The 56,081-nt window shown below is 69.8% G+C and carries 53 protein-coding genes (1 of these 53 running past the window's edge); 25 read left to right on the top strand and 28 right to left on the bottom strand.

Features of this window, described 5'->3' with window-relative positions:
• From HXX10_RS24145 to HXX10_RS24165, 5 genes are all read left to right on the top strand, one after another.
• Positions 1-583 (top strand): hypothetical protein (locus tag HXX10_RS24145; protein ID WP_296525825.1); only part of this gene is annotated, 583 nt, incomplete at its 5' end.
• A complete protein-coding gene (gene ubiA / locus HXX10_RS24150) occupies positions 580-1,503 on the top strand; it encodes a 4-hydroxybenzoate octaprenyltransferase (protein WP_296525826.1) in 924 nt (307 codons plus the stop codon). The genes HXX10_RS24145 and ubiA, both read left to right, overlap by 4 nt.
• Positions 1,504-1,698: 195 nt before the next feature.
• On the top strand, positions 1,699-2,502 hold the full coding sequence (locus tag HXX10_RS24155) for an IclR family transcriptional regulator C-terminal domain-containing protein (RefSeq protein ID WP_296525827.1): 804 nt from the start codon (positions 1,699-1,701) through the stop codon (positions 2,500-2,502).
• Positions 2,503-2,879: 377 nt separating this feature from the next.
• Complete coding sequence (locus tag HXX10_RS24160) at positions 2,880-3,740, top strand: extradiol ring-cleavage dioxygenase (RefSeq protein WP_296525828.1); 861 nt, start codon at positions 2,880-2,882, stop codon at positions 3,738-3,740.
• Positions 3,737-4,102, top strand: coding sequence for a hypothetical protein (locus HXX10_RS24165; RefSeq protein WP_296525829.1), 366 nt, complete (start codon positions 3,737-3,739; stop codon positions 4,100-4,102). The genes HXX10_RS24160 and HXX10_RS24165 overlap by 4 nt, the downstream gene beginning before the upstream one ends.
• A 424-nt stretch (positions 4,103-4,526) precedes the next feature.
• Here HXX10_RS24165 and HXX10_RS24170 read toward each other — a convergent pair whose 3' ends face one another.
• The 6 genes from HXX10_RS24170 to HXX10_RS24195 all read right to left on the bottom strand — a co-directional run bounded on the left by HXX10_RS24170 (position 4,527) and on the right by HXX10_RS24195 (position 10,094).
• On the bottom strand, positions 4,527-5,264 hold the full coding sequence (locus HXX10_RS24170; RefSeq protein WP_296525830.1) for an ABC transporter ATP-binding protein: 738 nt from the start codon (positions 5,262-5,264) through the stop codon (positions 4,527-4,529).
• Positions 5,245-5,970 (bottom strand): ABC transporter ATP-binding protein, encoded by a 726-nt coding sequence (locus HXX10_RS24175; protein WP_296525831.1) that lies wholly within the window; start codon positions 5,968-5,970, stop codon positions 5,245-5,247. The genes HXX10_RS24170 and HXX10_RS24175 overlap by 20 nt, the downstream gene beginning before the upstream one ends.
• Positions 5,967-6,956: a branched-chain amino acid ABC transporter permease gene (locus tag HXX10_RS24180; RefSeq protein WP_296525832.1), complete on the bottom strand. Its 990-nt coding sequence runs from the start codon at positions 6,954-6,956 to the stop codon at positions 5,967-5,969. Before HXX10_RS24180 ends, HXX10_RS24175 begins: the two co-directional genes overlap by 4 nt.
• A gap of 17 nt (positions 6,957-6,973) precedes the next feature.
• Entirely contained in the window at positions 6,974-7,849 is an 876-nt protein-coding gene (locus HXX10_RS24185) for a branched-chain amino acid ABC transporter permease (RefSeq protein ID WP_296525833.1), read from the bottom strand.
• A gap of 100 nt (positions 7,850-7,949) precedes the next feature.
• Entirely contained in the window at positions 7,950-9,218 is a 1,269-nt protein-coding gene (locus tag HXX10_RS24190; protein ID WP_296525834.1) for an amino acid ABC transporter substrate-binding protein, read from the bottom strand.
• Positions 9,219-9,518: 300 nt separating this feature from the next.
• Positions 9,519-10,094 (bottom strand): DUF6101 family protein, encoded by a 576-nt coding sequence (locus HXX10_RS24195; RefSeq protein WP_296525835.1) that lies wholly within the window; start codon positions 10,092-10,094, stop codon positions 9,519-9,521.
• A gap of 340 nt (positions 10,095-10,434) precedes the next feature.
• On the opposite strand from HXX10_RS24195, the gene HXX10_RS24200 reads away from it, so the two are divergent.
• From HXX10_RS24200 to lpxK, 4 genes are all read left to right on the top strand, one after another.
• A complete protein-coding gene (locus HXX10_RS24200) occupies positions 10,435-11,787 on the top strand; it encodes a TldD/PmbA family protein (RefSeq protein WP_296525836.1) in 1,353 nt (450 codons plus the stop codon).
• Positions 11,774-12,607: a 3'(2'),5'-bisphosphate nucleotidase CysQ gene (locus HXX10_RS24205; protein ID WP_296525837.1), complete on the top strand. Its 834-nt coding sequence runs from the start codon at positions 11,774-11,776 to the stop codon at positions 12,605-12,607. The genes HXX10_RS24200 and HXX10_RS24205 overlap by 14 nt, the downstream gene beginning before the upstream one ends.
• Before the next feature lie 76 nt (positions 12,608-12,683).
• Positions 12,684-13,988 carry a 3-deoxy-D-manno-octulosonic acid transferase gene (locus HXX10_RS24210; RefSeq protein WP_296525838.1) on the top strand — a complete coding sequence of 435 codons (1,305 nt, stop codon included), beginning with the start codon at positions 12,684-12,686 and terminating at the stop codon, positions 13,986-13,988.
• Positions 13,981-14,985: a tetraacyldisaccharide 4'-kinase gene (gene lpxK, locus HXX10_RS24215; protein ID WP_296525839.1), complete on the top strand. Its 1,005-nt coding sequence runs from the start codon at positions 13,981-13,983 to the stop codon at positions 14,983-14,985. The genes HXX10_RS24210 and lpxK overlap by 8 nt, the downstream gene beginning before the upstream one ends.
• A 16-nt stretch (positions 14,986-15,001) precedes the next feature.
• Here lpxK and HXX10_RS24220 read toward each other — a convergent pair whose 3' ends face one another.
• Positions 15,002-15,229, bottom strand: coding sequence for a DUF2093 domain-containing protein (locus tag HXX10_RS24220; RefSeq protein ID WP_296525879.1), 228 nt, complete (start codon positions 15,227-15,229; stop codon positions 15,002-15,004).
• Between the two features lie 146 nt (positions 15,230-15,375).
• On the opposite strand from HXX10_RS24220, the gene HXX10_RS24225 reads away from it, so the two are divergent.
• The gene (locus tag HXX10_RS24225) at positions 15,376-16,290 is read left to right on the top strand and encodes a dienelactone hydrolase family protein (RefSeq protein WP_296525840.1); all 915 of its coding nucleotides are present in this window, start codon (positions 15,376-15,378) and stop codon (positions 16,288-16,290) included.
• Between the two features lie 159 nt (positions 16,291-16,449).
• Here HXX10_RS24225 and xseA read toward each other — a convergent pair whose 3' ends face one another.
• The gene (gene xseA / locus HXX10_RS24230; RefSeq protein WP_296525841.1) at positions 16,450-18,075 is read right to left on the bottom strand and encodes an exodeoxyribonuclease VII large subunit; all 1,626 of its coding nucleotides are present in this window, start codon (positions 18,073-18,075) and stop codon (positions 16,450-16,452) included.
• Between the two features lie 173 nt (positions 18,076-18,248).
• Complete coding sequence (locus HXX10_RS24235; RefSeq protein WP_296525842.1) at positions 18,249-19,391, bottom strand: carbohydrate kinase family protein; 1,143 nt, start codon at positions 19,389-19,391, stop codon at positions 18,249-18,251.
• Between the two features lie 406 nt (positions 19,392-19,797).
• On the opposite strand from HXX10_RS24235, the gene HXX10_RS24240 reads away from it, so the two are divergent.
• Positions 19,798-20,697: a DMT family transporter gene (locus HXX10_RS24240; protein WP_296525843.1), complete on the top strand. Its 900-nt coding sequence runs from the start codon at positions 19,798-19,800 to the stop codon at positions 20,695-20,697.
• 151 nt (positions 20,698-20,848) lie between these two features.
• Here the strand turns inward: HXX10_RS24240 and HXX10_RS24245 are convergent, their stop codons facing one another.
• The 4 genes from HXX10_RS24245 to HXX10_RS24260 form a co-directional block, all read right to left on the bottom strand.
• Positions 20,849-21,412 carry a DUF1178 family protein gene (locus HXX10_RS24245; protein ID WP_296525844.1) on the bottom strand — a complete coding sequence of 188 codons (564 nt, stop codon included), beginning with the start codon at positions 21,410-21,412 and terminating at the stop codon, positions 20,849-20,851.
• On the bottom strand, positions 21,409-22,311 hold the full coding sequence (locus tag HXX10_RS24250) for a carbon-nitrogen hydrolase family protein (RefSeq protein ID WP_296525845.1): 903 nt from the start codon (positions 22,309-22,311) through the stop codon (positions 21,409-21,411). The genes HXX10_RS24245 and HXX10_RS24250 overlap by 4 nt, the downstream gene beginning before the upstream one ends.
• Positions 22,312-22,325: 14 nt before the next feature.
• Positions 22,326-22,583: a glutaredoxin 3 gene (grxC, locus tag HXX10_RS24255; RefSeq protein WP_296525846.1), complete on the bottom strand. Its 258-nt coding sequence runs from the start codon at positions 22,581-22,583 to the stop codon at positions 22,326-22,328.
• 233 nt (positions 22,584-22,816) lie between these two features.
• Entirely contained in the window at positions 22,817-23,599 is a 783-nt protein-coding gene (locus tag HXX10_RS24260; RefSeq protein WP_296525847.1) for a ComF family protein, read from the bottom strand.
• Positions 23,600-23,872: 273 nt separating this feature from the next.
• On the opposite strand from HXX10_RS24260, the gene HXX10_RS24265 reads away from it, so the two are divergent.
• Entirely contained in the window at positions 23,873-24,781 is a 909-nt protein-coding gene (locus HXX10_RS24265) for a methyltransferase domain-containing protein (protein WP_296525848.1), read from the top strand.
• Between the two features lie 77 nt (positions 24,782-24,858).
• Here the strand turns inward: HXX10_RS24265 and mutT are convergent, their stop codons facing one another.
• From mutT to HXX10_RS24280, 3 genes are all read right to left on the bottom strand, one after another.
• Entirely contained in the window at positions 24,859-25,260 is a 402-nt protein-coding gene (gene mutT / locus HXX10_RS24270; RefSeq protein WP_296525849.1) for an 8-oxo-dGTP diphosphatase MutT, read from the bottom strand.
• A 148-nt stretch (positions 25,261-25,408) separates the two neighbouring features.
• On the bottom strand, positions 25,409-26,647 hold the full coding sequence (gene argJ / locus HXX10_RS24275) for a bifunctional glutamate N-acetyltransferase/amino-acid acetyltransferase ArgJ (protein WP_296525850.1): 1,239 nt from the start codon (positions 26,645-26,647) through the stop codon (positions 25,409-25,411).
• A 304-nt stretch (positions 26,648-26,951) separates the two neighbouring features.
• The gene (locus tag HXX10_RS24280) at positions 26,952-27,857 is read right to left on the bottom strand and encodes a peptidylprolyl isomerase (protein ID WP_296525851.1); all 906 of its coding nucleotides are present in this window, start codon (positions 27,855-27,857) and stop codon (positions 26,952-26,954) included.
• Positions 27,858-28,271: 414 nt separating this feature from the next.
• On the opposite strand from HXX10_RS24280, the gene secA reads away from it, so the two are divergent.
• The 4 genes from secA (at position 28,272) to HXX10_RS24300 (ending at position 34,365) form a co-directional block, all read left to right on the top strand.
• Complete coding sequence (secA, locus tag HXX10_RS24285) at positions 28,272-31,064, top strand: preprotein translocase subunit SecA (RefSeq protein ID WP_296525852.1); 2,793 nt, start codon at positions 28,272-28,274, stop codon at positions 31,062-31,064.
• Positions 31,065-31,596: 532 nt separating this feature from the next.
• The gene (locus HXX10_RS24290; RefSeq protein WP_296525853.1) at positions 31,597-32,673 is read left to right on the top strand and encodes a DUF2336 domain-containing protein; all 1,077 of its coding nucleotides are present in this window, start codon (positions 31,597-31,599) and stop codon (positions 32,671-32,673) included.
• A gap of 255 nt (positions 32,674-32,928) precedes the next feature.
• Positions 32,929-33,267 carry a PilZ domain-containing protein gene (locus HXX10_RS24295; protein ID WP_296525854.1) on the top strand — a complete coding sequence of 113 codons (339 nt, stop codon included), beginning with the start codon at positions 32,929-32,931 and terminating at the stop codon, positions 33,265-33,267.
• A 15-nt stretch (positions 33,268-33,282) separates the two neighbouring features.
• The gene (locus HXX10_RS24300; RefSeq protein WP_296525855.1) at positions 33,283-34,365 is read left to right on the top strand and encodes a DUF2336 domain-containing protein; all 1,083 of its coding nucleotides are present in this window, start codon (positions 33,283-33,285) and stop codon (positions 34,363-34,365) included.
• 21 nt (positions 34,366-34,386) lie between these two features.
• Here the strand turns inward: HXX10_RS24300 and HXX10_RS24305 are convergent, their stop codons facing one another.
• From HXX10_RS24305 to HXX10_RS24315, 3 genes are all read right to left on the bottom strand, one after another.
• Positions 34,387-35,757: a murein L,D-transpeptidase family protein gene (locus tag HXX10_RS24305; RefSeq protein WP_296525856.1), complete on the bottom strand. Its 1,371-nt coding sequence runs from the start codon at positions 35,755-35,757 to the stop codon at positions 34,387-34,389.
• Between the two features lie 328 nt (positions 35,758-36,085).
• Positions 36,086-37,042, bottom strand: a complete 957-nt coding sequence (locus HXX10_RS24310) for an acetyl-CoA carboxylase carboxyltransferase subunit alpha (RefSeq protein ID WP_296525857.1) — start codon at positions 37,040-37,042, stop codon at positions 36,086-36,088.
• A gap of 98 nt (positions 37,043-37,140) precedes the next feature.
• Positions 37,141-38,031 carry an AraC family transcriptional regulator gene (locus HXX10_RS24315; RefSeq protein ID WP_296525858.1) on the bottom strand — a complete coding sequence of 297 codons (891 nt, stop codon included), beginning with the start codon at positions 38,029-38,031 and terminating at the stop codon, positions 37,141-37,143.
• A gap of 142 nt (positions 38,032-38,173) precedes the next feature.
• Here HXX10_RS24315 and HXX10_RS24320 point away from each other — a divergent pair, with 142 nt between their 5' ends.
• Entirely contained in the window at positions 38,174-38,929 is a 756-nt protein-coding gene (locus HXX10_RS24320; RefSeq protein WP_296525859.1) for an SDR family oxidoreductase, read from the top strand.
• Between the two features lie 238 nt (positions 38,930-39,167).
• On the opposite strand, the gene HXX10_RS24325 is transcribed toward HXX10_RS24320, so the two are convergent.
• The 5 genes from HXX10_RS24325 to HXX10_RS24345 all read right to left on the bottom strand — a co-directional run bounded on the left by HXX10_RS24325 (position 39,168) and on the right by HXX10_RS24345 (position 43,308).
• On the bottom strand, positions 39,168-40,211 hold the full coding sequence (locus HXX10_RS24325; protein ID WP_296525860.1) for a site-specific tyrosine recombinase XerD: 1,044 nt from the start codon (positions 40,209-40,211) through the stop codon (positions 39,168-39,170).
• Between the two features lie 5 nt (positions 40,212-40,216).
• The gene (locus HXX10_RS24330; RefSeq protein ID WP_296525861.1) at positions 40,217-40,369 is read right to left on the bottom strand and encodes a histidine kinase; all 153 of its coding nucleotides are present in this window, start codon (positions 40,367-40,369) and stop codon (positions 40,217-40,219) included.
• Positions 40,370-40,472: 103 nt separating this feature from the next.
• Positions 40,473-41,717: an ATP-binding protein gene (locus HXX10_RS24335; protein WP_296525862.1), complete on the bottom strand. Its 1,245-nt coding sequence runs from the start codon at positions 41,715-41,717 to the stop codon at positions 40,473-40,475.
• A gap of 188 nt (positions 41,718-41,905) precedes the next feature.
• A complete protein-coding gene (locus tag HXX10_RS24340) occupies positions 41,906-42,595 on the bottom strand; it encodes a response regulator transcription factor (protein ID WP_296525863.1) in 690 nt (229 codons plus the stop codon).
• Positions 42,596-42,711: 116 nt separating this feature from the next.
• Positions 42,712-43,308 carry a Spy/CpxP family protein refolding chaperone gene (locus tag HXX10_RS24345; RefSeq protein ID WP_296525864.1) on the bottom strand — a complete coding sequence of 199 codons (597 nt, stop codon included), beginning with the start codon at positions 43,306-43,308 and terminating at the stop codon, positions 42,712-42,714.
• Between the two features lie 257 nt (positions 43,309-43,565).
• Between HXX10_RS24345 and HXX10_RS24350 the strand changes: the two genes are divergently transcribed.
• From HXX10_RS24350 to HXX10_RS24360, 3 genes are all read left to right on the top strand, one after another.
• Entirely contained in the window at positions 43,566-44,252 is a 687-nt protein-coding gene (locus HXX10_RS24350; protein WP_296525865.1) for a shikimate kinase, read from the top strand.
• Positions 44,249-45,376: a 3-dehydroquinate synthase gene (gene aroB / locus HXX10_RS24355; protein WP_296525866.1), complete on the top strand. Its 1,128-nt coding sequence runs from the start codon at positions 44,249-44,251 to the stop codon at positions 45,374-45,376. Before HXX10_RS24350 ends, aroB begins: the two co-directional genes overlap by 4 nt.
• A 205-nt stretch (positions 45,377-45,581) precedes the next feature.
• Positions 45,582-46,874: an HlyC/CorC family transporter gene (locus HXX10_RS24360; RefSeq protein ID WP_296525867.1), complete on the top strand. Its 1,293-nt coding sequence runs from the start codon at positions 45,582-45,584 to the stop codon at positions 46,872-46,874.
• 183 nt (positions 46,875-47,057) lie between these two features.
• Here HXX10_RS24360 and HXX10_RS24365 read toward each other — a convergent pair whose 3' ends face one another.
• Positions 47,058-47,327, bottom strand: coding sequence for a BolA family transcriptional regulator (locus HXX10_RS24365; protein WP_296525868.1), 270 nt, complete (start codon positions 47,325-47,327; stop codon positions 47,058-47,060).
• Between the two features lie 123 nt (positions 47,328-47,450).
• Between HXX10_RS24365 and HXX10_RS24370 the strand changes: the two genes are divergently transcribed.
• From HXX10_RS24370 to HXX10_RS24390, 5 genes are all read left to right on the top strand, one after another.
• Positions 47,451-48,077 (top strand): J domain-containing protein, encoded by a 627-nt coding sequence (locus tag HXX10_RS24370; protein ID WP_296525869.1) that lies wholly within the window; start codon positions 47,451-47,453, stop codon positions 48,075-48,077.
• Positions 48,078-48,336: 259 nt separating this feature from the next.
• Positions 48,337-49,323 carry a cobaltochelatase subunit CobS gene (gene cobS / locus HXX10_RS24375; RefSeq protein ID WP_296525870.1) on the top strand — a complete coding sequence of 329 codons (987 nt, stop codon included), beginning with the start codon at positions 48,337-48,339 and terminating at the stop codon, positions 49,321-49,323.
• A gap of 123 nt (positions 49,324-49,446) precedes the next feature.
• Entirely contained in the window at positions 49,447-51,345 is a 1,899-nt protein-coding gene (gene cobT / locus HXX10_RS24380) for a cobaltochelatase subunit CobT (protein ID WP_296525871.1), read from the top strand.
• Positions 51,342-52,400 (top strand): esterase-like activity of phytase family protein, encoded by a 1,059-nt coding sequence (locus HXX10_RS24385; RefSeq protein WP_296525872.1) that lies wholly within the window; start codon positions 51,342-51,344, stop codon positions 52,398-52,400. Before cobT ends, HXX10_RS24385 begins: the two co-directional genes overlap by 4 nt.
• 57 nt (positions 52,401-52,457) lie before the next feature.
• On the top strand, positions 52,458-52,811 hold the full coding sequence (locus HXX10_RS24390; protein WP_296525873.1) for a hypothetical protein: 354 nt from the start codon (positions 52,458-52,460) through the stop codon (positions 52,809-52,811).
• A gap of 30 nt (positions 52,812-52,841) precedes the next feature.
• Here the strand turns inward: HXX10_RS24390 and HXX10_RS24395 are convergent, their stop codons facing one another.
• From HXX10_RS24395 to fdxA, 3 genes are all read right to left on the bottom strand, one after another.
• Positions 52,842-54,419 (bottom strand): toll/interleukin-1 receptor domain-containing protein, encoded by a 1,578-nt coding sequence (locus HXX10_RS24395; RefSeq protein WP_296525874.1) that lies wholly within the window; start codon positions 54,417-54,419, stop codon positions 52,842-52,844.
• Between the two features lie 265 nt (positions 54,420-54,684).
• Positions 54,685-55,719 carry a CarD family transcriptional regulator gene (locus HXX10_RS24400; RefSeq protein ID WP_296525875.1) on the bottom strand — a complete coding sequence of 345 codons (1,035 nt, stop codon included), beginning with the start codon at positions 55,717-55,719 and terminating at the stop codon, positions 54,685-54,687.
• Between the two features lie 241 nt (positions 55,720-55,960).
• Positions 55,961-56,081, bottom strand: the end of a protein-coding gene (gene fdxA, locus HXX10_RS24405) for a ferredoxin FdxA (RefSeq protein WP_296525876.1). The gene runs 215 nt beyond the window's last position; only the last 121 of its 336 coding nucleotides appear in the window; the start codon falls outside the window, past its right edge; its stop codon occupies positions 55,961-55,963.

Genomic DNA, 56,081 nt, shown 5'->3' on the forward strand with positions numbered 1-56,081 from the left:
GCCGCAGGGTGGCGGCGCCGAGACGCCGTGGCCGTCGAGCCCGCCGCGCGCCGGCATGGCGCCCACCCCCTCCCCGATGGGCGCCGGGCCGATGACGCCGGTGCCGCCCCGCGCCGGCGGTCCCGGCATGGGAATGGGCCCGGGTCCAGGCCCGGGCGCCGGCGCCGGCGGCCAACCGCCCTGCATGGACGAGTTCGCCAAGCTGCAGGCCGAAACCGACAAACGCGGCAAGGCCGCCAAGGCGGGCGTCGACAAGAAGGTGCCGCGCGAGGAGTTGTGCAAGCTGTTCACCGGCTTCGCCACGGCGATCGGCACCTGGGCGAAGTTCGCCCGCGACAAGGCGCCGACCTGCGGCATCCCGCCGAACATCGTCACGCAGCTCACGGCCGGCAGCACCAACATCGCCAAGAACGCCAAGCAGGTCTGCGCGACCGGCCCGGTCGGCGCCGGCCCCGCCGGTCCGCCGAGCCTGAGCGAGGCGCTCGGCACCGCCAGCGCCCCGGTCACGACGGCGCCGTCGGGCGGCGCCAAGCCCGGCACCGGCACGTTCAACACTCTCACCGGAAGCTCGATCGCTCGATGAACACGCTGCAGGGCCGGGTCGCCGATTCGGTCGGCAACTGGGTCGACCGCAACGCCCCGTCCGCCGTCAAGCCGTATCTGCGCCTGTCGCGCTTCGACCGTCCGATCGGCGCCTGGCTGCTGCTGCTCCCGTGCTGGTGGTCGGCCGCGCTCGCCGCCGTCGCGGCCGGCTGGCCGCTGCCGAACGTCTGGCACCTGATGCTGTTCTTCGTCGGCGCCTTCGTGATGCGCGGCGCCGGCTGCACCTGGAACGACATCGCCGACCACGACATCGACAAGCGGGTCGAGCGCACCCGGTCGCGGCCGATCGCGGCCGGGCAGGTCACCCTCTCGCAGGCGCTCGCCTATGCGATCCTGCAGTCGCTGGTCGGCTTCCTGGCGCTGGTCCAGTTCAACGGCTTCGCCATCGCCACCGGCATCGCCTCGCTCGGCATCGTCGCGCTCTATCCGTTCATGAAGCGGTTCACCTACTGGCCGCAGAGCGTGCTCGGCCTCGCCTTCTCGTGGGGCGCCCTGATGGGCTGGGCCTGTGCGCTCGGCCGCCTCGACCTCGCGCCGGTGCTGCTCTATCTCGGCTCGATCGCCTGGGTGATCGGCTACGACACCATCTACGCCCACCAGGACCGCGCCGACGATCTGTTCGCCGGCGTCATGTCGACGGCGCTGCTGTTCGGCGAGCGCACGAAGCCCATGCTGGTGCTGTTCTACGGGCTCGCCGTGTCGCTGATCGGCCTGGCCGGGCTGGCGGCCGGCGCGGGCTTTTGGTTCGGGGTCGGGCTCGCGGCCTTCGCGGCGCATCTCGGCTGGCAGATCGCCACGGTCGACATCGCCGACACGGCGAACTGTCTGATGCGGTTCCGCTCCAACCGCGACGCCGGCCTTCTGCTGTTCGCCGGCCTGGTGCTCGACGCCGCGCTGTAGCGCGGTGCAGCAGCGGCGACGTCGTCGCCACGACGCCGTCGCCGCGACGAGACTCCGACGGCGCCGAAGGATCTCACCCTGCGCCGCGGACGCGGGCGGATCGGCTTTTCTTTCGCCGGGATTTCGATATTCCTGTAACGAAGGCTCTGCGCCGGCTCGCCGTCGCGCGGCCGCGGGCGCGCGTGGACCATGTCGATGAGCGAGGCCGACACGAAGAGATCCGATTACGTCGATGCGCTGGCGCGCGGGCTCGCGGTCATCGAGGCGTTCGGCCGCACCACGCCGGAGCTGACCCTGTCCGAGGTCGCGCAGATCACCGGCATGTCGCCGGCGACGGCGCGCCGCAATCTGCACACGCTCGAAGAGCTCGGTTTCGTCAAACGGCACAACAAGCGCTTCCTGCTCGCGCCCCGCATCCTCACGCTCGGCTCGGCCTATCTCCAGGCCGCCAACATGGACGAGGCCGTGTTGCCCGAGCTGCGCCGCATCGTGACGCTGTTCGGCGATGCCGCCTCGATGGCGACCCTCGAGGGAACCGAGATCCTCTACATCGCGCATTTCTCCGAGCTGCGCGCGGCGCGGCGCACCGCGAGCGTCGGCGTCACCTATCCGGCCTACGCCACCTCGATGGGCCGCATCCTGCTCGCCGCATTGCCGCCCGCCGAGCTCGCCGCCTACTGGCGGGAGTTTCGCCCCGCCAAGCTGACCGACGTCACTGTCACGGATCGCGCCGAGCTCACGGCAATCCTCGAGGAGGCGCGCCGCGCCGGATACACGGTGTCGGTCGATCAGCTCGACTACGGCATCACGTCGCTCGCCGTGCCGGTGAAGAACGAGGCCGGCCGGGTGGTCGCCGCCATCAACACATCGGGCTATTCGCCGCGGCTCGATGCGACGAAGCTGGTCGAGGAGCGGCTCGCCGAGCTGCAGGTCTCGGCCGGCCGCATCGCCCATCTGCTGGCGCGCTATCCGGGTCTGGCGCATTCGCTGCTGGGCTGACGCCGGCCGCCTTTCGCGCGCCGCGGCGACGCCCGCGCGGGCAGATGCTGCGGCCTTCCCAGGGTCCGGCATGCTCGTGCCCCGGGCGGCCTTCCGGCGCTTGACAAGCGCCGCAGGCCGCCAATACTCTAGCGAATATATTTTCGTCTAGCGAAAAATAACATCTGCGAGCTCTCGCATCGCAGGGAGGAAACGCGGCCGGCGCCCGCGCCGGCCTGCCGAACACCGTAACGTCGCCACGCCCGTCGCACCGGCCGCATCGGCCGCCGCGCGACGGGATCGTTCCGACCATCCGGACCGCGACCGCTCGGACCGACACCCGCACTCGGGTCCGGACACCCCGGAGCCCGGAGACGTTCACAGGGGGAGAAGATGACATGGCGACGCTCGCAGCCGTTCTGGCCTCGACGCATCATCCGTTCTACCTGAAGGCCACGACGGCCCCGCCCGAGCAGCAGATGCCGCAGGCGGCCGAGTGGAAGCGCAAGGTCGAGGCCTATCGCGAGACGCTGACACGCGCCGAGCCCGACATCCTGGTGATGGTCGGCGCCGACCATTTCCACCAGTTCTTCCTCGACAACTACCCGACCTTCCTGATCGGCAAGGCGCCGCGCTACGACGCCACCTTCTACAACGAGGAGCGCGAGTTCGGCCTGCCCAAATACGTGCTCGAAGGGCACGAGGAGCTGTCCGGCTACATGCTGCAGGGGCTCTTGGACCGCGAGTTCGACTTCGCCTTCTCCAACGAGCTGAAGATCGACCACTCGATCATCTGCCCGATCATCACGGTGCGGCCGCAGGCCGACCTGCCGGTGGTGCCGATCTACGCCAACATCTTCGCGCCGCCCCTGCCCTCTCCAAAACGATTCTGGAAGCTCGGCCGGGCGATCCGCGAGATCATCGACGCCTATCCGTCCGACAAGCGCATCGCCGCAATCGGCACCGGCCATCTGTCGCTCGAGCTCGGCGGCCCGCGCCAGTTCGGCGAGCACGGTCCCGATCCGGAGTTCGACCGCCAGGCGATCGAATGGCTCGCCAACGGCGACATCGAGGCGATCCTCGCCAACGTGACGCACGAGAGCCTCGCCAAGGCCGGCAACGCCACCGCCGGCTTCATGGACATGATCCTGATGCTCGGCATCGCCGGCCCCGAGAAGGCCGCCTATGTCGACAATCTCGACCTCTTCCACACGATGGAAGCCTACTTCACGTGGTATCCGGAAGGAGCGGCCGCATGAGCAAGTACTATGTGGACAAGTTCCTCTACACGGTCGACCGCGACCCGGAGCTGCTGCGTCGCTACAAGGAGGATCCGCGCGCTCTGGTGACGACGTGGGAGCAGTCGATCGGCCCGAAGCTCAACGACTACGAGCGCTCGACCGTGCACAGTCTCACCGACGCCGAGCGCGAGGCGCTGATCAGGCACGACTATGTCGCGCTGTTCGAGATGGGGGCGCACTTCTTCCTGTCGCTGACCATCTTCATCGCGCTCTACGACGAGGAGTACATGGCCAAGCACGGCCCGCTGTCGTTCCAGCGCGAGTTCGCCGCCAAGCTCAGCCACTGGGCCGGCAAGGAGTATCCCTCCGTCGCGACGTGAGGGGGGGCTGTAGTCTCTGACGAGGATTTCCGGGTGATCAGTTCGAGTCGAATAATCGACGTCAGAGCAAGAACCGCCCCCCACCCCCGACCCCTCCCCGCCACGAGCTTCGCTCGCGGGGGGAGGGGAGAAGAAAGCGCCTCGGCCATCTCACTTTCGGCACGGCGCCTTGGCTCCCCTCCCCCCATTCGCCCTGGCGAATGGTGGGGAGGGGTCGGGGGTGGGGGGCAGTTCCACGCGCCGGCGCCGGCCATCTTCAAGTTCGAGCTGATCAGCAGCCGCCCATGACTCGTCATGGCCGGTCTCGTCCCGGCCATCCACGTCTTTGGCCGCGGCACGTCAGATAAGACGTGGATGCCCGCGACGAGTGCGGGCATGACGGGGGAGAAATCGTCGCTGCTGCTATGAGAAGCGGAAGCCGCCTTCACGCCGCCGCGACGCCCATCATGGCGTTGCGGATTTCTGCGTGGTCGATGGCGCCGTCGGCGCGGTCGAGGGTGCGGATGATGCGGCCGTGCTGCATCACATAGGCCCGCGAGGCGACGTCGACGGCCTGGAAGAAGCTCTGCTCGGCCATCAGGATGGTGAGCTTGCGGCTCTCCTGCAGCCGGGCGATCGCCTCGAACACCTGGCCCACCACGATCGGCGCGAGGCCGACCGAGGGCTCGTCGATCACCAGCACGGTCGGCGCGCACATCAGCGCGCGGGCGATGGCGAGGAGCTGCTGCTGGCCGCCGCTCATGGTGCCGGCGAGCTGGGCGCGGCGTTCTTTCAGCACCGGAAACGTGTCGAAGCACCAAGCGAGCGTGTCGGCGAGCGTCGCGCGGCCGCGCGGGCTCGAGCCGGCGAGCAGCAGGTTCTCGGTCACGCTGAGCGTCGGCACCAACCGCCGCCCCTCCGGCACGATGGCGATGCCTTCGCGCACGATCGCGTGCGGCGCGAGCCCGCCGAGGTCGACGCGGCGCCCGTCCCATTCGAGCGCGACGCGGCCGGCGGTCGGCTTCACCAGGCCCATCACGGTGTTGAGCAGCGTGCTCTTGCCGTTGCCGTTGGTGCCGAGCAGCGCGACGAACTCGCCCTCGCGCACCTCGATGGAAACGTCGCGCAGCACCGTGACGGCGCCGTAGCCGGCGGAAAGTCCCTCAATGACGAGTCTGTTCACCGAAATACACCTTCTGCACCAGCGGATCGGCGGCGACGGCCTCGGGTGCCGCATCGGCGATCACCCGGCCCGTCTCCAGGCAGACGATGCGGGTCGAGAAGCGCATCACCGCATGCATGATGTGCTCGATCATGATCACGGCGATGCCGGTCGCGCTCAGATGGGTGAGGATCGCCAGCACGTCGTCGATCTCGCCCTCGGACAGGCCGGCCATCGCCTCGTCGGCGACCAGCACCTTGGGCTGCACCACCAAAGCGCGGGCGAGCTCGAGCTTTCTCAGCTCGAGCTGCGACAGTCCGGCGGCCTCGTGATCGGCGCGGCGGAGGAGGCCGACCGACTCCAGCACCGCGAAGGCGCGGTCCTCGGCGTCGCCGGACGGGCAGATCTGGTCGATCGGCACCAGAAGATTCTCCAGCACGGTCATGCCGGTGAAGGGTTTGGGAATCTGGAAGCTGCGTGACAGACCCATGCGGGCGCGGCGGTGCGGCGGCGCGTCGGTGACGTCGACGCCGTCGAAGACGACGCGGCCCTGCTGCGGGCGCAGCGTGCCGCTGATGCAGTTGATCAGCGTCGTCTTGCCGGAGCCGTTCGGCCCGATGATGCCGAGCCGCTCGCCCCGGTGCAGCACCAGGTCGACCGGCCCGAGCGCCCGGAACGGCCCGAAGCGCTGCTCGACGCCGGTGACGGCGAGGATCGGCTCGCTCATGCGCCCCTCCGGCCGGTGAGCTTCTCGACGATGCCGACAATGCCGTCCGGCGCCACCGCGACGAACGCGATCAGCACGACGCCGACCACCAGGATGTTCAGCTCCGACGAGATGGTGACGCTGGCCGCCTGCTGGACGGTGGCGAGCAGCAGCGCGCCCAGCACCGGGCCGACCCAGCTCCGCTTGCCGCCGATCAGCGGCATGGCGATGGCATTGAGGCTGAGCGCCAGGCTGAAGGCGGTGCCGGGCTCGATGAAGGAGGCGTAGTAGACGTAAGGCGCGCCGGCGATCGCCAGCATGGCGCCCGAGATCGCGCAGGCGATCAGCTTCAGCCGGAAGGTCGGCACGCCGGCGCATTCGGCCGCGACCTCGCTCGCCTTCAGGGCCCGCAGCGCGCGCCCCATCGCCGAGATCTCGATCCACCGCGCCGCGGCGACGAAGGCGACGGCGATCGCGAGCATCACCATCAGCATGAACTGCGGCTGGCCGCCCGCCCAGGCCGGCGCCTGCGGCGGCATCAGCGCGAGCCCGGAGGCGCCGCCCAGATAATCGATGTTGTGGACCACGGTCTCGGCCATCACGACCAGCGCGATGGTGGCGATGGCGAAGTAGACGCCCTGCACCCGCAGCGTCATCCAGCCCATCGCGAGGCCGAGCAGCGCGCCGGCGGCGCCGGCCGCCGCGATCGACACCGGCAGCGGCGCGCCCATCGCCTTGACCAGGAAAGCCGCCGTGTAGACGCCGACGCCATAGAAGGCGGTGGGGCCGAAATTGATGTAGCCGGCGTAGCCGCCGAGCACGTTCCAGCCGGTCGCCACCGCGACATACTGGATCACGACGTAGCCGGCGAAGAAGATGTAGGGATTCTCGACTGTCCGCGTGAGCACGACGCCGAGCGCCAGCACGCCCACGCAGCCGAGCGCAAAGACGAGCGAGCGCCGGCCCGCCGACGGCGAGCGCCCGGGGCGGCGAACGGCAAGGTCCATCGCGGTCTCCCGGCTGCTCATCGCGACGCTCCGAACAACCCGGACGGCTTGAAGGCGAGCGTCGCCAGCAGCATCGTGAAGGCGACGGCGGGCGCCCAGGACGGGCTGCCGAAGGCGCCGACCAGCGCCTCGGTGACGCCGATCAGGATGCCGGCCGCGAGCGTGCCCGGGATCGAACCCATGCCGGCCAGGATGACGACCGCAAAGGCGCGGCCGATCTGCATGCGCCCGGCGAACGGGTCGATCGGCCCGACGATCACGAGCGCGGCGCCCGAGATCGCCGCCGTCGCGGCGGCGAGGCCGAAGGCATGCCGCTTGATCCAGCCCGGATTGATGCCGCTCACCGACAGCGCCCGCTCGTCGTGCGCCACCGCCCGGATGGCGATGCCCGCATAGGTGAACTTCAGATAGAGCCACAACGCCGTCACCATCACGGGCGCGACCAGGGCCGGGATCAGCAGCCGGTACGGCATCACGACCGGACCCAGGACCAGGCTCTGGCCGACATAGTCGACGTCGGTCGAGCGCTGGTCGGCGCCGAACTTCATCACCAGCACGGTCTCGATGACCAGCGAGACGCCGAAGAACAGCGTCAGCGCCTGCATGGTGTCGGCCTCGCCGCGCTTCTCGTAGATGCGCGAATAGAACTCGAAGAAGGCGATGCCGGCGCCGTAGAAGACGAGGGCGAGCGGCAGCGACACCAAGAGCGGATCCCAGCCCATGGCGTTGAACACGGTCGCGGCGAAGGCGCCCGTCACCACGAACACCGGATGGGCGATGTTGGGGATGTGCAGGAGGCCGAACGACACGGCCAGCCCGAGCGCGAGCGCCGCATAGATGCAGCCGAGCAGCACGCCCGTGCTGACGGCATTGGCGAGAAGTTCGAGGATCATCGTCGGCTCTGCATCACACGCGACCGGCGGGCGCACGCGACGCCCGCCGGACCGCCGGGGGAACCCGCACCGGACGAAAAGTCCGGAGCGCGCCAGAAACTCAGGACGAGCGGGCTTTCGCCAGCGGCGCGACCAGCTCGCCGGAGCGCAGCGACGGCGGATCGAGGATCACCTGGCGGCCGGGCTGGCGGAACTGCTCGACGTCCTTGCCCTTGATGTCGCGGAACTGCACCATCAGGACGCGCCGCTCGGTCCAGTCGCCGATCGCGTTGAACCGGGCCGGCCCGGCGATGGTCTTCACCTCGGTCTCGTGCAGCACCTTGGCCATCGCCGCCTTGTCGAGCGAGCCGGCGCCCGTCACGGCGGCGGCGATGAGCTGGCCGGCCACATAGGCGAAGGGCGGGATGTAGAAGCCGAGCGGATCGAGCCCCTGCTCGGCCGCGACCTTCTCGTAGCGGGACAGGAACGCCGTCATCTCGGTGTTGGCCATGGTCGGCTCCGGCGCATAGAGCGCGAAGCTGACGATGCCGTTGAGGGCCGGGCCGAGCGAGGTCAGCAGCGAGGCGTATTGCGTGCCGACCATGGCGCCGCCGAACAGTTTCACGCTGTCGCCGATGCCGACCTCGGAGAGGCCGCGCACCAGTGCCGTCGAGTCCGGCGGATAGGAGCAGACGAAGACGGCGTCCGGCGTCTGCGCCTTGATGTTGCGCAGGATCGACGAGAAGTCGTTGGTCGCCGGCGGATAGCTCTGCTTGTAGACGACCGTCATGCCGTACTCGGCGGCGATCTGCTCGGCGCCGCCGGCCGCCGTCTTGGCGAACTCGACGTCGGCCGACAGCACGGCGATGCGGCTGCAGCCGTTCTGCTTGGCGACGTCGAAGAAGCCGCGCGCCCAGTTGATCTTCGAGTCCGGCCCCCACGGCGCGCTGTGGAAGAACTTGTCGTGCCGCGTCGCGTCGTTGCCGGCCAGCGCGAACATGCCGATGGTGAACAGGTCGCGCTGCTTGATGAACGGCATCAGCGGCGCCGACAGCCCGGCCCCGTAGGGGGAGACCAGCACGTCGACCTTGTCGATGTCGACCAGCTTGGAGAACAGGCTGGGGATCTGCGCCACCGCGCTCTGATCGTCGTAGGTGACGAGCTCGACCGGACGGCCCAAGAGGCCGCCGGCCTTGTTGACGTCGTCGCGCCACAGCTCGAGCCCCGTGAGGGTGCTCTTGGTCGCCGACAACGCACCGGTCTTCGAGATGGTGGTGCCGATCCGGATCGGGGCGCCCTGCCCGTGTGCCGACCGCCAGACGGCCGGCATCGCAACTGCTGCACCGGCCGCTGCGACGAGCGTGCCGAATTCTCTCCGCGTGGCGGCCATTTCACTCCCCTTGGGTTTATGCTCGCGGCGATTTTTCGCCTAGCGAATTTTATTTCGTTAATTGTGGGCGGACTCGACCATGCTGTCAAGGCGAGCCGTGGCACGCCGGTGCCGCGGCGAGCGGTGATTGGATGATTTGATCGTGAGGCGCCGCAGCCGTAGGGCGCCAATGAGCGCAGCGAATTGCGCCGGATAGACCCTTAAACAAAAAAGGCCCGCCGAACGGGCGGGCCGATGTCCAGATCGTTTCGGTGCAATTCGCGCTTTGCGCTCATTGCACCCTACTTGAAAGGGGCTCGGTCAGCTCCGCGCGATGATCTCTTTCTCGTTCCTGAAGACCTGCGGCGCGGGTGACACCCGGCCGGGCTTGCGACGCAGCAGGATCGAGGCGCGGCGACGCTTGATCGGGCCGCAGCGGCGGCGACGCCCCTGAGACTCGGCGACCCGCACCGCACCGAGCCGCGCGAAAGGCTCGCGCAAGCTTCCGTCCGGCTCGGCGACCAGGAGCGGCAGGCCGAGCACATTGGCCCAGAGCTGCCATTCGGCGACCGCGTCGGTGCCGTCGGCGGCGACGAACAGCGGCACCGTCAGCGCCTCGTCGCGATGCGCCAGCACGACCGCGACCGAACCGTCGCCGGTCTCGTCGGGCGGCACCACGCGCAGCGCGACGCCGAGATAGCTTTGGATCGGCAGCGACAGCTTCATCCGCATGCCGGCGACGGCGCGCCGCAGCACCACCCGCTCGCGGGCGAGCTCGACGATCCGTTCGCACGTGTCGGCGGACGTGTCGGCGGTCCGGAAACGAACCGGAAGAGCGAAGGGGTCGAGCCGGACATGCCGGCTCGACCCGGAGGGAGCGACCCCACCGGCACTCATTTGACGCCTCGCTTTTTAAGCATCCCTGTTCGGACTCTGTCGGCCCGATCTTTCATGTGAGACTAGCGCCGATCGCTTGGTTTCGTCTTAAAAGCCCTGGTTAATCGGGCGTTTCTCCAATCGTTCGAACCACATGCTTGACGGAGCGTTGCGAAAGCCGCTCTCATTGGAAAGGTCGCCCCGAAAAGGACGCGGCCGCGCCGCCTCCGCACAGCGGCGGTTTCTCCTTGATCGCCGCGGCCGCGCGCCCCATCTCGTGTCTGCATCCGCCGGCCCGTCTCGCCCGCTCGTCCGACCCGCTCGTCTCGTCGTCCCTCGCATCGAAAGCGCAAGCCCGCCCATGTCCTCCCTGTTCGATCAGTCCGCGCTCGTCACCCTCGCCGAGCGTCTCGTCGCTGCGGCGAAACGCGCCGGGGCCGATGCGGCCGATGCGATCGCGACGCGCGGCGTGTCGCTCGCCGTCGAGGTGCGCGACGGCACCGTGGAGGAATCGACGCGCTCCGAGGACGACGATGTCGGCCTGCGCGTGCTGGTCGGCCGCCGCCAGGCGGTGGTGTCGACCAACGATCTGGTGCGCGAGGGCGTAGATGCGCTGGCCGAGCGCGCCGTCGCGATGGCACGTGTCGCCCCCGAGGATCCTCATGCGGGGCTCGCCGATCCGGCGCTGCTGGCGAAGGACATTCCGGATCTGGATCTCGTCGATCGCGCCGTGGCGGACGTCGACGTGCTGGAGCAGCGCGCGAAAGCCGCCGAGGCTGCGGGGCTCGCGGTCGCGGGGGTGAGCAAATCAGGCGGCGCCTCGGCGTCATCCGGCATCGGCGGCATGGTGCTGGTGACCTCGACGGGCTTCACCGGCATCTATGTCGGCTCGCGCCATTCCGTGTCGATGCAGGCGATCGCCGGCGAGGGCACCCGGATGGAGCGCGACTACGACTGGTCGTCGGCCGTCTATGCGAGCGATCTCGACGATCCCGCCGCGATCGGCCGCTCGGCCGGCGAGCGTGCGGTCAAGCGGCTCGATCCGCGCAAGGTGACGACCCGCAAGGTGCCGGTGGTGTTCGATCCGCGCGTCGCCGGCTCGCTGGTCTCGCATCTCGTCTCGGCTGTGAACGGTGCCTCGATTGCCCGCAAGACCAGCCTGCTGCGCGACAAGCTCGGCCAGCAGGTCTTCGCTCCCGGCATTCGCATCATCGACGATCCGCTGCGCCGGCGCGGCCTGCGCTCGCATCCGTTCGACGCCGAGGGCGTCGCCGGAAAGCCGCGCGCGCTGGTCGACGACGGCGTGATCACGACCTGGCTGCTCGACTGCGCGACGGCGCGCGAGCTCGGCATGACCACGACCGGCCACGCGCAGCGCGGCGTCTCCTCGACGCCGAGCCCGAGCGCGTCGAACGTCCATCTGGAGGCCGGTGCCGAAACGCCCGGCGAGCTGCTCACCGACATCTCCGACGGTCTGTTCGTCACCGACCTGATCGGCATGGGCGTCAACATGGTGACGGGCGACTACAGCCGCGGCGCCGCCGGCTTCTGGATCGAGAACGGCGAGCTCACCTATCCGGTCAGCGAGGTGACGATCGCCGGCAACCTGATCGACATGTTCGGCACGCTGCGGCCGGCGAACGATCTCACGTTCCGCTTCGGCGTCAACGCACCCACGGTGCGGGCGGAGGGACTGACCGTTGCAGGCGTCTGAGCAGATCGACCGCGGCGCCGTCGTCAAAGGGCTCGCCGCGCTCGTGCGCGAGGCCGGCGCGCTGGCGCTGCGCTCGACCCGCAGCCCGATCAAGAGCTGGTTCAAGGGCGCCGGCGACGGCTCGCCGGTGTCAGAGATCGATCTCGCGGTCGACCGGCTGTTGAAGGAGCGGCTCGGCGCGCTGCTGCCCGGCTGCGGCTGGCTCTCCGAGGAGACCGAGGACGACCCGGCCCGGCTCGGCTGCGACCGGCTGTGGGTGGTCGATCCGATCGACGGCACCCGCGGATTCCTGGCCGGCAAGCCCGACTGGACCGTCTCGGTGGCGCTGGTCGAGCATGGCCGGCCCGTGATCGGGGCGCTGTTCGCGCCGGCGAGCGACGAGATGTTCCTCGCCACCGCGGGAGGCGGCGCGACCCGCAACGGCACGCCGATCGCGGTCGCGCGCGCCGGCGTCGCGCAGGACAGAGCGACGCTCGCAGGCTCGCGCGTCGCCGGCCCGCCGCGCCTGCTCGAACGGCTCGCCGCGACGACTCCCGGCCTGGTGCTGGAGCCCAAGGTTCACTCGCTGGCGCTGCGCTTCGCACGCGTCGCACAGGGCGCGATCCACGTCGCCTTCGCGTCCCGCGAGAGCCACGACTGGGACCTTGCGGCTGCCGATCTTTTGGTGCACGAAGCCGCAGGGACGCTGACGACGGTTACGGGTGAATCCATCCGGTACAACCGCCCGGTTCCGACGCACGAGGCGCTGATCGCAGCCGACCCCGCGCGCCATCGGGCGGTGAGCGAGATCGTCGCGACGCTGGCGCGGACGCCGCGCTGAGCCGGCCCTCCGTCGCACCACTCCCGTGGGCGACGGCTCTGCCCGACGGATCTGCGCGACAAGGGAGGCGGCGGTCTTGGTCGAACGATTGCCGTTCACCTTCGCGGCGTACCGGTTCGCCACCACGGTGGCCACTCCCTTTGCCCGCTATCTGCTCGCCCACCGGCTGAAGCGCGGCAAGGAGCATCCCGAGCGGATTGCCGAACGACGCGGCGAGGCCGGCGCGGCGCGGCCACGCGGTCCGCTGGTGTGGGTGCATGGCGCCAGCGTCGGCGAGCTGATCGCGGCGCTGCCCGTGGTGGAGCGCCTCTGCGCCCGCGGCCTCGCCGTGCTGGTCACCACCGGCACGGTGACGTCGTCCGAGGTCGCAGCAAGGCGCCTGCCGGCCGGCGCGTTGCACCAGTTCGTGCCGCTCGACGCGCCGTCCTATGTGGCGCGCTTCCTCGACCATTGGCGGCCCGATCTCGGCCTGTTCGTCGAGTCCGACCTGTGGCCGAACCTGATCGTCGGCTGCGCCACGCGCCACATCCCGCTGATCCTGATCAACGGCCGGCTGTCGGAGCGCTCCTACGAGAAGTGGCGGCGCGCGCCCGCCACCATCGAGGCGCTGCTGTCGCGCTTTGATCTCTGCCTGGTGCGCTCGCCCGAGGACGCGCAGCGCTTCGGCGCGCTCGGCGCGCCGCGCATCGGCGTCACCGGCAATCTCAAGCTCGACGTGCCGGCCCTGCCGGTCGATCCCGCCCGCTTCGCCGAGCTGCGGCGCGCGCTCGGCAGCCGACCCCTGGTCGTCGCCGCCTCGACCCATGCGGGCGAGGAGATGGTGCTGATCGAGGCGCACCGCCGCCTGCGGATCGACTTCCCGCGGCTCATCACCGTGATCGCGCCGCGCCATCCGGATCGCGGCGACGAGATCGCCATGATGGCGAAGATCTCCGGCCTCGAGGCACGGCGCCGCTCGCAGGGCGTGCTGCCCAACGCGGCGACCGAGATCTATGTGAGCGACACGCTCGGCGAGCTCGGCCTGCTCTATCGCCTCGCGCCCGTCGTGTTCATGGGCGGCTCGCTGATCCCGCATGGCGGGCAGAACCCGATCGAGCCGATCAAGCTCGGCGCCGCGGTGCTGCACGGGCCGCATGTGAAGAACTTCGCCGACATCTACGCGGCACTCGACCACGCCGGCGGCGCCCAGCCGGTCGCCGACGGCGACGATCTGGCCCGTCGGCTGGCGCTGCTGCTCGCCGACCAGGAGGCGCGCGCGCGGCTCGCCGCGGCGGGCGAGCGGACCGTGCAGATCCTCGCCGGCGCGGTCGAGCGTACCATGGCGGCGCTGGAGCCCTATCTGGCGCAGATCCGGATCGGGAGCCGCCCCGGCGATGCGTGAACCAGCCTTCTGGTGGCGCGCACCGGGCCTCGCCTCCGGCCTGCTGGCCCCGCTCGCCGCGATCTACGGCCATGTCGCCGAGAAGCGCCTGCGGCGGCCGGGCGCGACCCTGCCGGTGCCGGTGGTCTGCGTCGGCAATCTCACGGTCGGCGGCGCCGGCAAGACCCCGACCGCCATCGCGCTCGCCCGCCTGATGCAGGCGGCCGGGCTCGCCCCGGTCTTTCTCACCCGCGGCTACAAGGGCCGGCTCGCCGGGCCGCTGCGGGTCGATCCGACGGCGGCCGCCGCCGATGTCGGCGACGAGCCGCTGCTGCTCGCCCGCGTCGCACCGACGATCCTGGCCCGCGACCGCGTCGCCGGTGCGGCACTGGCGCTCACCGCGCGGGCGAGCGCCATCGTGATGGACGACGGGCTGCAGAACCCGTCTCTGGTCAAGACGATCGCCCTGGTGGTGCTCGACGGGCGCCGCGGCGCCGGCAATGCCCGCGTGGTCCCGGCCGGGCCGCTGCGCGCGCCGCTCGAGGCGCAGCTCGACCGCGCCCATGGCCTGCTGGTGGTGGGCGAGCCGTCGGCCGCGGCGGAGGAGATCGTCGGCATGGTCCGCAAGCGCGGCCTGCCGGTGTTCTTCGGACGCCTGGCACCGGACCCGGCCGCCGTGGCGACGTTGCGCGGACAAAAGCTGCTCGCCTATGCGGGCATCGCCGATCCGGACAAGTTCGTCGCGACGCTGGCGGCGGCCGGGCTGGCGCCGGCGCAGACGGTGCGCTTCGCCGACCACCACGCCTTCACGCCCGCGGAGGCCGCGCGGCTCCTTGCCGACGCCGACGCGAACGGGCTGCGGCTGGTCACCACCGAGAAGGATGTCTTGCGCCTGCAGGGCGATCCGGCGCTGGCCGGGCTGGCGGCCAGGAGCGCCGTGCTGCCGGTCGGCCTGGTGCTCGACGAGCCCGCCGCGATGCGGGCCTTCCTGGCGGGGCGGACCGGCCTGCGGCTTTAGGAACGCGGCACTTCGGTCAGGTCGGCTTGAGGCGGTCGGGATAGAGCCGCTGCGCCACCGCCTCGGGACCCGAATAGGCTTCCTGGTGCTCGACGCTCCAGTATTTCAGCTCCTCGAGCGGGATCGGCACGCCCGTCACGGCGCAACGCACGAAGGCGCCGGGGCGCAGCACGCGAAAATCGGCGTCGAGATAACGAATTTCCGCCTCGCCCGTCTGCGGCGAGCGATAATCGAAGCGGTTCAGCACAAAAGACCTCCCGAGCACGTTCGGGCCGGACCAGCCGGCGGCGTCCGGCCCCAATGTAATCGCTCGCGGGCGACGACGAAACCCCGCCGAGCGGCGCAAACGGCCCACGTCGATCGGCGATCGCGGCCATGGTAGGATGGGCCATGAACGGCGGAGCCATGCGGGTCGTCACCTCACTGCTCTTCATCGTGCTCGCGACCGCGCCCGGGCGGGCGGCGCCGGGCCCATCCGAGCCGCCCGCCGCGGAGGCCGCCGGCATGGCCGCGACACCGGCGGCATCCGCCCCGGCGGGCGCATTCGGCGGCGAGGCCGTGCGCATCCCGTCCCGCGACACCACGCTCACGGCCGCCCTGTTCCGGCCGGACGGCGCCGGGCCGTTCCCGGCCGTGGTTGCCCTGCACGGCTGCGGCGGGCTCGCCAAGGAGAGCCTCGATCCGCGCTACCGCGACTGGGCCAAGGCGCTCAACGATCGCGGCTTCGTCGTGCTGTTTCCCGACAGCTTCGGCTCGCGCGGGCTGGGCTCGCAGTGCCGGGTGCGGGCCCGCAGCGTCACGCCCGAGCGCGAGCGGACCGCCGACGCCGACGCGGCGCGCCGCTGGCTGCAGGCGCAGTCCTATGTGCGTGCCGACCGGATCTCGCTGCTCGGCTGGTCGAACGGCGGCAGCAGCGTCCTGTGGGCGGTCCGCCCGCAGAGCCGCACGGAGCGATCGAGCCCCGACTTCCGCTCCGCCGTGGCATTCTATCCGGGCTGCGCCCGCCTGGTGCCACGGGCCTGGAGCGCCCGCGTGCCGACCCTGGTGCTGATCGGCGGCGCCGACGACTGGACCCCGGCGGCGGCCTGCGAGCAGATGGTGGCGGGCGCACGCGGCCGCAGCGCCCTGACGGCCATCGAGGTCTATCCGGGCGCCTATCACGACTTCGACGCCCCCGACCGCCCGGTGCGCCTCCACACCGGCCTCACCTTCTCGGCCGACGGCTCCGGCCGGGCGCACAGCGGCACCAATCCGGCGGCCCGCGCCGACGCGTTCCAGCGCGCCCCGGCCTGGCTGGCCCGGTGAGGACGGTTTTCTAGAACAGCCGTCCCATACTCTGACTCGTCATACGCGGGCTCGACCCGCGTATCCATCTCTAGAAAAGACATCAGTTTCAGTAGCTTGATGGATGGCCGGGTCAAGCCCGGCCATGACGCGAGGGGGCGAAGCCTGCGAGGGCTGGTTTTAGAACAGCGTGCCCTGCCCGGCCGCAGGCGCCTTTCGGCGCCCCGGCCTGGCCGGGTTCGGCCGCTCCTGCGGGGAGGGCTGGGGCGACGCCTGCGGCGAGGTGGGCGGCGTGGCGCCAGTACCGCCGTCGGCCGTGGCGCCCACCCTCCCGTCGGAAAATTGGAGCGAGAGGCGTTGCCCGGCCACCACCGCGGCGGCGCTGCGCAGCGGCCGGTCGTCCGGCCCGCGCACCAGGGCAAAACCGCGCGCCAGCACGCCCGTGTAGGACAGCGCCGCAAGGAGCTGGCCGGCCCGGGCGAGGCGGGCGCGGCGCTCCGCCAGGAGCCCCCTGGAGGCCCGGGCAGCCCGGCTGGACAGTGCGGCGATGCGCTCGCGGTCGCGCACCAGGGCCTGGCGATGCGCCGCCAGCGCGGCCCGCAGCGCCGCCGTCAGCCGGCCCGAGGCGGCCGTGAAACGGTCGCGGCGGCGCTCGGATCGAACGCGCAGGCTGCGCAGCGTGCGTCCCGACAGGACGGCGAGGCGCTCGCGCTCGCGCGCCACCCGGCTGCGCAGCACCAGCGGCGTCAGCCGCGCCGCGATCCGCGAAAAGTCGGAGCGGTGGCGGTGGGCCCCGGCGAGCAGCGCCCGCGGCAACCGCCCGGCGGCCCCGTCGAGCCTTTGGCGCGACACCGCGAACAAGGCATCGGCGGTGGGCAGCGCCCGGGCGGCGGAGCGCAGCGCGACGCGGCGAGCCTCCTGGGTCCGGGTCCAGCAGGTCAGCACCCGCCGGCCGAGGCCGTCGACGCGGGCCAACAGCTCGGAGCGGACCGGCACCGCCATCTCGGCGGCGGCCGTCGGGGTCGGGGCGCGGCGGTCGGCGGCGAAGTCGATCAGGGTGACGTCGGTCTCGTGGCCGACGGCCGAGATCAGCGCAATGTCGCTGTCGGCCGCGGCCCGCACCACGACCTCCTCGTTGAAGGCCCACAGATCCTCGATCGAGCCGCCGCCGCGGGCGACGATCAGGAGGTCCGGCCGCGGGATCGGCCCGCCCTCGGGCAGCGCGTTGAAGCCGCGGATGGCGGCGGCGATCTCCTCGGCCGCGCCCTCGCCCTGCACCCGCACGGGCCACACCAGCACGGGCCGCGGGAAGCGATCGGCGAGACGGTGCAGGATGTCGCGAATGACGGCCCCGGTCGGCGACGTGACGACGCCGATCACGTTGGGCAGCGACGGCAGGAGCTGCTTCCTCGCCTCGTCGAACAGGCCCTCGGCGGCGAGCGCCTGCTTGCGCTGCTCGAGCAGCGCCATCAGGGCGCCGAGGCCGGCCGGCTCCAGGGTCTCGATGACGATCTGGTAGGTCGAGCGCCCCGGATAGGTGGTGAGCCGCCCGGTGGCGATCACCTCCAGGCCCTCCTCCGGCTTGACCCGCATGCGAGCGAAGGCGGTGCGCCACACCACGGCGTCGATGCGGGCGCTCTCGTCCTTCAAGGCGAAATAGGCATGGCCGGAGGAGTGAACGCCGCGAAACCCGGAGATCTCGCCGCGCACCCGGACATGCCCGAAGGCGTCCTCGACGGTGCGCTTGAGCGCCGAGGAGAGCTCCGACACGGTCCATTCGGGGATGTTGAGGCGGGGCTCGTCCATGGTCTCGGCTTTCACCTCTCCCCGCTCGCGGGGAGAGGTCGAACCGCGCAGCGGTCCGGGTGAGGGGGCGTTTCCGTATCCACGAGATGCCCCCTCACCCCGACCCTCTCCCCGCAGGCGGGGAGAGGGAGCCGCTGGCGCCGGCGCAGAATCAAGTGACGGAATTGCGTCCCCTACTCCGCCGCCATATCGCCGAGACGGTCGTCGCTCGGCGACTCGAAATGCAGCGGCCAGCGGCGGGTGGCGAAGTCCGGCCCGAGCGCCGCCATCTTGGCCTGCAGCTCGTCGCGCTTGAGCAGGCCGGTCTGGGTGTCGACGAAGCCGACCACCGAGGCGGCGTTGATGGTCGCCGCCTTGAGGGCCTCGAGCGGCGGATAGCCGAGCGCCTCGAAGGACGTGTAGGTCGACGTGAAGGCGTCGCCCGCGCCGGCCGTTCCGGCGACCATGCAGTCGACCGACGGGCAGTACACGATCTCGTCCGGGGTCGCCACATAGGCGCCGCGCTTGCCGTCGGTGAGCAGCACCCGCTTCGGCCCGAGGCTGGTCACGGCGCGGAAGAAGGCGACGACGCTCATGTCGAAGCCGCCGCCCGAGAGCGGCCGATTGTCGATCTCGGGCCGCTCCTCACCGGGGGCGAGCGGCAGCTTGGGGCCGCCCTCGCCGAACTGGGCGATCAGGCTCGGCACCAGGGTCGAGGCCTCGCCGCGGTTGAGCGCGACGATGTCGACCATGCGCAGCGCGTCCTGGAACGGTCCGGCGCGGGCCGAGAGCTGGCGGACGCCCGGGTTGGTCGCGACCAGCGCGCCCTGCGCCTTGGCGCGGCGGACGATGTCGGGGAACCGCTCGGCCGACTTGCCGCTGAGCGAGGTGATGTAGATGACGTCGACCGCGAAGGCGTGGTCGTGAAGATCCTCCGCCTCCAGGCCCGTGTTGGCGCCACGGAACGTGAACACGGCGGCGTTGCGGTCGTGCGAGGAGATCAGCACCGAGGCGCCGGTCGGCGCCTTGCGGTCACGCAGCGCCCAGCGGGTCGAGACGCCCTCGTGCTCGAGCGTGGTCAGGATCATTTCGGCGCGGCTGTCCTGGCCGAGCTTGATCAGGCTCGAGACGTCGAAGCCGAGCCGCGCCATCGACACGGCGGCGTTGACGGCGCCGCCGCCGATATGGGTGGAAATCTCCAGCGCCTCGGTCTTGCGGCCTTCCTCCATCAGCAGGAAGGAACTGTCGGCATTGGACATCGCCATTCGTTCGATGCGCGAGCTCTCGATGATCGCGATGGTGTCGATCATGGCTCCGCCGACCGTCAGGGCTTTCATCGCATCCCTCCTGCAGCATCGTCTGTCCGAACGAGACGCGTCACAACCCCGGCGTGCCGGCGGCCGACCGCCTCCGGCTTGACCGTCCAGGACGCGATTCGTCAAGGCGCCTCCACCTGGAGGCACGGTCCGCGGATCCGTCCGCTGCCGATCACCGGACCCGTTGCGGGTCCCCGTCCCGGTTCTTTGCGAGCAGCCCCCGCGTGTCCGTCGACCGATCGCCTGCGCCTGCGCTCGATCACGCCACCATCCCGGCCCTATGAGATATAACGGTTTGGCGTTTCCTGCACCAGCGGCCAGGCGAGGTGGCCCACGGACAGGTTGACGCTGCGCGTCCGCGCCGTCGCGTGCCCCACCCCTTCTCTCGTTCCGCCGGCGCGGCGGGGCCTCGCCCGGAGACGAGCCTTTGTCGGACGGACCCTGGATCTGGGCCGCTTTCACGGTCGCGGCCGCCGCGGCCCAGACGGCGCGCAACGCCGCCCAGCGGCAGCTCACCCGGACGCTGGGGACCGTCGGGGCGACCCATGTCCGCTTCCTCTACGGCCTGCCCTTCGCGCTGGTGTTCCTGGCCGGCATCGTGCTGGTGACCGGGACCGTGCCGCCGCGGCCGCCGGCCGTGTTCTTTCTCTTCGTGACGTCCGGCGCCCTCACCCAGATCGGCGCCACGGCCATGATGCTGGCCGCCATGGGCGAGCGCTCGTTTCTCGCCGTGATCGCCTACACCAAGACGGAGCCCGTGCAGGTCGCCCTGTTCGGGCTGCTGGTGCTCGGCGACACCGTGACGCTGCCGATGGCGGCCGCCATCGCCATCGCCACGGCCGGCGTGGTGCTGATGTCGGTCAAGCCCGGCCAGGCCGGCGGCGGCGGCGGCATGCGGCCGATGCTGCTCGGCCTCGGCTCGGCGGCGCTGTTCGCGCTCTCGGCGATCGGTTTTCGCGGGGCGATCCTCAGCCTCGGCGCCGACTTCCTCACCGCCGCCACCACCACGCTGTGCGTCGGGCTGACGATCCAGGCCGTGCTGCTGTCGCTCTATCTGGCGCTGCGCGACCGCGCCGTGATGGTCGCGGTGCTGCGAGCCTGGCGGCCGTCGCTGGTCGCCGGCTTCATGGGGGCGCTCGCCTCGCAGTTCTGGTTTCTCAGCTTCGCGCTGACATCGGCCGCGAACGTCCGCACGCTGGCGCTGGTCGAGGTGCTGTTCGCGCAAGCCGTCAGCCGCTTCGCCTTCAAGCAGCGCACCACGGTGCGCGAGCTGCTCGGGATTGCCCTGATCGTCGGCGGCGTCGTGCTGCTGCTTTGGGGGCAGTGAGGGAGCGGGCAAAGGCCGTCAGTTCAGGGCGCGGGCCGAAGGTCCGCGAGCCTGGAATCCATGACCCCGGTGCGGATTGCTCTCGAAAGACAGGCCGTATGGGTTCCGGGCTAGGCCCTTCGGGCCGCCCCGGAACGACAGAGCACCTTGCTCAGTTCCGCTCGTCCGGCAGCGTGGGCAGCGGATGGAACGCGATGCCCTCGTCGAGCATCGCCTCGACCTCGTCGGCCGAGGCCTCGCCGTAGATCGAGCGGTGCTCGGTCTCGCCGTAATGCATGCGGCGCGCCTCGTCGGGAAAGCGGCCCCCGACATGCTCGGCGTTCTTCACCAGGTGATCGCGCAGCTCCCTGAGCTTGCGGCGCAGCTCGACCTCCTGGGGCGACATCAGCGCGACCGGCGCGCGCGGCTCGGCGGCCGGCGCGGCCGCCGACGGAGCAACCCCGGCATCGCCGGCAGGCGCGGCCGCCGTGACCCCGGCTGCTGCGACACCGGCCGCCGTGACCTCCGCCATCGCGGCAGCCGCGGCGGCACGGCCGGCCTCCGTCTTGGAGGAGCGGCCGAGCCGCGGTGTCATCAGGGCCTTCTCGACCTTCGCGCTGCCGCATGCCGGACAGGTGACCAGGCCGCGAGCGGCCTGGCCGTCATAGTCGGCCGAATTCCGAAACCAGCTCTCGAACGCGTGCCCGTTCGGGCACGCGAGGGCATAGCGGATCATTTCGCCTCTTGCAGGGCGTGCACAGGAGCGTGCACATGAACCGCTCCTGCGGTCGGCTCGGTCACCTCGAAGCGGCGGCCGTGCGTGAGCGACGGAATGCGGCTGCGCGCCGCCGTGACGGCGGCGGGATCGATCTCGGCGAGCACGAAGCCGGGCTCGGTGCCGTTCTCGGCGATGACGACGCCCCACGGATCGACCACCATCGAGTGCCCGAAGGTCTCGCGGCCGCTCTCGTGCAGGCCGCCCTGGGCCGCGGCGAAGACGTAGCAGCCGGTCTCGATGGCGCGCGCCCGCATGAGCACGTGCCAGTGCGCCTCGCCGGTCTGGCGCGTGAACGCCGCCGGGATCGCGATGAACGAGCTGCCGGCCTCGGCGAGCGCCCGGTAGAGCGCCGGGAAGCGCAGGTCGTAGCAGATCGACAGGCCGATGCGACCCCACGGCAGGTCGCCGACCACGGCGCGCTCGCCCGGGCGGAACATGCGCGACTCGCGATAGGTCTCGCCGTTGGCGAGATCGACGTCGAACATGTGGATCTTGTCGTAGGACGCCACCACGTCGCCGTTCGGATCGATCAGATACGAGCGGTTGGCGGCCATCTCCGGGCCGATCTTGATGGCGAGCGAGCCGACATGCAGCCAGATGCGGTGAAGCCGCGCGGTGTCGCGCAGCGCCGCGAGCCCGGCGTCGCTCTCCTCCGGCGCGACCAGCTCGAGCAGGCGCGCCCGGTCGCTCTCCATCAGATTGGTCATCTCCGGCGTCTGCACATAATGCGCGCCGCGCTCCTTGGCCTTGCCTATCAGCTTTATGGCCGAATCGATGTTGGCCGCCGGACGACGACCCGATTGAAGCTGAATCAATGCAACCCGAAAGGTCGAGTTCTCTCTGAGCTGGAATGTCATGAAACTGCCCTCCGTCACGACCTCAACAATGGGTCGAGCTTGCCCGCCTCGTCGAGGGCGTAGAGATCATCGCAGCCGCCGACATGTGTATCGCCGATGAAGATCTGCGGCACCGTGGTCCGACCTTGCGCACGCGCCACCATCTCGGCGCGGCGATCGGGCAGACCGGCAACGCCGATCTCCGTGAAGTCGACCCCCTTCTGGCGAAGCAGTTGCTTCGCGGACGAACAATAGGGACAGAAGGGAGTCGTATAGATTTCAATGTCTGGCATCGATCGTCTGGTCTCGTACAGCCGGCACTCGCGGTCACGCCGTCGATAGGGGCACGTCGTCCCGATGGTCACGTCGTCCCGATGGTCACATCGTGGTCTGGCGACCCCGCCAGCGGATCGCCGTCACACATCGCACCACAGGCATCACGGCACTTACATTGCGCTGCACACTTATGGCAGCGAACCACTATACGGGAGAGTGCGACGCATCAACAATCCGTGTCGCCAGAAAGTCATATCACCGTTGCGTCTATGACACAGGCGAACACGACGACATCGACATTGGTGGCCCCCGCCCGCAACAATGTTCGTGCACAAGTCTCCGCCGTCGCACCGGTCGTCATCACATCGTCGACAACGATCAGGCGCCGACCCCGGATGGCGGCTCGGCCCGTCTCGGTGACGCGGAACGCCGACTGCACGTTGCTGGCACGCTCGGCGCGCGTCAGGCCGACCTGCTGCGGCGTCGCGCGGACCCGCCTCATCGCGTCGGCGAGCACGGATATGCCGCGCGATTCCGCCATCACGGTGGCGAGCAGAGCGGCCTGGTTGAAGCGCCGCGCCCACAACCGCCGCCAGTGCAACGGCACCGGCACCAGTGCATCCGCCGTCCCGATCAACTCACGTCCGGCCTCGGCCATCCATCGCCCCATCATGGGCGCGAGCTCGAGCCGATCCCCGAACTTCAACGCATGAACCAGCGATCGGGCCACCTCGTCGTAACGAACCGCCGCCCGCGCCCGCCCGAAGGCCGGCGGATCGGCGATCGCCCGCGGCGACAACAGGCCCGTCCCGGCCAATCCTGGCCCGACATCGTGAGCGAACGGCACGCCGAGCCGCTCGCAATAAGGCCGCGCTATGAACGACAAACGCGACCAGCAGGACGCGCACAACGCACCTGCATCACTCACCGGATCGCCGCACGCCGGACACAGCGGCGGCAACACGGCATCGACGGCGACGCGGAACACGGACCGCAGGCCGGTCATGGTTGTGGCCAACGTCCGCGTCGCCATATGAACCCTCGTTCATCACCTTCGCTCGACGGGCGTCGATTTTCGGCGCACGTCGTGACGCAACACTTCTCGTCCTGCAACGCACGTTGTCTCGAACCACAAGTTGTCTCGAACCGCAGGCTGTCTCGAACCGCAGGCTGTCTCAAACCGCACGTTGCGCGCCACCCTTGGTTCTCATGCAAGTGGCGCGCCAAAACCTTCGGCCGTCTCGGCCGGCTTTCGGCCGGTCGGCAAGACTCACCTATCCGTGTGCATCATAACGCAGGATGGTAAATGGTTGCTCCTCGCGTCTTCGACCGTCCCCTGCTTCTGCAGCGTCGCCGCCGCGCCGCCGCGCTGGGATCCGCGGTCTTCCTGCTCGACCGCGTCGCCGCCGACATGGCGGACCGGCTCGCCGCGACGCTGCGCACCTTCGACCGCGTCGTCGACCTCGGCACGCCGACCGACGCGGTGCGCACCGCGCTCGCCTTCCATCCGCGCCTCGGCACCCTGATCGCCATGGATATGCTGGCGACAGCCGATCGGATCACCGGGCTTGCGGTCGCCGCCGACGAGGAGGCACTGCCCTTCGCCGACGCCTCGCTCGATCTCGTCGTCTCGGGCCTGGCGCTGCAGACCGTCAACGACCTGCCCGGCACGTTCGCGCAGGTGCGCCGCGCGCTGCGGCCCGACGGCCTGTTTCTCGCCGCGCTCCTCGGCGGCGCCACCCTGACCGAGCTGCGCCAGAGCTTTTCTGCCGCCGAGAGCGAGTGCGACGGCGGGCTGTCGCCGCGGGTCGCGCCGTTCGCCGACGTGCGCGACGTCGGCGCACTGCTGCAGCGCGCCGGCTTCGCCCTGCCGGTCACCGATGTCGACGCCGTGACGGTGCGCTACGCCTCGCCGGTCGCCCTGATTCAGGACCTCCGCCGCATGGGAGCGACCAACCCGCTCGCCGAGCGGCGCCGCCGTCCACTGCGGCGGACGACGCTGCTGCGGGCGCTGCAGATTTACACCGACCGCTTCTCCGATCCCGACGGGCGCGTGCGCGCCACCTTCGAGATCGTCTGGCTGTCCGGCTGGGCGCCGCACGAGAGCCAGCAGAAGCCCCTGCGCCCCGGCAGCGCGACGACGCGGCTCGCCGACGCGCTCGGCACCAAGGAGATTTCGGCGGGCGAGAAGGCGAATCCCGGACGAAAGCCGTAGGGTGCAATGAGCGCAGCGAATTGCACCTGATCACGCCGCCTTCTTTCGCCGGCGCAATTCGCTGCGCTCATTGCGCCCTACAGGAGAAGCCCGATCAGGTGCGCGACCAGCGGCACGTCGGCCTCTGGCATCGCATAGTCGCGCAGCTTGGCGGGGCGCACCCAGGCGAGGCCCTGGCCCTCGCGCGCGGTGACGAAGCCCTCCCAGCGCCGGCACACATAGAGCGGCATCAAGAGATGGAAGTCGTCATAGGTGTGGCTGGCGAAGGTGAGCGGCGCCAGGCACGGCTCCTTCACGGCAATGCCGAGCTCCTCGTCGAGCTCGCGGATCAGCGCCTGCTCGGGCTTTTCGCCCGCCTCGACCTTGCCGCCGGGAAACTCCCACAGGCCCGCCATCGACCGGCCCTCGGGCCGCCGCGCCAACAGGATGCGCCCGTCGGCATCGATCAGCGCGCAGGCGGCGACCAGGACCAGTTTCACGGGAGGCTCCTGAAAAGGCCGGCCCGGTAGGGTGGGCAAAGGCGCGGAACGCGCCGTGCCCACGCGCGCCACACCCACGCGCGACCTCCGACGTGGGCACGGCGCGCCTTCGGCGCCCCTTTGCCCACCCTACGACACACCGATCCGCTCACGACCGATAGTCGCCGTTGATCGCGATGTACTCCTTGGTCAGGTCGCAGGTGAGCACCCGGTCGCGGCCCTTGCCGATGCCGAGATTGACCTTCAGCTCGATCTCGGGCCGCTTCATCAGCTCGGAGACCTTGGCCTCGTCGTAGCCGGAGTCGCGCTCGCCCTTGTGGGCGACCCGCACGCCGCCGAACCAGATCGACAGCTTGTCGCGGTCGGCCCGCTCGCCGGCCTTGCCGACCGCCATCACCACGCGGCCCCAATTGGCGTCCTCGCCGGCGATCGCGGTCTTCACCAGCGGCGAGTTGGCGATCGACATGGCGATTTTTCGCGCCGCCTTCTTGGACGCCGCGCCCTCGACGATCACCTCGACCAGCTTTCGCGCCCCTTCGCCGTCGCGAGCCACCTGCTCGGCGAGATTGGCCAGCACGCGCGTAAAAGCCTTGCGGAACGGCTCGAGGCGCGGATCGCCGGCCCGGGTGATTTTCGCGACACCGCGCGCCGCGGCGGCGCCGGTCGCGAAGGCCAGCAGCGTGTCGGACGTCGAGGTGTCGCCGTCGATCGTCACGGCGTTGAACGTGTCCTCGACGCCCTTCGACAAGAGGCTCTGCAGCACGGCGGGCGACAGCGGCGCGTCGGTGAACACGAAGGACAGCATCGTCGCCATGTCGGGCGCGATCATGCCGGCCCCCTTGGCGATGCCGCAGATGGTCACCGGCTTGCCGTCGATCCGCACGATCGCGGCCGCCCCCTTGGGGAACGTGTCGGTGGTCATGATGGCGCGCGCCGCCTCGTCCCAGCGGCCGGGCTGGGCGCCCTGGACCAGGCCGTCCATGACGCCGCCGAACTTCTCGGCCGGCAGCGGCTCGCCGATCACACCCGTCGAGGCAAGGAAAATCTCGGCCGGCTTGCAGCCGGCCGAGGCGGCGGCGATGTCGGCCGTCAGCTTGACGGCGTCGCGGCCGGAGCGGCCCGTGAAGGCATTGGCGTTGCCGGAGTTCACCACCAGGGCGCGCGCCTTGCCGGCCTTCAGCCGGGCCCGGCACCAGTCGACCGGGGCCGACGGGCATTTCGAGCGGGTGAACACGCCGGCGACCGCGGTGCCCGGGTCGAGCACGGCGAGCAGCACGTCGGTGCGGCCCGCATAGCGGATGCCGGCCGCGGCGGTCGCGACCCGCACCCCGGCAATCTCGGGCATTTCGGGAAAGCGCTCGGGCGCGAGCGGAGAGACGGCGGCCATCGGCCCAGACCCCTGGTGAACCGGCGCGAGCCCCTCCCGCGCCTTCAACGAACGTCGACGCGTCGATTAGGAGCGCCGGCCAGCGGGGTCAAGCGGAGACCGGGGAAGGGCCGGGGAAGGCGGCCGACGAGCCCGCGACCGATGCGCGGCCCGGCGCCTTTTCTCCCTCTCGCCGCGTGCGGGGAGCGGGCCGGGGTGAGGGGGCGTTTCGTGGATACGGAGACGCCCCCTCACCCGGATCGCTGCGCCATCCGACCTCTCCCCGCGTGCGGGGAGAGGTGAAGAGGCATCCAGGATATCGGTCTTACTTCTTCTCCGGCGCGGGGGCCGGCGTGGGCGCGCCGGGGGCCGCGGCCGGAGCCGGGGCGGCCTCGGGCTTGTCGAGCCGCTCGATCTTGGCCTCGGCCCGCAGCTTGTTGAGGAGCTCGATCTGCGCCTTGCGGGTGACGAAGGTCTCGATCTGGTCCTTGACCTGCTCGAAGGGCGGCGCCTCGCGCTTGCGCTTGTCCTCGACCTTGATCAGGTGCCAGCCGAACGAGGTCTTGATCGGCTCGGAGACCTGGCCCTTGTCGAGCTTGAAGGCGGCGTCGGAGAACTCCGGCACCATCTGGTCCTTGGTGAAGAAGCCGAGATCGCCGCCGTCGGCCTTGCCGGGCGGGTCCTCGGTCAGGTCGGTGGCCAGCTTGACGAAATCCTCGCCCTTCTTGATCCGGTCGAGGGTGCTCCGGGCCTTGGCCTCGGCCGCCTTGCTGGCGTTCTGGTCGCTGGCGTCGGCGACCCGGAACAGGATGTGGCGCGCATGCACCTCCTGCTCCTCGGCCATCTGCTTCACGGCCTCCTGATAGACGTGCTGCATGGCGTCCGGCGTCGCGCCGGCCTTGCCGGAGTCGCGCAGCAGCGTCTCCATCAGGGCCTTGCTGCGCAGATAGGCGAGGCGCTTCTTGAAGTCCGGCGCGTCGGTGATCTTCTGGGTCTCGGCGGCCTTCGCCAGCAGCATCATGTCGGTGAGATAATTGACCAGCCAGTCGCGCTTGGCGTCCGGCGTGCCGGCCGGAACGTTCTGGCCGACATCCTCCTCGGCGATGGCGAGATCGCTCTGCCGGATCTCGACGCCGTTGACCTTCGCGACGACCGGGTCGGTCGCCGCGGCGGGCGCCGGGGCCTGCGCGAAAGCGCCCGCGGTCAAAACGGCCGTCAGGACGAGGGCCACGCCGAGCTTGGAGCGGCGACGCGCCGGGGACACCGGACGCGAGGATGAAGTTTGCGTAATCATCGAGAATCCCTGGGAAAGACGGGCCTGCCTGCCCGCCGAGGCGGCCAGCGCACCCTCGCGCAACGCGCTGTGGTTGGCAACCGCGCGTCTGCTAGCGGCAAACGGAGGCATGATTGCGGCACGGACGGCCAAAAGGCGCCAATTGACAAGGCCCGGACCCACTCCTATCTGTCCACCGCTCGCCGGTGTGTCCCGTGGGATTGACGACGTCGCGCCTCCGCCCCCCGAAAGCGCCTTGATCCTGGGCTGCGCCGGGACTGAGGGCCGGTCGGCCGGCACGTTCGGACCGGTCGCGGGTGCGCGGCCACAGATCCGGCCGCATGTTCGCGGCCACAGATAAGGACCTCCGGGATGTTCGGCGCTGTCGTCCGCAAGCTGTTCGGAAACGCGAACGATCGACGCATTCGCGCCTACCGCCCCAGGGTCGACGAGATCAATGCGCTCGAGCCGCAGATCGCCGCCCTGTCGGACGAGGCGCTGCGGGCCCGTACCGAGGCCTTCCGCAAGGAGCTTGCCGAGGGCAAGACGCTCGACGACATCCTGGTGCCCGCCTTCGCCACCGTCCGCGAAGCCGCCAAGCGCACCCTCGGCCAGCGCCATTTCGACGTCCAGATGATGGGCGGCATGGTGCTGCACGAGGGCGCCATCGCCGAGATGAAGACCGGCGAAGGCAAGACCCTGGTCGCGACGCTCGCCGTCTACCTCAATGCGCTGGCCGGCAAGGGCGTCCACGTCGTCACGGTCAACGACTACCTGGCCAAGCGCGACTCCGAGTGGATGGGCCAAGTCTACCGGTTCCTGGGCCTGACCGTCGGCGTCATCGTGCACGGGCTCGACGACGAGCAGCGCAAGATCGAATACGCCTGCGACGTCACCTACGGCACCAACAACGAGCTCGGCTTCGACTATCTGCGCGACAACATGAAGTACCGGCTGGAGGACATGGTCCAGCGCGGCCATGTCTACGCCATCGTCGACGAGGTCGACTCGATCCTGATCGACGAGGCGCGCACGCCGCTGATCATCTCCGGCCCGCTCGACGACCGCTCCGAGTTCTACAACACCATCGACAAGTTCATCCCGCGGCTCGACAAGGTCGACGTCGACGTCGACGAGAAGCAGCGTACCGTCACCATGACCGAGGTCGGCATGGAGAAGATGGAGCGGCTCCTGCGCGAGGCCGGCCAGCTCAAGACGGACTCGCTCTACGACGTCGAGAACGTCTCGGTGGTGCACCACGTCAACCAGGCGCTGCGCGCCCACAAGCTGTTCCAGCGCGACAAGGACTACATCGTCCGCAACGACGAGGTGGTCATCATCGACGAGTTCACGGGCCGCATGATGCCGGGCCGGCGCTACTCGGACGGGCTGCACCAGGCGCTCGAGGCCAAGGAGCGCCAGCCGATCCAGCCCGAGAACCAGACGCTCGCCTCGATCACGTTCCAGAACTTCTTCCGCATGTACCAGAAGCTGGGCGGCATGACCGGCACGGCGCAGACCGAGGCGGACGAGTTCCTCGACATCTACAATCTCGAGGTCGTCGAGGTGCCGACCAACCTGCCGATGGTCCGCATCGACGACGACGACGAGGTCTACCGGACGGCGGCCGAGAAGTACCGCGCCATCATCACGCTGATCGAGGACTGCAAGACCCGCGGCCAGCCCGTGCTGGTCGGCACCACCTCGATCGAGAAGTCCGAGCAGCTCGCCGACATGCTGCGCGACAAGGGCTGGGAGGCGCACGACTTCACCGACCCCAACGCCTTCGCGGCGCTGTACTCGGGCGACGAGGGCGCCACCAACGCCAAGGTCTTCGCCATCCTGAACGCGCGCTATCACGAGCAGGAGGCCTATATCGTCTCGCAGGCCGGCGTGCCCGGCGCCGTCACGATCGCCACCAACATGGCCGGCCGCGGCACCGACATCCAGCTCGGCGGCAATGCCGACATGCGGGTCCGCCAGGAGCTCGTCGACCTGCCCGAGGGCGACGAGAAGAAAGCCCGGATCGCCGAGATCCGCGGCCAGGTCGATCGCCTGAAGGAAAAGGCGCTGGCCGCCGGCGGCCTCTATGTGCTCGGCACCGAGCGGCACGAGTCGCGGCGCATCGACAACCAGCTCCGCGGCCGCTCCGGCCGCCAGGGCGACCCCGGCCACTCCAAGTTCTTCCTGTCGCTGGAAGACGACCTGATGCGCATCTTCGGGTCGGACAAGCTCGACGGGATGCTGACCAAGCTCGGCCTCAAGGAGGACGAGTCGATCGTCCATCCCTGGATCAACAAGGCGCTGGAGAAGGCGCAGCAGAAGGTCGAGGCGCGCAACTTCGACATCCGCAAGAACCTGCTGAAGTTCGACAACGTGATGAACGATCAGCGCAAGGTGATCTTCGAGCAGCGGATCGACTGGATGCACGACGAGGTGACGAACGAGATCGTCACCGACATGCGTCGCAGCGTGGTCGACGAGCTGGTCGCCAAGCATGTGCCCGAGAACGCCTATCCGGAGCAGTGGGACGTCGCCGGCCTGGAGGAGGAGCTCAACCGCGTGCTCGGCCTCGACCTGCCGATCAAGGAGTGGGCCAAGGAAGAGGGCATCGCCGACGAGGAGCTGATCACCCGCGTCGAGCGCAAGGCCGACGAGCACATGGCCGCCAAGGTGGCCCAGTGGGGACCCGACGTGGTCCGCTACATCGAGAAGTCGATCCTGCTGCAGTCGCTCGACCATCTCTGGCGCGAGCACCTGGTGATGCTCGACCATCTGCGCAACGTGGTCGGCCTGCGCGGCTACGCCCAGCGCGACCCGCTCAACGAGTACAAGGCCGAGGCCTTCGCCCTGTTCGAGGCGATGAGCCAGAGCCTGCGCGAGGCCGTGACGGCGCAGCTCATGCGGGTCGAGATCGTGCAGCAGCAGCCCGAGGAGAGCCAGCTCCCCTTCATGGAGGCGACCAAGCTGGATCCGTCGACGGGCGAGAACGAGTTCGCCTCCGCCAACGCCGGATTCCTGCTCGGCACCCGCCAGGCCGACACGGCCGAGGCGCCGTTGCGCGACCCCAAGAACCCCGCAACCTGGGGCAAGGTCGGCCGCAACGAGGCCTGCCCCTGCGGCTCGGGCAAGAAGTACAAGCACTGCCACGGCCGCTACGCCTGACGCGACGGCCGTCGGCACCGCTCACCTCCTCCCGGCCAGGTCGCGCCTCTCGGCCCGGCAACGGGGTACGAAGCGTGATGGATGCGCGGGTCGCGCCTGCGCACGACGGCTCGCCTGCGTGGAGCGTGATGTGGGCATGCCCTGGCCCCCACCGGGGCGGGGTGAAGCGGAGCCTGACGCACCGCTGTCCAGAGCCGGCTCGACGGAGTGACCCGACCTCCGTGCCGCCGCCGCGTCCAGGCGGCGAACCCGGGCTAGCCCGCCCAGCCCGGTAACACCCTGTTCAGCATTCCGGTCTAATTTCAGTCTGCCGCACCAAAAAGGGTGCAACAGGCGGCAGGTTCGTCGGTCCCGTTTCAGGGGTCGAAGCTTTCGTCGATCCCCCCGGCCAACCGCCCCCCCTTTCGGGTCGTCCGCCCATGCCCGATGTGTCACCCGGCGCCGCCGCGAGCGGCCGACAGCAACGCCCCACCCAACCCGGCATGACCGGCGGCGGTCCGCCCCTCTGTGTCCAGATATTTGGCGACCGGCCATGGCCCTGCACGCGCTGATCGCCGAGTTGCCAGCCGTCCTCAGCCAGGGCACGCCAGCCACGCGCAGCGAGATCCTGCGCCGGCTGACCGAGCTGTTCCTCTCCCAGGCCGGCTCCTTCGAGGACGACCACGTCGCCGTGTTCGACCAGGTGCTGGAGCTGATGGTCGACGCCGTCGAGCGGCACGCCCTGATCCGCCTCGGCCTTCAGCTCGCGCCGCTCGGCAACGCCCCGATCAGAACCCTCTCCCGGCTCGGGCTGAGCGACGACATCGCCGTCGCCGGGCCGGTGCTGGAGCGCTCCAGCCGTCTGTCGGACGCGGTGCTGGCCGACATCGCCGGCAGCAAGAGCCAGGCGCATCTTGCCGCCATCGCGGTGCGCACCGTTCTCTCCGTGGTGGTGACCGACGTCGTGGTGGAGCGCGGCGACCTCGACGTCACCCGCAAGATCACGGCCAATGGCGGCGCCAGCTTCTCGGAGACCGGGTTCCGCACCATCGCCAGCCGCGCCCATCTCGACGAGGCGCTGGCCCTGCTGGTCGCCGGCCGCGGCGACGTGCCGGCCGAGGTATTCCGCGACCTGGTGCGCAACGCCACCGACGAGGTGCGCCGGCGACTCGCCCGCTCCGACCAGCCGGGCGTGCGCACCCGCCTCAACCAGGCCATGACGGCGATCGGCTCCCAGTTCCTGCACGCGAGGCGCAAGCCCGACGCCGCCGCCGCGCCGCCGGCGAGCCCCGCCCCCGACAAGCTGAAGGGGCTGTGCGAGAAGGCCAGGAGCGGCCAACGCGGCGCCGTGGTCGAGGATCTGGCCACCATCACCGAGGTGCCGGTCATCGCCATCAAGAACCTGATCAAGCAGGGCTCCGTCGACGGCATCCTGATCCTCTGCAAGGTCGCCGGCCTCGCCTGGCCGGACGCCAAGATCGTGCTGATCGGGGCGACCGGCGCGACCGGCAAGTCGCGCACGACCTTCGAGACCTACACCTCGATGACGTCCGAGACGGCGCAGCGCGTGGTGCGCTTCATCCGGCTGCGCCGCTCGGCCACCCCGGCCGAAATCCAGCGCCTGATGTAAATCCCAGATATTTCCCGTGTGCCCCGCCGGGTCCTGCCGGCTGGCAGGCCGTATCCATCGCGCGAATACGTATGGGCGTGATTGCAGACTTCGAGTAACGGCAGATTCAACCTTTGGCGGCATCTTTCCAGGGTGCGCTTAAAAGTATTAATGCGCACACTCGTACCGGGACTATGCCGTATTAAGCGGTCCGAGCCGGACCGAGCCTGGCTCCCGGCCACGTCACGAACCAGACTCGTCTCACGTCGAGGACCGATGTCCGATCTCGCTCTATCGCCAGCCGAGCCGTGCGGACGGGAGCAGCGCCGATTTCCGCGCTATCTGACCTTGGCGACCGCAAAGATCGTCGCCGAGGGCGCGATGGATTGCGCCGTTCTCAACATTTCGAAAGGCGGAGCCTGCCTGCTGGTCGCCGATCCCGCCGGGATCCCGCGCACGTTCGAGCTGGTGGTCGACCCCGGCCGGCTTCGCGTCCACTGCAACCTCGCCTGGCGCAGCCGGCATCGCATCGGCGTGTCGTTCATCGCCGGCGCAGACGACGCACCCCCCGTCCCGCAAGCCTGGCCGACCGTATTGTCGGGCGAAGAGGCCTGATCCCGGACCGTTGCCATGGACCGACAACAGGCCCTGATCGAAGAGCTGTCCGGCGCGCTGGCGACCGGCACCAGCGCCCGGCGGAGCGAGGTGCTGCGCCGCGTGACCGACTTGTTCCTGGCGAGCACAGACAGCTTCGGCGACGAGCACGTCGCGCTGTTCGACGACGTGATGGAGCAGCTCGTCGACACGGTCGAACGCTACGCGCTCATCCGCCTGGGCCTGCAGCTCGCGCCGCTGCCCAACGCGCCGCCCGGCACAATCGGTCGGCTTTGCCGACACGACGACATCGGCATCTCGGGACCGGTGCTCGAGCACTCGCCGCGGCTCACCGACGAGATCCTGGTCGATGTCGCGCGCACTAAGAGCCAGGCCCATCTCGCCGCGATCGCGGCGCGCGAGCATCTCTCCGAGGTGGTCACCGACATCGTCGTCGAGCGCGGCGATATCGAGGTCACCCGCAAAGTCACGGCGAACGACGGCGCGCGCTTCTCCGAAACCGGCCTGCGCACCATCGCGGCGCGGGCGCATGGCGACGAGGAACTCGCCGAGATCATCGCCGGCCGCAGCGACGTGCCGCCGGCGATTTTCTGCGACCTGGTGCACAACGCCACCGAGATCGTCCGGCGGCGCCTCGCCGACTCGACCCATCCGGCCGTGCGCACGCGCCTCGACCACGCCATCGGGGCGATCGGCGACCAGCTCGTCCATGCCCACCTGCACGCCGCGCATCACGGCGGCCCCTCGGTCCGGATGGAGCCGGATAATCTCAAGGCACGCCTGTGCGAGCATGTGCGGCTCAAGCAGCGCGGCCCGGTCATCGAGGATCTCGCCGCCGTGGCCGACGTGCCGGCGGTCGCGGTGCGCAACCTGATCCGCCAGCGCTCCGAGGACGCGATGCTGATCCTGTGCAAGGCGGCCGGGCTGGGCTGGTCGGATGCGAGGGACGTGCTGTCGACCACCATCGGCGAGCCGGACGACCCGCGCGCCGCCTTCCAGCACTATATCGACCTGACCGGTGAGGCGGCACAGCGCGTCGTGCGCTTCATCAAGCTGCGCAAGTCGGCGAGCCGAAGCGAGATCGAGCGGCTGATGTGACGGCGGCCGGACCGTGCGGCCCTACATCCCGCCCCAGCGGTTCTCGAAGGCCGACGAGCCACGGACCGGCTGGGCGCCGGGCAGCAGCGTCGCACCGGCATAGGCGGCGGGTGCGGCGTCGGCCTTGGCCTCGGCTTTTGCCTGGGCGGTGCCCTGCGGCTTCGCCTCGGCTCGAGACTGACCCTGGACCTGAGCGGGCGCCTGGGTCGGCCGGATGGCGCCGAGCGCCACCGGACGCGACGACGAGGAGGCGAGCATGGTCTGCGCCGCCGGCTTCGGCGCTGGCTTCGCGGCGGCCGGCTTGGCGGCCGTCGTGGGCTTCGGGTTGGGCGGCGGTGGGGTATCCTCGGCCTTGCCGCCGAGACCGAGCCACTTGCCGATGGCGCCGATGCTGGAATCCGAGGAGCCGTCCGCCGAGGCGACCCGCGTGCTGCCGATCACGCCCGACGTCGTCTCGGGGTCGGCGGAGGCGACTGCCGTCTGGGTCGGCAGGTACACATAGGTCGGCTTGCCGCCCGGGCTCAACGGCGGCAGGGACGCGACCTTGCGGCCGTTGCTGACGAAGGTCTCGTTGGTGTTGACCTTGGCCAGGAAGGTCGGGTGCATGCCGCCGTCGCTGCCGGTCGTCACCGCCACGGTGCGGACGCCCTGCGCCACGTAGGACGCGAACTGGTGCTCGTCCTGGTCCTGCTTGTCCTTGACGGCCGCGGTGATGTCCTGCGGCACCTGATAGGCCGGGCAGCGCCCCGTCGGGTCGAAGCGGCCGGACACCGGCGTCGCGTTGAAGACGTAATGCTTCTCGCAGACGTCGATCTTCGGCTCCTGGCGGGTGGCCTCGAAGTGGTCGTTGCCGTCCTTGATCATCCGCCAGAACGCCATGTGCGGGCTGTTGCGGTGGCGGGCCATGTTGAGGCCCGTCATCCGGAACGGATAGGCCTGCACCTGGAAGGATTTCTGGCCGCCCAGGAAGGCTTCGCGGCCGAGCGCGTAGATTTCCGAGATCTGCTCGTCCGTCATGGCGTAGCAACCGGACGACGAACAGTCGCCGTGGATCATCAGGAACGCGCCGGTGCGGTCGTTCGCCTTGTCGTAGGCATTCGGGAAGCCGAGATTGAACGCGAGATGGAAGCTCGAGTTCGGGTTCATCTGGCCGGGCGTGATCGTGTAGAAGCCCTCGGGGGCCTGACGGTCGCCCTGCTTGACCTTGGGGCCGAGCTCACCCGACCAGCGGCAGATCGGGTAGGTCTTGAGGAGGGCGTACTGGCCGGCGGAGTCCTGCTTCCAGACCTCGAGTTCCGCCTCTTCCTTGAAGACTCGGAGAAGGACCGGCGACTCGACCGGCATGTCCTTCTTGACGAGCGTGGCCTGCATCTCGCGCGAGAGCGGCTGCATCGCCTTGCTCGGAATCTGTGAGATTCCATCGGTCTGACACCCGGCGAGGGCAACCGCAGCCGCGATCGCCGCCGACGCCGTGAGCGTACGGACCAGAGCCGTATGACGGTTCAAACGGCACTCCCCCTCGTCGTCCCCATTCCGTAAGTACCGGTTAGCGTTAAGATGTGGTCTAAGCAAGGCAACCGGGCGGGGCCGCGTTGGCGCTCACCGGTATGGTGAATCGCGGATTTCCGGGGACTGACGGGAGCTTGCGGCGACTTCCTTGCCGAACCGTTAACGGCCGGAAACGATTCGTCCACAGGGTGCGCCGCCGATCGTCGGCCCGTCAGGCGAGCGTACGGCCGATCGCCAAAAACTTGTCGCGCCGCTGCTGGCGGATCGCCTCGGGCCCGAGTTCGCGGAGACTGTCGAAGGCGGCCGCGATGGCGTCGCCGGTGGCGTTGATGGCGGCCGGCCAGTCGCGATGGGCGCCGCCCATCGGCTCGCGGATGATGGCGTCGATGACCCCGAACCTGAGCAGGTCGTCGGCCGTGATCTTCATGCCGGTCGCGGCCTCCTGGGCCTTGCCGCTGTCGCGCCACAGGATCGAGGCGGCGCCCTCCGGCGAGATCACGCTGTAGATCGCGTGCTCCAGCATCAGAACCTTGTTGGCCGTGGCGATGGCGATGGCACCACCGGAGCCGCCCTCCCCCAGCACGACCGCGACGCTCGGCACCTTGAGGGCCAGACAGGCGGCGGTCGAGCGGGCGATCGCCTCGGCCTGGCCGCGCTCCTCGGCGCCGATGCCGGGATAGGCGCCGGCGGTGTCGACCAGCGTGATCACCGGCACCTCGAAATGGTCGGCCAGCTCCATCAGGCGCACCGCCTTGCGGTAGCCCTCCGGCATCGCCATGCCGAAATTGCGCTTGAGCCGGCTCTCGGTCGACGACCCCTTCTCCTGGCCGATGACGCAGACGCTCTCGCCACGGAAGCGGCCGAAGCCGCCGACGATCGCCTCGTCCTCGCCGAAGCTGCGGTCGCCGGCGAGCGGCGTGAAGTCGGAGATCAGCCCGGCGACATAGTCGAGGCAGTGCGGCCGCTGCGGATGGCGCGCCACCTGGGTCTTGTTCCAGGGCGTCAGGTTCGCATAGAGGGCCTTCAGCGCGTCGGCCGCCTTGGACTCCAGGCGCGCGACCTCGTCGCCGATCTCGACGGCGCCGGCCGGTTGCTCCAGGACGCGCAGCTCCTCGATCTTGGCTTCGAGCTCGGCGACCGGCTTTTCGAAATCGAGATAACTGCGCATCAACTGTCTGACCGGCGAGTGGGATTCCGCCCGCGGAAGCCGCGGGCGGGGGAGAAAAGCCCCCGGATGCCGCGGAAGTCAAGGGAGCGGGAAGCCGCCTAGGCGGTCGCCTGGGGCTTGCTCCGTGCCGCGTTCGTGTCCCGAACCGGCGGCAGGCCGAACATTCGGCCGTACTCCCGGGTGAACTGGGGCACGCTCTCGTAGCCGACCGCGAACGCCGCGCTGCTCGCCGACGCGCCCTCCGACAGCATCAGCCGCCGCGCCTCGATCAACCGCAGCTGCTTCTGGAACTGCAGCGGCGACAGCGAGGTCACACCGCGGAAGTGCTTGTGAAACGACGACGGACTCATCCCGGCCACGGCCGCGAGGCGCTCGACCGGCAACGGCCGCGCGAACTCGGCCCGAAGCACCGCGACGGCGCGCGCCACGCGCTGGACGTGGCCTTCCGGCCAACCAAGCCGACGGATCGCCGTCCCGTGCCGGCCGGCCAACAGCCAGTAGTGCATCTCGCGCACGAGCTGCGCCTGCAGCACCGGCACCGATGCCGGGCGATCGATCAGCCGCATCAGCCGCAGCGCCGCATCGGCGACCTCGGCATCGGTGAGATCGACACGCACCGGCGACGGGTCGGCCCCGGACACCGCCTCCATCCGGGCCGCCAGATCGGCGACGACGGCGGGGTCCAGCTCGAGCACCAGCGACAGATAGGGCGCGGCGGTGCTGGCGCGGGTGATCTGGCTGACGGTCGGCACATCGGCCGTGATCAGGAGCGAGTCGTCAGCCGAGAACGAAAAGCCGCGTGTCCCCATGGTGACGTGCTTGCTCCCCTGCACCACAAGGCAGATCAGCGGCCGGGAGATGGCGTAGACGAGATCGCTCGGCGCGGTCGCGCGCACGGTCGTGAGGCCCGGGATCGGCGTGCGGGCGATCCCCGCCGCATCGGCATGGGCCTCGCCGTGGCGGCGGACGGCATCGAGAAGCGTCGTCATGGCGCGATCCTATCCGGTCTCGGCCCGCCCCGCACCGATTTTGGAGGATCAGGCAAGAAACGTCGAGGTTCCGGCAACCGCGATGGGCGTCCAGGCGGCATATCGAGGGCGCCGATCACACGACGAAAGGACCCCCCCTCCCATGACCAAGATCACCCTCGTCACCGGTGCCAGCCGCGGCCTCGGGCGCGCCACCGCCCTCGCCGTCGCCCGACAGGGCGGCGATGTCGTCCTCACCTTCCAGAGCCGAGCAGACGATGCAAAAGCCGTCGTCCAGGAGATTCAGGCAATGGGCCGCAAGGCCGTCGCCCTGCCGCTCGACACCGGCGACGTCGCCGCCTTCGCGCCGTTCGCCGAGCGCCTGCGAACGGCGCTGCGCGACACCTTCGGACGCGAGACGTTCGACCACCTCGTCAACAACGCCGGACACGGCGACTGCGCCCTCATCGGTGAGACCACCGAAGCGCAGTTCGACCGCCTGGTGAACGTCCACTTCAAGGGCGTCTACTTCCTCACCCAGACGCTGCTGCCGCTCGTCGCCGACGGCGGTCGCATCGTGAACCTGTCCTCCGGCCTGACCCGCGTGACGTTCCCGGGCTACGCCGCCTACGCGGCCGTGAAAGGTGCCGTCGAGGTGCTGACCCGCTACATGGCCAAGGAGCTCGGCCGGCGAGGCATCGCCGTGAACACGGTGGCGCCGGGCGCGATCGAGACCGACTTCGGCGGCGGCGCGGTGCGCGACAATCGGGAGATCAACAAGGTCTTCGCCGACATGACGGCACTCGGCCGCGCCGGCCTGCCGGACGACATCGGCCCGATGATCGCGAGCCTGCTGTCCGGAGACGCCCGATGGGTGAACGCACAGCGGATCGAGGTGTCCGGCGGCCAGGGCATCTGACACCAGCCGCCATATACTCTGAGTCGTCATACGCGGGCTCGACCCGCGTATCCATCTCGAGAAAAAGCTTTCTTTTCCGTAGCTTGATGGATGGCCGGGTCAAACCGGCCATGACGCGAAGGGGCGAAGCCAGTGACGCTGGTATGACACGGGAGCCGGCTGATCTGTTCGTTCGTCGTTCAGGGGCGTCGCGCCACCACGAATGACGGTCGGTGATGATGCCGCCGCTGGCGCCGCCCTACTCCTCGTCCGCCAGCGGATGGAGGTCGCGCACGAGGCTCTTGAGACGCTCCTCGAGGACGTGAGTGTAGATCTGCGTCGTCGAGATGTCGGCATGGCCGAGCAGCATCTGGACCGAGCGCAGATCGGCGCCGTTCTGCAGCAGGTGGCTGGCGAAAGCGTGGCGCAGCACGTGCGGGCTGATCCGGTCGGGGCGGATGCCGGCGGCGACGGCCAGATCCTTCAGCTCGCGGGCGGCATGCTGGCGGGTCAGATGGCCGCTCTCGCCGAAGGACGGAAACAGCCACTTGCCGCCCTCGGCGAGGCCCGCCTCCGTCAACGCCGCGAGCCACTCCCGCATGGCGGCGCGGGCGGCGTCGTTGAGGATGACCATGCGGTCCTTGTCGCCCTTGCCGCGCACCACCAGCATGCGCTCGTCGCGCCGCGCCGCCGCCGCCGGCAGCGCGATCAGCTCGGAGACACGCAGACCGGTCGCGTAGAGAACCTCGAGCAGGCAGATCAGCCGCAGCGCGCGGCGGCGCTCGCCGTCCGGCTGCTCGGGACGCGTCGCCAACTCCCGCGCCGTCCCGATCAGCCGGTCGACCTCGGCGACCGACAGGATTTTCGGCAGCGTGCGGCCGCGCCGCGGCCCCTCGATGACGGCGGCGGGGTCGTCCTTGCGGTGCCCCTCGGCATAGAGAAACCGGTAGAGCTGGCGGATCGCCGACAGTTTTCGCGCGACCGAGGTGGGCTTGAAGCCGCGCGCCGCGAGGCCGGCCAGGTAGGCCCGCAGATCCTCGGTGCGCGCCTCCGCGATGGTGCGGCCAATGGCGGCGAGCCGGGCCGTGACGTCGGCGAGATCGTGCGCATAGGCGTCGAGCGTGTTGGCGCCGGCGCCGCGCTCGGCCGCGATCATGTCGAGGAAGAGGTCGACGTGGCGGTCGACCACCGTGCGGGCTTTCTTGGGACGCCCGCGCCGGACTTTTGCGGGCGTGGCCTTTCCGACGGATTTGGCGGCCGGCTTGGCGGCGGCTTTCGGGGCGGCCGACGGCGTCCGGGTCATCGCGGTCAGCGCTGCGGCTTGACGAAGCGATCGGGCGGCACCGCGACGCTGATCTCGCGCGGCTTCACGTCGACGAACAGGGTGAGAGCCAGCATCCCCGCATAGATCAGGCCGCCGATCACGGCGACGACTGCGAGAAAGCGAAACAGGCTGGGCATGGATCCTGCGGCGCCTCGGGGCCAAGTCGGGGATACCGACTACGATCATGTTCGCCGGCCCCTGGCAAGGCCCGTGCGCGGCCGGCGGACGGACGAGCCCCGGTCAGGCGCGGGCGAGCGGCAGCTCGACCCGGAAGCAGCTCGCCGTCGCGGGCCCCGGCGCGACCATCGCGTCGCCGCCATGCAGGCGGGCGATCTGTCGCACCAGCGACAGGCCCAGGCCCGCCCCGCGCGAATCGCCGGCGAGCCGGAAGAACGGCGCGAACACCTGCTCGCGCTGCGCCGCCGGAATGCCAGGCCCGCCGTCGGCGACGGTCAGCACGGCGCGGCGGCCTTCGACGGCGAGGCCGACCCGGACGGGCGGGGCGCCGTAGCGCTCGGCGTTCTCCAAGAGATTGCGAATCATCCGGCACAGCAGGCGCGGGTCGCCGGCGAGCGTCACCGGCGTGCCGTCGAGCGTGCAGTCCCAGCGGGCGCATTCCTCGGCGGCGAGCGCGAGCATATCGACCTCCTCGCTCGCCGGCGGCGTCGCGATGGAATCGAGCCGGCTGGCCAAGAGGATCTCGTCGATCAGCCCATCCAGCTCGGCGATGTCGCGCTCCAGATCCGTGGCGTGGCGCGGATCGGGCCGCGTCTTCATCAGCTCGACCCCGAGCCGGATGCGGGCGAGCGGCGTGCGCAGCTCGTGCGAGGCGTTGGCGAGCAGCAGCCGATGCGCCCCGACCAGCTCCTCGATCCTTGTGGCGGCGCGGTTGAAGCTCGCCGCCAGGCGGGCAACCTCGTCGCGGCCCTCGACCGGCACGCGCGCGGCGAGATGGCCGGCCCCCAGCGTCTCGACGCCGGCCTGCAGGGTTTCGAGGCGCCGGGTCAGCCCGCGCACCACCGGGAACGCGGCGACCGCCACCACCAGGGCGATCACGGCCAGCGCCGCCATCAGGGCCAGCACCGGGCTGCGGTGGCGGGGCGGCGGCCGCGCGACGAGCCAGCGATCGTCCGGCAGACGGAACACCCAGGCGGGGCCGCCGGGGCCGTAGACGAGGCCGGAGTCGCGGGTCGGATCAGGTGGCGGCAGCGGCCGGCCGACCGCGGCGATCGGCTGGAGGGTCGCGTCGTAGAGGGCGATGTCGAGGCGCAGCCGGCGGCCGAGCTGGGCGAGCGCGTCCTGCTGGGCAGCGTGCGGCGCATCCGATGGCGGCAGCGCCACGGCGGCGAGCTCGCCGGCGATCTCGAAAGCCTGCCCGACCGGCGGACCGCCGGGACCGAACCGCCAGATGGCGCCGGCGACCAGCACCAGCAGCACCAGCGAGCCGACGATGGTCAGGTAGATCTTGTGATAGAGGCGGCGCATCAGCCTTCACCCTCCCCTGGAGGGGGAGGGTCGGGCGGCCGCGAAGCGGACGTCCGGGGTGGGGTGAAGCCCCGCGGACCGGAGAGGCCGTTCACCCCCTCCCGGCGGACTTCGTCCGCCGACCTCCCCCCTCCAGGGGGAGGTGAAGGGCGTGCGATCCGCTCGACATGCGCCTCGGGCCGACATCCTCACTCCTGCGCCTTCGCAAAAACATAGCCGGCGCCCCGGACCGTGATGACGCGGCGGGGCTTCTTGGGGTCGTCCTCGATGGCGGCGCGGATGCGCGAGACATGCACGTCGATCGAGCGGTCGAAGGCCTCCAGCCGCTCGTTCTTGACCTCGTCCATGATCGCCTCGCGGGTCATCACCCGGCCGGCATGGCGGGCGAGCACCAGCAGGAGCTCGAACTGATAGCTGGTCAGCGCCCTGGGCTCGCCGTCGAGCCGCGCCTGGCGGGCGCCGAGATCGATCTCCAGGCGTCCGAAGCGCATCACCTCGGCCAGATCCATGCCGCCCTTCGAGCGCCGCAGCACGGCCTTGAGCCGCGCCAAAAGCTCGCGCGGCTCGAACGGCTTCGGCAGATAGTCGTCGGCGCCGACCTCGAGCCCGATCACCCGGTCCATGGCATCGCCGCGCGCCGTCAGCATCAGGATCGGGGTGCGGGCCTTCGCCCGGATGGTGCGGCAGACCTCGAGCCCGTCGATGTCGGGCAGCATCAGGTCGAGCACCAGCGCATCGAAGGTATGGCGACCGTGCAGCGTGATGCCGGCCTGGCCGGTCGCCGCCACCGTGACGTCGAAGCCGGCCTGGCCGAGATAGCTCTTCACCATCTCGGCGAGCCGGGCGTCGTCCTCGATCAGCAGGATGTGGTCGGTCATGGAACGGTTGTGGGCGGGCCAGCGGCGGGAGCACGAATCCAAGACGACAGTGTAGAGCGTCGCCGTCCGGGGTGGAAACGGCGACGCTCCGTCGGCGGCAGGACGGCGGCGGGGACTTATCCGCGCGACCAGCCGCGCATGAAACCGGCCGGGGGCAGCCGGTCGTTCAGCTTGCGGCGCTGCTCGGGGGTCAGCACCTCGGCGGCGTCGCCGAGCGCCTGGGCGACGCGCTTGCTGGCGGCGTCGGCGAGGGTGATCTGCTCGGCCCGCAGCTTCTCGATCGCGGCGCGGTCGACCGTCTGGGCGACCAGGAGATCGCGCGCCTGGCCGCGCGCCGCCATCAGCTTCTCGCGCATCGGCAGCACGTCCTTGACGGCCGCCTTGACGATGGTGCGCAGCTTGTCCTGCTGCTCGTTGGTCGCGTCGAGCTCGACCGCGAGATGGCGGACCATGCGATCGGCGCGCTGTTCGGCCTGGGCCGGATCGAAGGCGCCGCGGCCGAAGCCGGGGCCGAAACCAGGGCCGCCTTGGCCGAAATGCGGGCCGAAGCCCATGCCCATGCCCTGGCTGAACGACGTGGTGGCAAAGGCGCCGAGGCCAACCGCGCCGGCCAGAACGGCGGCGATCACATAGGGAGCGAGGCGGCGGCGCTTGGCCGGTGCCTGCGGCTGGGACGCGGACGCGGGCAGCGGGCCCGGAAGGTGGTCGGTCATGGAAGGTCTCCTCGTGGTGTCGCAACGATCGTCGGGCGCTCGCCTCGCCGGTCGTCGTGGCGATGGGTCTCGGCCGTTCGGCCATGGCGACACAGTCGTGGACGGCGGTTTCGGGGGCTTCTCGGGGACGTAAAGTTTTGTAAAGACGACCCGCCGGGCGTCTCGCCGGGCGAGCCGCAGAGCCGGCACGGCCGATGGACAGGCGGTGCCGGGGGTTGTATCGACCGAACATTCATCGAACGGATGATCCGGACCGCATGACCGACATCGCCTTGCGCCCCCCTCCCGAGCCGTCGCCGCTCGCGCTCGCGGTCGCGCGCGCGCTCGACGGCCGCTCGCTCGTGCTGATCGGCATGATGGGGGCCGGCAAGTCGTCGATCGGCCGAAGGCTCGCCGCCCGCATGGGGCTGCCCTTCGTCGATGCCGACACCGAGATCGAGGCGGCTGCCGGCATGTCGATCCCCGACATCTTCGAGGAGCATGGCGAGGATTATTTCCGCGCCGGCGAGGCGCGGGTGATCACCCGCCTGCTGGCCGACGGGCCCCGCGTGGTGGCGACCGGCGGCGGTGCTTTCATGAACCCGGGCACCCGCGACCTGATCGCCGACCGCAGCCTCTCGGTGTGGTTGAACGCCGAGCTCGACGTGTTGCTGCGGCGCATCCGCCGCCGCTCCGACCGGCCGCTGCTGCAGACCGCCGATCCCGAGGCGACCCTGGCCAAGCTGATCGCCGAGCGCTATCCCGTCTACGCCGAGGCGGACCTGACGATTCAGTCCCGCGAGGTGCCGCACGATGTCATCGTCGAGGAGATCGTCGCGGCGCTCGCCGCGCGTCTCGGCGTGACACGGCCTGGCGAGCCGGCCGATCGGACGGTCGATCAGCAGGCTGGGCCGCGATGCGGATCCCAGTCCGGGCCGGAGGCCGAAAAAGGACCCTTGTCATGAATGCTCCAACCCGCCCGGGCGAGCCCGTTCTGGTCGATGTCGCGCTCGGCGAGCGCGCCTACGACATCGTCATCGGGCGCGGGCTTCTGGCCTCGCTCGGTCCGCGGCTCGCCGCACTCAAGCCCGGCGCCAAGGCCGCCGTGGTGTGCGACGTCACGGTCGCGGCCCTGCATCTCGCCGCCGTCGAGGCGACGCTCGCCACCGCCGGCATTCCCTGCGCCCGCGTGATCGTGGCCGCCGGCGAAGGCTCGAAGAGCTTCGCCACGCTGGAGCGCGTCTGCGACGAGCTTCTGGCCGCCAAGATCGAGCGCGGCGACGTGGTGATCGCGCTCGGCGGCGGCGTCGTCGGCGACCTCTCCGGCTTCGCCGCGGCGATCACCCGGCGCGGCCTCGACTATGTCCAGGTGCCGACCACCCTGCTCGCCCAGGTCGACTCCTCGGTCGGCGGCAAGACGGCGATCAACTCGCGGCTCGGCAAGAACCTGGTCGGCGCCTTCCACCAGCCCATCCTGGTGGTGGCCGACACGGGCCTGCTCGACACGCTGTCGCAGCGCGAGTTCCGCGCCGGCTATGCCGAGGTGGCGAAATACGGCCTCTTGGGCGACGCCGCCTTCTTCACCTGGCTGGAAAGCAATGCGCACGACCTGTTTGCCGGCGGCCCGGCCCGCGAGCACGCGGTCGCCACCTGCTGCCGCATGAAGGCCGCGATCGTCGCCCGCGACGAGCGCGAGACCGGCGACCGGGCGCTGCTCAATCTCGGCCACACCTTCGGACATGCCTTCGAGGCGGCGGCCGGATTTTCCGCGCGCCTGCTGCACGGCGAGGCGGTGTCGCTCGGCATGGTGCTGGCGTTCCGCTTCTCGGCGCGGCTCGGCCTGCTGCCGAAGACCGACGTCGAGCGGGTGGAGAAGCACCTCGCCGAGATCGGCCTGCCGACCCGGGTCGCCGACGTGTCGTTCCGCTGGCCCGACGCCGACCGCATGATGGATCTGATGGCGCAGGACAAGAAGGTGAAGCGCGGCAAGCTCACCTTCATCCTGGTGCGCGGCATCGGCCAGGCCTTCGTCACCCGCGACGTGGACCCGAACGACGTGCGCGCCTTCGTGGCGTCGCAGCTCGCGTGAAAGACGCACGCGTCGGAGTTGACATCGCGGTCGCGGCGCCAGCTCTCCCTCTCCCCGCGTGCGGGGAGAGGGTCGGGGTGAGGGGGCGTCTCGTGGATACGGAGGCGCCCCCTCACCCGGATCCCGCGCTTTCGCGCGGCATCCGACCTCTCCCCGCACGCGGGGAGAGGTCACACTGGATGTCGCGCCCCTACGAGACCCCGCCATGGACTTCGCCGACTGGCTGATCGTCACCGCCGTGCTGCTCTGCCTGCTCGCCTCGTTCTTCTTCTCGGGGAGCGAGACGGCGCTGACCGCCTCGTCGCGCGCCGCGATGCTGCGGCTCGCCCGCGACGGCAATTCGCGCGCCGGCATCGTCAACGAGCTTCTCGCCGCCCGCGAGCGGCTGATCGGCGCCCTGCTGATCGGCAACAATGTCGCCAACATCGTCGCCTCGTCGCTGGCGACCGGGCTGCTGCTCGCCTGGTTCGGCGAGGTCGGGGTGGTCTACGCGACCGTGATCATGACGGTGCTGGTGGTGGTGTTCTGCGAGGTGTTGCCGAAGACCGCGGCGTTCGACAATCCGGACCGCATCGCCCTCTCGGTGGCACGGCCGATCGCGCTCGCGGTCCAGTTGCTCGGGCCGGTGCTCGGCGCCATCAACGCGGTGGTGCGCTTCATCCTGGCGCGCTTCGGCATCACCATCGGCGAGGCCGTCCCGATCCTGTCGGCGCACGAGGAGCTGCGCGGCGCCGTCGACCTGTTCCACCGCGAGGGCGGCGTCGAGAAGATCGACCGCGACATGCTGGACGGCCTCCTCGACCTGCGCGAGCTGACCGTCGCCGACGTGATGATCCACCGCACCGACGTCATCATGGCGAACGCCTCCGACCCGCCCGAGAAGATCATCGAGACGGTGCTGTCGGGCCCGAAGACCCGCGTGCCGCTGTGGCAGGGGAGCCCCGAGAACATCGTCGGCATCCTGCACGTCAAGGACGTGCTGCGCGCCATCCACGCGGCCGACGGTGATTTCACCAAGATCGACGTGATGAGCCTGGTGCGCCCGGCCTGGTTCGTCCCGGAAATCCGCCCGCTGTCCGAGCAGCTCAAGGCGTTCCGCCGGCGCAAGACCCACTTCGCGCTGGTGGTCGACGAGTACGGCGAGATGATGGGGCTGGTGACGCTCGAGGACATTCTGGAGGAGATCGTCGGCGACATCTCGGACGAGCACGACGTCGAGGTGCCGGGCGTGCGGCCGCAGCCGGACGGCTCGGTGAACGTCGACGGCGGCGTGCCGATCCGCGATCTCAACCGGGTGATGGACTGGGACCTGCCCGACGGCGACGCCACCACGATCGCCGGCCTGGTCATCCACGAGGCGCGCTCGATCCCGGAACCGGGCCAGAGCTTCACGTTCCACGGCTTCCGCTTCCACGTGCTGCGCCGCCAGCGCAACCGCATAACCTCGCTGCGCATCACCCCGCTCGCCCGCCGCCGCGCGCTGATGCGGGTGGGGTGAGCGGTAGAATTTCCGAGCAACGCGCCGCGGCTTTCCATCACCTCCCCCTGGAGGGGGGAGGTCGGATCGCGCAGCGATCCGGGAGGGGGTGACAGCGCCACCGTCATCCGTGGCTTCACCCCACCCCGGTGCGCGCTGTCGCGCGCCCCGACCCTCCCCCTCCAGGGGAGGGTGAAGACAGAGTCAGCCCTCGCCCGGCGCGGCGGCCTCGATGGCCAGCGCATGGACGCCGCCGGCGATCTCGGCGGCGAGCGCCTGGTTGATGGCCCGGTGCCGGTCGAGCCGGCTCTTGCCCCGGAACGCCTCGGCGACGATGCGCACGCGAAAGTGGGTCTGGCCGCCCGGCCGCGCGCCGGCGTGGCCCTCGTGGCGATCGGACTCGTCGATCACCTCGAGGCGCACGGGCGAGAACGCGGCTGAAAGCTTTTCCGTCATAAGGTCGCGAACCAGCATGGTGCATCCTATGTTAGAGACGATCCCGTCAACGCTCCGTCCCACGTCCTGACCGTCGGCGAGCACATCGTCCGACCCCTGTCAATCTTGCGGGGGTTCGGTCGACGTCCATAATGGCCCGTGATGAAGTTCGACTCACCCCTGTTCGACCGCATTCGCGTCAAGCCCGAGCGCGACCGGCGTCCCGTCGAAGGACCGGCCTGCGAGTGGCCGGGCTGCTGCGGAGTCGCGACCCACCGCGCCCCCAAGGGCCGGACGCAGGCGCGCGAGTACTGGCGGTTCTGTCTCGACCATGTCCGCGAGTACAATCACAACTACAATTTCTTCGCCGGCATGAGCGATATGGCGGTCGCCGAGTACCAGAAGGATGCCGTGACGGGCCACCGTCCGACCTGGAAGCTCGGGCTCGCCGGCAATCCGCGCACCCGCCGCTTCCGTCCCGACACCGTGTTCGGCGGCGACCCCAACGACCCGTTCGATTTTCACCGCGAGTTCGGTCCCGGCGCGCGCCCTGACCCGGCGCACGCGCAGGCCGAGCAGGAGCGCCGCTCGGTCCGCAATGGCGAGCGCAAGGCCCTGCACGCGCTGGGTCTCGATCCGGGCGTCGGCCGGACTGAAATCAAGTGCCGATTCAAGGAGTTGGTGAAGCGCCACCATCCCGACGCAAACGGCGGCGACCGCGGCTCCGAGGAGAAGTTGCGGGAAATCCTGGAGGCCTACAATTATCTGAAGTCGACCGGACTGTGCTGACCGGCCGAGCGCCGCCCCGGCGGCCGCGAGCCAGGTAGTCGAGCCAAGTGGACGAGCCATGTGGGACGAAGCAGGGCGTGTTGCGTTTATGGATGATGCACCGCCCTTCGCTCCACCCCATATCGGGATAAGCTCCCGCCCGTAGACCAGTTTTAGAGACCGCTTTCGCGCCAAGCGGACGGTCTGCTAAATAAACGGGCGGCTGGACGAGACGCCGCCGATGCCGCATGCCCCGCCCCCGCCGGGGCCAGGAGGAGCAATGACTGCCGCAACTGAAGCCGTGGCCGGGCTGCCCGACATGAAGGTGTCGGTCCGACAGCTCTTTGGAATCGACTCCGACCTGGAGGTTCCAGCCTACTCGGAGCCGGACGAGCACGTCCCGGACATCGACGCCGACTACCGCTTCGACCGTCCGACCACGCTCGCCATCCTGGCCGGCTTCGCCCGCAACCGCCGCGTCATGGTCACGGGCTATCACGGCACCGGCAAGTCGACCCATATCGAGCAGGTCGCCGCAAGGCTGAACTGGCCCTGCGTGCGCGTCAATCTCGACAGCCACATCAGCCGCATCGACCTGATCGGCAAGGACGCCATCGTGATCCACGAGGGCCAGCAGATCACGGAGTTCCGCGACGGCATCCTGCCATGGGCGCTGCAGCACAACGTGGCGCTGTGCTTCGACGAGTACGACGCCGGGCGCCCCGACGTGATGTTCGTGATCCAGCGCGTGCTCGAAGTGTCGGGCCGCCTGACGCTGCTCGACCAGAACAAGGTGATCAAGCCGCATCCGTGCTTCCGCCTGTTCGCCACCGCCAACACGGTCGGGCTCGGCGACACTTCGGGCCTCTATCACGGCACCCAACAGATCAACCAGGGCCAGATGGACCGCTGGTCGATCGTGACGACGCTGAACTACCTGCCGCACGACAACGAGGTCGAGATCGTGCTCGCCAAGGCGAAGCACTACCGCAACGAGAAGGGCCGCGACATCGTCGGCAAGATGGTGCGGGTCGCCGACCTCACCCGCAACGCCTTCATGAACGGCGACCTGTCGACCGTGATGAGCCCGCGCACCGTGATCACCTGGGCCGAGAACTCGGACATCTTCAAGGACATCGGCTTCTCGTTCCGGGTCACCTTCCTGAACAAGTGCGACGAGCTCGAGCGGCCGCTGGTCGCCGAGTTCTACCAGCGCTGCTTCGGTCAGGAGCTGCCGGAATCGTCCGTCAACGTCGCGCTGAGCTGAGGCGCCTTCGTCCTGATCCGCTCGTCCCCGCGAACGCGGGGACCCGGGACGACACGGCAAGACGCGCTGGATTCCCGCTTTCGCGGGAATGAGCGGAGTGTGGGGCACAAAGCGGTACCCGATATGGCGTCGAACACCACCAAGGGCAAAGGCGGCAAGGAAGCGCCCAACGAGCCGTTCAAGCGGGCCGTCGGCGTCTGCCTGCGGGCGATCGCCCGCAAGCCCGACCTCGAGGTGCAGTTCGCCGCCGACCGGCCGGGCGCGGCCGGCAACAAGGCGCGGCTGCCCGAGCCACCGCGCAAGTTCACGCCCGAGGATGCGGCCGTGGTGCGCGGCCATGCCGACGCCATCGCGCTGCGCATGGCCTGCCACGACAATGCGGTCCACCGGAAGCTGATGCCGGGCGGCCAGCAGGCCCGCGCCGTGTTCGAGGCGGTCGAGCAGGCCCGCGTCGAGGCGATCGGCGCCAAGCGCATGGTCGGCGTCGCCGGCAATCTCGGCGCCATGCTGAACGACCGCTATCACCGCGGCCGCTACGAGGACATCACCGACCGCGCCGACGCGCCGCTCGAGGACGCCCTCGCCATGATCGTGCGCGAGCGGCTGACCGGTGCGACGCCGCCGCTGGCGGCCCGCACGATCGTCGAGCTGTGGCGCCCGGTGATCGAGGAGAAGGCGGGCCGCGATCTCGACAAGCTCGGCAAGTTTCTGGAGGACCAGCGGCGCTTCGGCGACGTCGTCCACGACCTGCTGGACTCGCTCGACATGGGCGACGAGCGCGGCCGCTCCGACGACGAGGACGATGCCGACCAGAAAGACAACGAGGGCCAGAAGGACGATCAGGGCCAGGACGGCGAGTCCTCCGAAAGCGACGACATGGAGCGATCGACCGTCGAGGAGGCCGACGCCTCCGCCGACGACCTGCCGGAAAGCTCGGCCGAGGCGCTCGACGCACCCTCCGCCGACCTCCCCGAGGACGCCGACGCCGGCGAGCCGGAGTCCGCCTCCGAGCCGTGGCGCATGCGCGACCGGCGCAACGAGCCGCGCGGGCCCGCCTACAAGCCCTTCGTCACCAAGTACGACGAGGTGATGGGGGCCGAGGATCTGTGCGAGCCCGAGGAGCTCGAGCGGCTGCGCGGCTATCTCGACAAGCAGCTCGCCCATCTGCAGGGGGTCGTCGCCCGCCTCGCCAACCGGCTGCAGCGCCGGCTGATGGCGCAGCAGAACCGCTCCTGGGAGTTCGACCTCGAGGAGGGGCAGCTCGATCCGGCGCGGCTCACCCGCATCGTCATCGATCCGATGCATCCGCTCTCGTTCAAGCACGAGAAGGACACCGACTTCCGCGACACCGTGGTGACGCTGCTGATCGACAACTCCGGATCCATGCGCGGGCGCCCCATCACGGTGGCGGCGACCTGCGCCGACATCCTGGCACGGACGCTGGAGCGCTGCGGCGTCAAGGTCGAGATCCTCGGCTTCACGACCCGGGCCTGGAAGGGCGGGCAGGCGCGCGAGGCGTGGCTCGCCGCCGGCAAGCCGGCCAATCCGGGCCGGCTGAACGACCTGCGCCACATCGTCTACAAATCGGCCGACGCGCCGTGGCGCCGGGCCCGCCGCAATCTCGGCCTGATGATGCGCGAGGGCCTGCTCAAGGAGAACATCGACGGCGAGGCGCTCGATTGGGCGCACAAGCGCCTGCTGGCACGGTCCGAGCAGCGCAAGATCCTGATGATGATCTCGGACGGTGCGCCGGTCGACGACTCGACGCTGTCGGTGAACTCCGGCAACTATCTCGAGCGGCACCTTCGCTTCATCATCGAGGAGATCGAGCAGCGCTCGCCCGTCGAGCTGATCGCCGTCGGCATCGGCCACGACGTGACGCGCTACTACCGCCGCGCCGTCACCATCGTCGACGCCGAGGAGCTCGGCGGCGTGATGACCGACAAGCTCGCCGAGCTGTTCGACGAGCAGGCGATGTCGCGCGAGCGGCGCCAGCGCACCAAGCGCCGGCTCGACGCGTGAGCGGCCGCGGCCGTCCCCGCGGGAGCACGGCCGGCCTGGTGCTCGCCGGGGCGCTTCTCGCGCTGCTGGTGACCGGCGCCCTCACCCCGGTCGGCCGGGCCGAACCCGATCCGGCCGTCGTCGCCACGCGGGGCGAGCCCATCACGGTGGAGGCGCGGCCCTTCACGGCCTTCGAGCCGGGCAAGCCGGACCGCGTCCGCTTCGGCCGCCTGCAGTTCCGCGGCGGCATGGAGCTCTCCTCGCGCCACAAGGCGTTCGGCGGCATCTCCGGGCTGAAGATGCTCGACGCCGAGCGCTTCGTCGCGATCAGCGACAAGGCCGACTGGCTGACCGGCCGCATCGTCTACGACGGCAGCCGCCCGGTCGGCATCGCCGACGCCGCCATGGCGGCGATGCTCGGGCCCGACGGCCGCACGCTGGTGGCGCGCGGCTGGTACGACACCGAGTCGCTGGCCGAGGACCAGGGCGTCCTCTATGTCGGGATCGAGCGCGTCAACCGCATCGTGCGCTTCGACTTCGCCCGCCAGGGCGTCGCCGCGCCGGCCCGCCTGACGCCGTGGCCGGCCGGGCTGCAAGGACTGCCCACCAATCGCGGCATCGAGGCGCTGGTCTTCGTGCCGAAGCCGTCGCCGCTCGCCGGCACCCTGATCGCCATCAGCGAGCGGGCGCTCGACCCGGCCGGCAACATCAAGGCGGCGCTGATCGGCGGGCCACGGCCGGGCCTGTTCACAGTGGCGCGCCGCGACGGCTTCGACATCAGCGACGCGACCATGCTGCCGGACGGCGACCTGTTGCTGCTGGAGCGCCGCTTCACCTGGACGACCGGCATCGCCATGCGGCTGCGGCGGATCGCGCTGGCGACGCTCGCCCCGGGCGCGCTGGTCGACGGGCCGGAGATTTTCTTCGCCGACATGGGCTTTCAGATCGACAACATGGAGGCGATCAGCACGCATGTGACGCCGACCGGCGAAACCGTGCTGACGATCGTCTCGGACGACAATTTCTCGTTCCTGCAACGCACCCTGCTGCTGCAATTTTCCCTGGCGGACGAGTAGCGCGCTGTACGGTGCCATGCGCGAACGCGACAAGCATGTCAGAGGGGACGCCTTGCCATGAAACGGGTGCTGATCGTCACGACTGTCGTAGAATGCGCTGCCGGATCGGCGTTGCTGATCGATCCGTCGCTGGCCGGGCAGTTGGTGTTCGGCGAGGCACTGACGGGCATCGCCATCTCGGTCGCGCGCGTCGCCGGCATCGCCCTGATCGCTTTGGGAATTGCCTGCTGGCCGGGTCCGCCGGTGGTCGGCATGTTGACCTACAACGCCTTGGTCGCGCTCTATCTTGCCTCCCTCGGTTTGATCGGTGGTTCGACCGGCGTGTTGCTGTGGCCGGCGGTCGTCCTTCACGCGATCCTAACCGCACTTCTGATTTCTGACATGACGCGGAGACGCCGCGACGCGCGCTAATGATTCTTGATGAGGTGTCTTGCGTCGCGATCACCCCATCCTCTTGTAGGGCGGCGTGCCTTTCACGGGCGGCAGCGGCCGGGCATGTCCGTGCGCGCCGGCGCCGGTGATGTCGCTGATCTCCTCGGCCAGCGCCTGCAGGGCGCGGGCCGTGAACTCGCGGTTCATGGCGTCGGTGTTCTCGGCGAAGCCGGCGAGCGCAGCGAGGAAGCCGTCCTTGGCCGGCCCGGCATCGGGGCTGGCCGTGGCGAGCAGATCGTGCGCCGCCGTGTCGAGACGCTTCAGCGTCTCCTCCCAGGTCTCGAGATTGCGCTTCACGATGGTCGGCCCGTCGTCGCCGAAGATCCGCTCCAGGATGTCGGGATCCTCCAGCCGCGCGTTGCGGCAGTCGCGCAGGATCACGCGGATCTGGGCCAGGAGCTCGGTGACGGCCGGCTTCATCTTGACGGTCGGATAGCTGAGCTTTGCCACCGTGAACGGGCTCTGCGGCTCCAGCACCAGGAAGCGGAACTGCAGACCGACCGAGATGCCCTTGAGGAGACGGCTCGTCAGCTCGTCGCCGTAGTCCTTGTGCTTCATCTCCAGCACGTAGATGTGGATTTCGGTGTTGCCGTTGTAGAACGTCACCACGCGCGAGACGAACAGGCGGAACGCCTTGTCGCCCTTCACGCTGGAGACGACGTGGTAGTTGTCGTCGAAGTCGCGGTCGAGGGCCGCCGACACCATCAGCTTGAGGCCCTCGGCCCAGGCGGCGGCGAGCTCGGACGGCGTGATCATCGCCAGGAACTGCGTCCAGGCGAAGCTGCGGGTTGGCGTCTCGGCGATGCCGAACAGACCGAACGAGCCGCCCTCCAGATCGATGGTCGCCTGGGCGAGCTGGTCGGCGCGGTCCGGGGTCGCGACGCCGGTGCGGATGATGATCTTGCGCTCGGGAATGTCCTCCTGCCACTTGCGGGTCTGCAGATACCTGAAGATGCGCTGGTACAGCCGCTCCGCCGCGTCGCGGATGTTGGCCCGCATGGCGTCCTGGTCGCCGAGGTCGGTGACCTGGGCGACGATCTGGGCGATCCGGGTGAGCAGCTTCAGCACCGGGTTGTCGTCGTCGAGCGGCCGCGGCTCCTTGCGCAGGAAGCTGGTCGGCTCCTCGAACAGGCTGATGACCTCCTCGGTGTCGACGTTGATGTGCTGCAGGTTGAAGGTGGCGGCGGGCGCCTTGCTGCCGATGCAGAACGGGATGATCACCCGCGACACCCCCGAGGCCAGGCTCGGCCGCTGCGCTTTCGAGCGAGAGAAGAAGCCGGCCTCGTAGCCCGTGAAGGAGTGGCTCGACTTGCTCTGGTCGGAGAACAGGATCAGCAGGATGTCGGCCGAGTCGAGGGCCTGGTCGATGGCCTCGCGGAAATCCGTGCCCGCCTCCAGGCTGGCGCGATCGAAGAAGGTGCGGACGCCCGCCGGAAACAGCCGGCGCACCTCCTGGTTGACGTCCTTGGCGAGGTCCTGGTCCTCGCTCGCATAGCTGATGAAGATGCTGACGGGCCCTTGGGCCGGGCGGAGCCCGCCCTTCTCGGGTTGCGCTTTCGGCGGCTTGGGCATCGGCGGCTTGGGCATCGCGGGCTCCGTGCTGACACGACTGGGCCGGACGCCGAGCGTAGAGCAGCCGTAGGTAATATCAACTCCATTGATGCAATCTAAGATTGTCGTCCGCAGGTCGGCGGCGCAAGGCGGCCCAGCTCCCTCGGCCGTCGCTTCGCGGCATGCGAAGCGACGCTCGCCGTCCGGCTGGAAAAGCGCCGCGCCATAAAAAAAGCGCCGGCGGGGCCGGCGCTTTTTATTGGCAGGCAGGATTCGGGCAGGCAGCCGCCCGCCGAGGCGATCAGGCCGCCTCGGCCGCCTCCGCATCGTCTTCCTCGGCGCCCTTCGGGCCGCGCTTCGGCCCCTTGGCGAGCGCCGCCTCGATTTCCTTGACGGACTCGGTGTCGGTGATCCGCTGCACGGCCGAGATCTCGCGGGCGAGCCGATCGAGCGCCGCCTCGTAGAGCTGCCGCTCGGAATAGGACTGCTCCGGCTGGCTCTCCGAGCGGAACAGGTCGCGCACCACCTCGGCGATGGCGACGATGTTGCCCGAATTGATCTTGGCCTCGTATTCCTGGGCACGGCGGGACCACATGGTCCGCTTGACCCGGGCACGACCCTTGAGGGTTTCCAACGCCCGCTTGACGATCGGCGGCTCGGCAAGCTTGCGCATGCCCACGGCGCCGATCTTCGCGGTCGGGACCCGCAGCGTCATCTTGTCCTTGACAAAATTGATGACGAACAGCTCGAGCTTGTGGCCTGCGACCTCCTGCTCCTCGATCGCCGTGATCTGGCCCACGCCGTGCGCCGGATAGACGATGAACTCGCTCGTCTTGAAACCTTGACGCTGGGTCGTCTTCTTGTTGGTCATTCCGGGAACTGCTCCTTCAACCTCCGGCTTTTTGCCGTGGTCTTCCACCCGGGGGCGGGCGGCTGGTTTGGCCGGGGCCTTGACGGCCGCATGGACGGTCGCCTCGGCGGTCGGCTTGTGGATCGTCTCGGCGCTCGGCTTGTGGATCGTCTTGGCGGTCGGCTTGGCTATCGTCTTCGAAGTCGACTTGGCGGTCGGCTTGTCTGTCGTCTTCAAAGTCGTCTTCAAAGTCGTCTTCAAAGTCGTCTTGGCGACCGGCTTCGCCGGCCGGACCGAGGGCTTCTCGGCCCGGACCGCCGGTTTGGCTGCCGGGTTGCCGTGGCGCACATGAGCGCGCGTCGTCTTGGTCGTCCGCCGACGGGCTGCCGCCGTCGCCTTGCCGGACGCCTTGGTGGTGGACGCCTTCGAGGAGGTCTTTGCGGTGCTCTTCTTGAGCTTCGACTTGTGACGAGTTTTGCCTGCCACTGTGCTCGCGCGCTTTCTCGCGGAAAGACGCGCCTCCGTCTGACGGTTCCCCAGGACGCCCCGAAAAAATATGCTCCCGGGAGGGAGCGTTCGGGGCCGCGATCTCATGTGTGATGCTTATATATCACATTCTTTGCAAAAAACAAATCCGTGCGGTGCGGCATTCGGCCATCACCACAGCAAATGAACATTAAATTTTATTGAGTTGGCGGTTGCTGCAGTCGCTACCGCCAGGGCAGCGTCAGTCGCCGGCACCCGGATTTGGCGAGAACTGCTGCATCTTGTCGGGCTTACCGTCCCACTCCTTGGAATCGGCAGGCGGATCGCGCTTCACCGTGATGTTCGGCCAGCTCTTGGCGTAT

Origin of the sequence: Rhodoplanes sp., assembly GCF_013377085.1 — a bacterium.
In the GTDB taxonomy this organism is placed as follows: domain Bacteria; phylum Pseudomonadota; class Alphaproteobacteria; order Rhizobiales; family Xanthobacteraceae; genus Rhodoplanes.

What these genes read in the sequence shown, in the direction of transcription:
- HXX10_RS24195 (WP_296525835.1), bottom strand. Translation starts at nt 10,094, where the DNA reads ATGAGTGCCGGTGGGGTCGCTCCCTCCGGGTCGAGCCGGCATGTCCGG.
- HXX10_RS24225 (WP_296525840.1), top strand. Translation starts at nt 15,376, where the DNA reads ATGAACGGCGGAGCCATGCGGGTCGTCACCTCACTGCTCTTCATCGTG.
- HXX10_RS24250 (WP_296525845.1), bottom strand. Translation starts at nt 22,311, where the DNA reads ATGACATTCCAGCTCAGAGAGAACTCGACCTTTCGGGTTGCATTGATT.
- HXX10_RS24310 (WP_296525857.1), bottom strand. Translation starts at nt 37,042, where the DNA reads ATGCGCAGTTATCTCGATTTCGAAAAGCCGGTCGCCGAGCTCGAAGCC.
- lpxK (WP_296525839.1), top strand. Translation starts at nt 13,981, where the DNA reads ATGCGTGAACCAGCCTTCTGGTGGCGCGCACCGGGCCTCGCCTCCGGC.
- HXX10_RS24315 (WP_296525858.1), bottom strand. Translation starts at nt 38,031, where the DNA reads ATGACGACGCTTCTCGATGCCGTCCGCCGCCACGGCGAGGCCCATGCC.
- aroB (WP_296525866.1), top strand. Translation starts at nt 44,249, where the DNA reads ATGAATGCTCCAACCCGCCCGGGCGAGCCCGTTCTGGTCGATGTCGCG.
- cobT (WP_296525871.1), top strand. Translation starts at nt 49,447, where the DNA reads ATGGCGTCGAACACCACCAAGGGCAAAGGCGGCAAGGAAGCGCCCAAC.
- grxC (WP_296525846.1), bottom strand. Translation starts at nt 22,583, where the DNA reads ATGCCAGACATTGAAATCTATACGACTCCCTTCTGTCCCTATTGTTCG.
- argJ (WP_296525850.1), bottom strand. Translation starts at nt 26,647, where the DNA reads ATGGCCGCCGTCTCTCCGCTCGCGCCCGAGCGCTTTCCCGAAATGCCC.
- HXX10_RS24360 (WP_296525867.1), top strand. Translation starts at nt 45,582, where the DNA reads ATGGACTTCGCCGACTGGCTGATCGTCACCGCCGTGCTGCTCTGCCTG.
- HXX10_RS24180 (WP_296525832.1), bottom strand. Translation starts at nt 6,956, where the DNA reads ATGGACCTTGCCGTTCGCCGCCCCGGGCGCTCGCCGTCGGCGGGCCGG.
- HXX10_RS24305 (WP_296525856.1), bottom strand. Translation starts at nt 35,757, where the DNA reads ATGCAGCCGCTCTCGCGCGAGATGCAGGCCACGCTCGTCAAGAAGGAC.
- HXX10_RS24390 (WP_296525873.1), top strand. Translation starts at nt 52,458, where the DNA reads ATGAAACGGGTGCTGATCGTCACGACTGTCGTAGAATGCGCTGCCGGA.
- HXX10_RS24325 (WP_296525860.1), bottom strand. Translation starts at nt 40,211, where the DNA reads ATGACCCGGACGCCGTCGGCCGCCCCGAAAGCCGCCGCCAAGCCGGCC.
- HXX10_RS24370 (WP_296525869.1), top strand. Translation starts at nt 47,451, where the DNA reads ATGAAGTTCGACTCACCCCTGTTCGACCGCATTCGCGTCAAGCCCGAG.
- HXX10_RS24260 (WP_296525847.1), bottom strand. Translation starts at nt 23,599, where the DNA reads ATGGCGACGCGGACGTTGGCCACAACCATGACCGGCCTGCGGTCCGTG.
- HXX10_RS24345 (WP_296525864.1), bottom strand. Translation starts at nt 43,308, where the DNA reads ATGACCGACCACCTTCCGGGCCCGCTGCCCGCGTCCGCGTCCCAGCCG.
- HXX10_RS24335 (WP_296525862.1), bottom strand. Translation starts at nt 41,717, where the DNA reads ATGCGCCGCCTCTATCACAAGATCTACCTGACCATCGTCGGCTCGCTG.
- HXX10_RS24175 (WP_296525831.1), bottom strand. Translation starts at nt 5,970, where the DNA reads ATGAGCGAGCCGATCCTCGCCGTCACCGGCGTCGAGCAGCGCTTCGGG.
- HXX10_RS24340 (WP_296525863.1), bottom strand. Translation starts at nt 42,595, where the DNA reads ATGACCGACCACATCCTGCTGATCGAGGACGACGCCCGGCTCGCCGAG.
- HXX10_RS24245 (WP_296525844.1), bottom strand. Translation starts at nt 21,412, where the DNA reads ATGATCCGCTATGCCCTCGCGTGCCCGAACGGGCACGCGTTCGAGAGC.
- HXX10_RS24300 (WP_296525855.1), top strand. Translation starts at nt 33,283, where the DNA reads ATGGACCGACAACAGGCCCTGATCGAAGAGCTGTCCGGCGCGCTGGCG.
- HXX10_RS24350 (WP_296525865.1), top strand. Translation starts at nt 43,566, where the DNA reads ATGACCGACATCGCCTTGCGCCCCCCTCCCGAGCCGTCGCCGCTCGCG.
- HXX10_RS24365 (WP_296525868.1), bottom strand. Translation starts at nt 47,327, where the DNA reads ATGCTGGTTCGCGACCTTATGACGGAAAAGCTTTCAGCCGCGTTCTCG.
- HXX10_RS24330 (WP_296525861.1), bottom strand. Translation starts at nt 40,369, where the DNA reads ATGCCCAGCCTGTTTCGCTTTCTCGCAGTCGTCGCCGTGATCGGCGGC.
- HXX10_RS24185 (WP_296525833.1), bottom strand. Translation starts at nt 7,849, where the DNA reads ATGATCCTCGAACTTCTCGCCAATGCCGTCAGCACGGGCGTGCTGCTC.
- secA (WP_296525852.1), top strand. Translation starts at nt 28,272, where the DNA reads ATGTTCGGCGCTGTCGTCCGCAAGCTGTTCGGAAACGCGAACGATCGA.
- HXX10_RS24290 (WP_296525853.1), top strand. Translation starts at nt 31,597, where the DNA reads ATGGCCCTGCACGCGCTGATCGCCGAGTTGCCAGCCGTCCTCAGCCAG.
- xseA (WP_296525841.1), bottom strand. Translation starts at nt 18,075, where the DNA reads ATGGACGAGCCCCGCCTCAACATCCCCGAATGGACCGTGTCGGAGCTC.
- HXX10_RS24160 (WP_296525828.1), top strand. Translation starts at nt 2,880, where the DNA reads ATGGCGACGCTCGCAGCCGTTCTGGCCTCGACGCATCATCCGTTCTAC.
- HXX10_RS24200 (WP_296525836.1), top strand. Translation starts at nt 10,435, where the DNA reads ATGTCCTCCCTGTTCGATCAGTCCGCGCTCGTCACCCTCGCCGAGCGT.
- HXX10_RS24165 (WP_296525829.1), top strand. Translation starts at nt 3,737, where the DNA reads ATGAGCAAGTACTATGTGGACAAGTTCCTCTACACGGTCGACCGCGAC.
- HXX10_RS24265 (WP_296525848.1), top strand. Translation starts at nt 23,873, where the DNA reads ATGGTTGCTCCTCGCGTCTTCGACCGTCCCCTGCTTCTGCAGCGTCGC.
- cobS (WP_296525870.1), top strand. Translation starts at nt 48,337, where the DNA reads ATGACTGCCGCAACTGAAGCCGTGGCCGGGCTGCCCGACATGAAGGTG.
- HXX10_RS24235 (WP_296525842.1), bottom strand. Translation starts at nt 19,391, where the DNA reads ATGAAAGCCCTGACGGTCGGCGGAGCCATGATCGACACCATCGCGATC.
- HXX10_RS24155 (WP_296525827.1), top strand. Translation starts at nt 1,699, where the DNA reads ATGAGCGAGGCCGACACGAAGAGATCCGATTACGTCGATGCGCTGGCG.
- ubiA (WP_296525826.1), top strand. Translation starts at nt 580, where the DNA reads ATGAACACGCTGCAGGGCCGGGTCGCCGATTCGGTCGGCAACTGGGTC.
- HXX10_RS24295 (WP_296525854.1), top strand. Translation starts at nt 32,929, where the DNA reads ATGTCCGATCTCGCTCTATCGCCAGCCGAGCCGTGCGGACGGGAGCAG.
- HXX10_RS24395 (WP_296525874.1), bottom strand. Translation starts at nt 54,419, where the DNA reads ATGCCCAAGCCGCCGATGCCCAAGCCGCCGAAAGCGCAACCCGAGAAG.
- HXX10_RS24190 (WP_296525834.1), bottom strand. Translation starts at nt 9,218, where the DNA reads ATGGCCGCCACGCGGAGAGAATTCGGCACGCTCGTCGCAGCGGCCGGT.
- HXX10_RS24320 (WP_296525859.1), top strand. Translation starts at nt 38,174, where the DNA reads ATGACCAAGATCACCCTCGTCACCGGTGCCAGCCGCGGCCTCGGGCGC.